At 58.2% G+C, this 57,671-nt stretch carries 46 protein-coding genes and 1 tRNA gene (2 of these 47 running past the window's edge); 27 read left to right on the forward strand and 20 right to left on the reverse strand.

The features are described from left to right. Both IEW09_RS13390 and pyk read left to right on the forward strand, forming a co-directional pair. Positions 1-813: the 3' portion of a YihY/virulence factor BrkB family protein gene (locus tag IEW09_RS13390; protein WP_188554714.1), read on the forward strand. The gene continues 90 nt to the left of window position 1, outside the view; the window shows 813 of its 903 coding nt (coding positions 91-903); its start codon lies beyond the left edge, outside the window; the stop codon is at positions 811-813. Positions 814-891: 78 nt separating this feature from the next. After that, complete coding sequence (gene pyk / locus IEW09_RS13395; protein ID WP_188554715.1) at positions 892-2,424, forward strand: pyruvate kinase; 1,533 nt, start codon at positions 892-894, stop codon at positions 2,422-2,424. A gap of 154 nt (positions 2,425-2,578) precedes the next feature. On the opposite strand, the gene IEW09_RS13400 is transcribed toward pyk, so the two are convergent. Beyond that, positions 2,579-3,628, reverse strand: a complete 1,050-nt coding sequence (locus IEW09_RS13400) for a DUF6807 domain-containing protein (protein ID WP_188554716.1) — start codon at positions 3,626-3,628, stop codon at positions 2,579-2,581. Then, positions 3,621-4,976, reverse strand: coding sequence for a Gfo/Idh/MocA family protein (locus IEW09_RS13405; protein WP_188554717.1), 1,356 nt, complete (start codon positions 4,974-4,976; stop codon positions 3,621-3,623). Before IEW09_RS13405 ends, IEW09_RS13400 begins: the two co-directional genes overlap by 8 nt. Positions 4,977-5,403: 427 nt before the next feature. Here IEW09_RS13405 and IEW09_RS13410 point away from each other — a divergent pair, with 427 nt between their 5' ends. The 7 genes from IEW09_RS13410 to IEW09_RS13440 all read left to right on the forward strand — a co-directional run bounded on the left by IEW09_RS13410 (position 5,404) and on the right by IEW09_RS13440 (position 13,517). Next, positions 5,404-5,985, forward strand: a complete 582-nt coding sequence (locus tag IEW09_RS13410) for a PEP-CTERM sorting domain-containing protein (protein ID WP_188554718.1) — start codon at positions 5,404-5,406, stop codon at positions 5,983-5,985. A gap of 160 nt (positions 5,986-6,145) precedes the next feature. After that, positions 6,146-8,068 carry a DNA mismatch repair endonuclease MutL gene (gene mutL / locus IEW09_RS13415; protein WP_188554719.1) on the forward strand — a complete coding sequence of 641 codons (1,923 nt, stop codon included), beginning with the start codon at positions 6,146-6,148 and terminating at the stop codon, positions 8,066-8,068. A 221-nt stretch (positions 8,069-8,289) separates the two neighbouring features. Next, complete coding sequence (locus IEW09_RS13420; RefSeq protein ID WP_188554720.1) at positions 8,290-10,386, forward strand: hypothetical protein; 2,097 nt, start codon at positions 8,290-8,292, stop codon at positions 10,384-10,386. Further along, positions 10,383-11,174 carry a (d)CMP kinase gene (cmk, locus tag IEW09_RS13425; protein WP_188554721.1) on the forward strand — a complete coding sequence of 264 codons (792 nt, stop codon included), beginning with the start codon at positions 10,383-10,385 and terminating at the stop codon, positions 11,172-11,174. The genes IEW09_RS13420 and cmk overlap by 4 nt, the downstream gene beginning before the upstream one ends. A gap of 197 nt (positions 11,175-11,371) precedes the next feature. Then, positions 11,372-11,572 (forward strand): cold-shock protein, encoded by a 201-nt coding sequence (locus IEW09_RS13430; protein WP_013581125.1) that lies wholly within the window; start codon positions 11,372-11,374, stop codon positions 11,570-11,572. Positions 11,573-11,890: 318 nt separating this feature from the next. After that, positions 11,891-12,535 (forward strand): PEP-CTERM sorting domain-containing protein, encoded by a 645-nt coding sequence (locus IEW09_RS13435; RefSeq protein ID WP_188554722.1) that lies wholly within the window; start codon positions 11,891-11,893, stop codon positions 12,533-12,535. A gap of 352 nt (positions 12,536-12,887) precedes the next feature. Next, complete coding sequence (locus IEW09_RS13440; RefSeq protein ID WP_188554723.1) at positions 12,888-13,517, forward strand: PEP-CTERM sorting domain-containing protein; 630 nt, start codon at positions 12,888-12,890, stop codon at positions 13,515-13,517. A 166-nt stretch (positions 13,518-13,683) separates the two neighbouring features. On the opposite strand, the gene IEW09_RS13445 is transcribed toward IEW09_RS13440, so the two are convergent. Together IEW09_RS13445 and IEW09_RS13450 are read right to left on the reverse strand one after the other, a co-directional pair. Further along, entirely contained in the window at positions 13,684-16,170 is a 2,487-nt protein-coding gene (locus IEW09_RS13445) for a 2-oxoglutarate dehydrogenase E1 component (protein WP_188554724.1), read from the reverse strand. 111 nt (positions 16,171-16,281) lie between these two features. After that, positions 16,282-17,793 carry a UxaA family hydrolase gene (locus IEW09_RS13450; RefSeq protein WP_188554725.1) on the reverse strand — a complete coding sequence of 504 codons (1,512 nt, stop codon included), beginning with the start codon at positions 17,791-17,793 and terminating at the stop codon, positions 16,282-16,284. 234 nt (positions 17,794-18,027) lie between these two features. Here IEW09_RS13450 and IEW09_RS13455 point away from each other — a divergent pair, with 234 nt between their 5' ends. Further along, on the forward strand, positions 18,028-18,948 hold the full coding sequence (locus IEW09_RS13455) for a hypothetical protein (protein WP_188554726.1): 921 nt from the start codon (positions 18,028-18,030) through the stop codon (positions 18,946-18,948). Positions 18,949-19,129: 181 nt separating this feature from the next. Here the strand turns inward: IEW09_RS13455 and IEW09_RS13460 are convergent, their stop codons facing one another. Continuing rightward, entirely contained in the window at positions 19,130-20,812 is a 1,683-nt protein-coding gene (locus IEW09_RS13460; protein ID WP_188554727.1) for an MFS transporter, read from the reverse strand. A 225-nt stretch (positions 20,813-21,037) separates the two neighbouring features. Here IEW09_RS13460 and IEW09_RS13465 point away from each other — a divergent pair, with 225 nt between their 5' ends. After that, positions 21,038-21,637 carry a PEP-CTERM sorting domain-containing protein gene (locus tag IEW09_RS13465; RefSeq protein ID WP_229739311.1) on the forward strand — a complete coding sequence of 200 codons (600 nt, stop codon included), beginning with the start codon at positions 21,038-21,040 and terminating at the stop codon, positions 21,635-21,637. A gap of 176 nt (positions 21,638-21,813) precedes the next feature. On the opposite strand, the gene IEW09_RS13470 is transcribed toward IEW09_RS13465, so the two are convergent. The 4 genes from IEW09_RS13470 to IEW09_RS13485 form a co-directional block, all read right to left on the reverse strand. Beyond that, a complete protein-coding gene (locus IEW09_RS13470) occupies positions 21,814-24,996 on the reverse strand; it encodes a TonB-dependent receptor (RefSeq protein WP_188554728.1) in 3,183 nt (1,060 codons plus the stop codon). Positions 24,997-25,143: 147 nt separating this feature from the next. Next, the gene (locus IEW09_RS13475; RefSeq protein WP_188554729.1) at positions 25,144-26,241 is read right to left on the reverse strand and encodes a YeiH family protein; all 1,098 of its coding nucleotides are present in this window, start codon (positions 26,239-26,241) and stop codon (positions 25,144-25,146) included. A 23-nt stretch (positions 26,242-26,264) separates the two neighbouring features. Beyond that, positions 26,265-26,408: a hypothetical protein gene (locus IEW09_RS13480; protein WP_188554730.1), complete on the reverse strand. Its 144-nt coding sequence runs from the start codon at positions 26,406-26,408 to the stop codon at positions 26,265-26,267. 495 nt (positions 26,409-26,903) lie between these two features. Then, a complete protein-coding gene (locus IEW09_RS13485; RefSeq protein ID WP_188554731.1) occupies positions 26,904-28,754 on the reverse strand; it encodes a phosphoenolpyruvate carboxykinase (GTP) in 1,851 nt (616 codons plus the stop codon). A 136-nt stretch (positions 28,755-28,890) separates the two neighbouring features. On the opposite strand from IEW09_RS13485, the gene IEW09_RS13490 reads away from it, so the two are divergent. Further along, the gene (locus IEW09_RS13490; RefSeq protein WP_188554732.1) at positions 28,891-30,381 is read left to right on the forward strand and encodes a GDSL-type esterase/lipase family protein; all 1,491 of its coding nucleotides are present in this window, start codon (positions 28,891-28,893) and stop codon (positions 30,379-30,381) included. Positions 30,382-30,440: 59 nt separating this feature from the next. Here IEW09_RS13490 and IEW09_RS13495 read toward each other — a convergent pair whose 3' ends face one another. After that, positions 30,441-31,499 carry an AI-2E family transporter gene (locus tag IEW09_RS13495; RefSeq protein WP_188554733.1) on the reverse strand — a complete coding sequence of 353 codons (1,059 nt, stop codon included), beginning with the start codon at positions 31,497-31,499 and terminating at the stop codon, positions 30,441-30,443. A 174-nt stretch (positions 31,500-31,673) separates the two neighbouring features. Between IEW09_RS13495 and IEW09_RS13500 the strand changes: the two genes are divergently transcribed. The 3 genes from IEW09_RS13500 to IEW09_RS13510 all read left to right on the forward strand — a co-directional run bounded on the left by IEW09_RS13500 (position 31,674) and on the right by IEW09_RS13510 (position 33,731). Then, a complete protein-coding gene (locus tag IEW09_RS13500) occupies positions 31,674-32,723 on the forward strand; it encodes a T6SS phospholipase effector Tle1-like catalytic domain-containing protein (protein WP_188554734.1) in 1,050 nt (349 codons plus the stop codon). 160 nt (positions 32,724-32,883) lie between these two features. Further along, positions 32,884-33,417, forward strand: a complete 534-nt coding sequence (locus IEW09_RS13505) for a hypothetical protein (RefSeq protein ID WP_188554735.1) — start codon at positions 32,884-32,886, stop codon at positions 33,415-33,417. A 59-nt stretch (positions 33,418-33,476) separates the two neighbouring features. Then, positions 33,477-33,731: a hypothetical protein gene (locus IEW09_RS13510; RefSeq protein ID WP_188554736.1), complete on the forward strand. Its 255-nt coding sequence runs from the start codon at positions 33,477-33,479 to the stop codon at positions 33,729-33,731. Between the two features lie 73 nt (positions 33,732-33,804). On the opposite strand, the gene IEW09_RS13515 is transcribed toward IEW09_RS13510, so the two are convergent. Continuing rightward, entirely contained in the window at positions 33,805-34,284 is a 480-nt protein-coding gene (locus IEW09_RS13515) for a hypothetical protein (protein ID WP_188554737.1), read from the reverse strand. Positions 34,285-34,543: 259 nt separating this feature from the next. Between IEW09_RS13515 and IEW09_RS13520 the strand changes: the two genes are divergently transcribed. Continuing rightward, complete coding sequence (locus IEW09_RS13520; RefSeq protein ID WP_188554738.1) at positions 34,544-34,819, forward strand: hypothetical protein; 276 nt, start codon at positions 34,544-34,546, stop codon at positions 34,817-34,819. A 61-nt stretch (positions 34,820-34,880) separates the two neighbouring features. Beyond that, entirely contained in the window at positions 34,881-35,330 is a 450-nt protein-coding gene (locus tag IEW09_RS13525) for a rhodanese-like domain-containing protein (protein WP_188554739.1), read from the forward strand. Between the two features lie 9 nt (positions 35,331-35,339). Here the strand turns inward: IEW09_RS13525 and IEW09_RS13530 are convergent, their stop codons facing one another. Continuing rightward, positions 35,340-36,146: a TIGR03435 family protein gene (locus tag IEW09_RS13530; RefSeq protein WP_188554740.1), complete on the reverse strand. Its 807-nt coding sequence runs from the start codon at positions 36,144-36,146 to the stop codon at positions 35,340-35,342. Positions 36,147-36,586: 440 nt separating this feature from the next. Here IEW09_RS13530 and IEW09_RS13535 point away from each other — a divergent pair, with 440 nt between their 5' ends. Then, entirely contained in the window at positions 36,587-37,699 is a 1,113-nt protein-coding gene (locus IEW09_RS13535; RefSeq protein ID WP_188554741.1) for a hypothetical protein, read from the forward strand. Between the two features lie 53 nt (positions 37,700-37,752). Here the strand turns inward: IEW09_RS13535 and holA are convergent, their stop codons facing one another. From holA to tilS, 4 genes are all read right to left on the reverse strand, one after another. Then, positions 37,753-38,895: a DNA polymerase III subunit delta gene (gene holA, locus IEW09_RS13540; RefSeq protein ID WP_188554742.1), complete on the reverse strand. Its 1,143-nt coding sequence runs from the start codon at positions 38,893-38,895 to the stop codon at positions 37,753-37,755. 159 nt (positions 38,896-39,054) lie between these two features. Next, positions 39,055-39,570: an LPS assembly lipoprotein LptE gene (gene lptE, locus IEW09_RS13545; protein WP_188554743.1), complete on the reverse strand. Its 516-nt coding sequence runs from the start codon at positions 39,568-39,570 to the stop codon at positions 39,055-39,057. A 185-nt stretch (positions 39,571-39,755) separates the two neighbouring features. Beyond that, positions 39,756-41,675: an ATP-dependent zinc metalloprotease FtsH gene (gene ftsH / locus IEW09_RS13550; protein WP_188554744.1), complete on the reverse strand. Its 1,920-nt coding sequence runs from the start codon at positions 41,673-41,675 to the stop codon at positions 39,756-39,758. Between the two features lie 266 nt (positions 41,676-41,941). Continuing rightward, a complete protein-coding gene (tilS, locus tag IEW09_RS13555; protein ID WP_188554745.1) occupies positions 41,942-43,015 on the reverse strand; it encodes a tRNA lysidine(34) synthetase TilS in 1,074 nt (357 codons plus the stop codon). A gap of 53 nt (positions 43,016-43,068) precedes the next feature. On the opposite strand from tilS, the gene IEW09_RS13560 reads away from it, so the two are divergent. Beyond that, the gene (locus IEW09_RS13560) at positions 43,069-43,545 is read left to right on the forward strand and encodes a GNAT family N-acetyltransferase (protein WP_188554746.1); all 477 of its coding nucleotides are present in this window, start codon (positions 43,069-43,071) and stop codon (positions 43,543-43,545) included. A 28-nt stretch (positions 43,546-43,573) separates the two neighbouring features. On the opposite strand, the gene IEW09_RS13565 is transcribed toward IEW09_RS13560, so the two are convergent. Both IEW09_RS13565 and IEW09_RS13570 read right to left on the reverse strand, forming a co-directional pair. Beyond that, positions 43,574-44,524 (reverse strand): catalase family peroxidase, encoded by a 951-nt coding sequence (locus tag IEW09_RS13565; RefSeq protein ID WP_188554747.1) that lies wholly within the window; start codon positions 44,522-44,524, stop codon positions 43,574-43,576. 81 nt (positions 44,525-44,605) lie between these two features. After that, entirely contained in the window at positions 44,606-46,411 is a 1,806-nt protein-coding gene (locus IEW09_RS13570) for a MutS-related protein (protein ID WP_188554748.1), read from the reverse strand. 50 nt (positions 46,412-46,461) lie between these two features. On the opposite strand from IEW09_RS13570, the gene ispD reads away from it, so the two are divergent. The 6 genes from ispD (at position 46,462) to IEW09_RS13600 (ending at position 50,956) form a co-directional block, all read left to right on the forward strand. Further along, on the forward strand, positions 46,462-47,178 hold the full coding sequence (gene ispD / locus IEW09_RS13575; protein ID WP_188554749.1) for a 2-C-methyl-D-erythritol 4-phosphate cytidylyltransferase: 717 nt from the start codon (positions 46,462-46,464) through the stop codon (positions 47,176-47,178). Positions 47,179-47,341: 163 nt separating this feature from the next. Then, entirely contained in the window at positions 47,342-47,956 is a 615-nt protein-coding gene (ispF, locus tag IEW09_RS13580; protein ID WP_188554750.1) for a 2-C-methyl-D-erythritol 2,4-cyclodiphosphate synthase, read from the forward strand. A 59-nt stretch (positions 47,957-48,015) separates the two neighbouring features. Next, positions 48,016-49,908, forward strand: a complete 1,893-nt coding sequence (locus IEW09_RS13585) for a M14 family metallopeptidase (RefSeq protein ID WP_229739312.1) — start codon at positions 48,016-48,018, stop codon at positions 49,906-49,908. Beyond that, positions 49,905-50,180, forward strand: coding sequence for an alanyl-tRNA editing protein (locus tag IEW09_RS13590; protein WP_188554751.1), 276 nt, complete (start codon positions 49,905-49,907; stop codon positions 50,178-50,180). Before IEW09_RS13585 ends, IEW09_RS13590 begins: the two co-directional genes overlap by 4 nt. A gap of 93 nt (positions 50,181-50,273) precedes the next feature. Further along, positions 50,274-50,349, forward strand: a tRNA-Ala gene (locus tag IEW09_RS13595). A 139-nt stretch (positions 50,350-50,488) separates the two neighbouring features. Continuing rightward, the gene (locus IEW09_RS13600) at positions 50,489-50,956 is read left to right on the forward strand and encodes a DoxX family protein (protein WP_188554752.1); all 468 of its coding nucleotides are present in this window, start codon (positions 50,489-50,491) and stop codon (positions 50,954-50,956) included. Between the two features lie 89 nt (positions 50,957-51,045). Here the strand turns inward: IEW09_RS13600 and amaB are convergent, their stop codons facing one another. Both amaB and IEW09_RS13610 read right to left on the reverse strand, forming a co-directional pair. Beyond that, positions 51,046-52,578, reverse strand: coding sequence for an L-piperidine-6-carboxylate dehydrogenase (gene amaB / locus IEW09_RS13605; protein WP_188554753.1), 1,533 nt, complete (start codon positions 52,576-52,578; stop codon positions 51,046-51,048). A gap of 106 nt (positions 52,579-52,684) precedes the next feature. Then, entirely contained in the window at positions 52,685-53,716 is a 1,032-nt protein-coding gene (locus IEW09_RS13610; RefSeq protein ID WP_188554754.1) for a DUF1338 domain-containing protein, read from the reverse strand. A 339-nt stretch (positions 53,717-54,055) separates the two neighbouring features. Here IEW09_RS13610 and IEW09_RS13615 point away from each other — a divergent pair, with 339 nt between their 5' ends. Continuing rightward, positions 54,056-54,955, forward strand: coding sequence for a LysR family transcriptional regulator (locus IEW09_RS13615; protein ID WP_188554755.1), 900 nt, complete (start codon positions 54,056-54,058; stop codon positions 54,953-54,955). Positions 54,956-55,169: 214 nt separating this feature from the next. Continuing rightward, positions 55,170-57,671: the 5' portion of a TonB-dependent receptor gene (locus tag IEW09_RS13620; RefSeq protein ID WP_188554756.1), read on the forward strand. It continues 1,323 nt past the right edge of the window; the window shows 2,502 of its 3,825 coding nt (coding positions 1-2,502); the start codon lies at positions 55,170-55,172; its stop codon lies off the right edge, out of view.

Raw genomic sequence — 57,671 nt, forward strand, 5'->3', positions numbered from 1 at the left:
GCCTATTCTGCGATGATCTCGCTCTTTCCCGCGCTCATCATCGCGGCGGCTTTTATCGGCTTCGTGCCGGGCATGGCACCGCTGCGTTTTCAGCTCGCTCTGTTCTTCAACAGCATTCTGCCCTCTGACGTCACACCTCTCTTGCAGAGTTACTTCGAGACTACCCACCACAGCCCTAAATCCATTCGCGCGATCATCTTTGGCATCCTGGTCAGCGTCACCGGCGCCTCCAGTGTCATCGCTACCTTTATGGAAGGCTTTCGCCGTGCCCACAATCTCCCGCCCGACTGCTGGACCTTCTGGCAGCGTCGCGCGCGTGCCTTCGCGCTTGTTCCTCTCTCGCTGATTCCGCTCGCCATCGCCAGCCTGCTCGTCGTCTTTGGACACTTCCTCATTAGTTCCTGGATGGCGATGCACATCATGCCATCGATCCGCACCCCGGTTTACGTCATCGCCGTGATTGTTCGCTGGCTGATCGCCTTCACTGGCAGCATCGGCATCATCGCGCTCATCTATCACATGGGAACGCCCATGCGGCAGTCGTGGAAGCGCACCATTCCCGGAGCGATTCTCGCTACTGCCATGTGGTTTCTAACCACACTGGTCTTCGGCTGGTACGTCACCCGCTTCGCCAACTACTCGCAGGTCTACGGCTCCCTCGGCGCCGGCATCGCTCTGCTCTTCTGGCTCTACATCATCTCGCTCAGCGTTCTCTGCGGAGCGGAGTTCAACGCGCAGTGCAACGCACATTTTTTTCCTCCTGTTCCAACTGATTCAACCCTTTCCAACCCACAGACCCTTCCCACCGGGTAAAATTGCCATCGGTAGCAAAACTCACTGGTCATACCTTGCGGTTCACCGCGGGTTAGAAAGAATGCGGCAAACGATTTCATGACGACTTCTCCAAATTCCCTCCCGAACGACTCCTCATTTACCGGAACCGAGCGCCTTCGCCGCGCCAAAATCGTTGCTACTCTAGGGCCTGCCTCAAGTTCACCTGAAGTCTTCCGCAAGCTCGTTCGGGCAGGACTCGACGTTGCCCGCCTCAACTTCTCCCACGGCAGCCACGCGCAAAAGGCTGAGCTGATCAAGATGGTCCGCACCGTCGCCAAGGAAGAGGGCAAGCCCATCTGCATCCTCGCCGACCTGCAAGGTCCAAAGATCCGCACCGGCAAGCTCAAGGGACATAAGCCTGTCCAACTCGTCGCGGGCAAGCGTCTCACCATCACCCCACGCGAGATCGAAGGTACCGCAGCCCTCGTCGGTACCACCTTCAAGACGCTGGCCGAGAACCTCGAGCCTGGCTCCCGCATCCTCCTCTCCGACGGCCTCATCGAGCTGCGCGTCGAGCAGGTCAAGGGCGTCGATGTCGTCTGCGAGATCATTAACGGCGGCACCCTCGGCGAGAACAAGGGCATCAACCTCCCCGGCATCCCCGTCAAAGTTCCCTCACTCACCGAGAAGGACGAGGAAGACCTCATCTTCGCCATCGGCCAGGGCGTCGACACCATAGCCGTCTCCTTCGTTCGCACCGCCGACGACGTTCGCCACGTCAAGGGCCGCCTCGCCGCGCTCAAGTCCGACGCCTGGATCATCGCCAAGCTCGAGAAGCCTCAGGCCATCGAGCACCTCGACAGCATCCTCGAAGTCACCGACGCCATCATGGTGGCCCGCGGTGACCTCGGCGTCGAAGTCCCACCGGAAAAAGTTCCGGCCATCCAGAAGCACATCATCCGCCGCGCTGCCGAGTATCGTAAGCCCGTCATCACCGCGACGCAGATGCTCGAATCCATGATCGACAATCCGCGCCCCACTCGCGCCGAGGCCTCCGACGTCGCTAACGCCATCTACGATGGCACCGACGCTGTCATGCTCTCCGCCGAAAGCGCCGCCGGTAAGTATCCCGTCGAAGCTGTCGCCATGATGGCCAAGATCGTCACCGAGACCGAGCACCAGATTCGCCTCGATCCTCGTCCCGCGCTCGGCCGCTCGCACAGCGTGCGCCTCTCCATCGCAGAGACCATCTGCGAGTGTATGGCCCACGCGGCAGATGATCTGGACGTTGCCGCCATCGCCATCTTCACCGAGACCGGCATGACCGCGCGCCTGCTCTCGAAGTACCACCCCGAGCCGCCCATCTTTGCCCTCTCGCCGTTTGAGAAGGTCATCAACCGCTCCATGCTGCTCTGGGGCACCTATCCCATCCTCTGCGACCGCTTCCGCGATACCGACAAGCTGGTCAACATGGCCGAAGAGGTTCTCGAAAGAGGAGGCCACGTGCAGCCTCGCCAGATCGTCGGCATCGTCGCCGGAACCCGCACCAAGTCCGGCGCAACCAACTTCATGCGTCTGCACATGGTGGGCGACCGCGACACATCGGCGGCAAAGGCCAAACCCAAATCCAAGCTAAAGAAGAAAAAGTAAATACCATTCCAACAAAAAGATGAAGGGCGAGATTTGAGTCTCGCCCTTCATCTTTGCATTTGTAATTGACGCACCCCAAAAGCACGTCATCTCGACCGAAGCAAAGCGAAGTGGAGAGACCCCTGTATTGGTTCCTCTTCACTAAGCCGCAAACCTACTCCGCAGCAAACCGGTCCGCAGCCTTGTTCATCTCTTCCGCCGAAACAGCATGCGAGAGCAGCAGCACCCGATAGTGGAACGTAGCACTCTGTCCCTTATCGATGGTGTAATCAAACGCCGTCTGCTTCGGATCGAAGATCTTCCGCCCCAGCGGGTTCGCCGCGAACAGACCATACCCGCGAGCGTGCCAGTAAGTCGGATACCCCGGATTCTTCGGGTTGTCGAGAATCGCAATCGTCTCCGTCTTGCCATCGGCGTTGGTGCCGGTCAGCTCGCACCAGCGTCCACGCGTCGACCACACCGCATCGCCCTTTTTGCCTTCGCTGGTCAGGTAGACACCGGTTGCACCCGCGGTATTCCCGGCATCAACCTTCGTCGGACGTCCGCTGGCATCGGAGAAGATTCCGCCCTTCTCCGTCGCCGACTCCAAAAAGTGCGCTACGCGAATGCCCAGCACGCCTTCTTTGTCGTCGTTGAAGACCACCTTGTCGAGTGCGTGCAGGGTGATATCGAGATCGATCGCCCTGACATCGCCATGCTGCGAGAAGGTGTAGCGCGTCGTCTCATTAATGATCTTCTCGCCCTTACCCGTCACCCACACCGAATCGACGGTCAGCTCGCCCTGATTGCGTCCACTCTTCGTAGACACGATCTTCTCCTGGTAGATGCTGCCCATCTTGTCGCGGTTTTCAGGTTTGATCGCGTCCGAGTTGTTCCAGAAGTCGAACCCGTTCACGTTGCCGTAGTTGAACCACAGCCCCGCGTGGTGCGGATGGTCCACGCGCTCTCCCGGACGCGGTGCCAGAGGATAGCCGCGCGTCACCGTCACCCCATCCGGCGCGATCAGCGGAAACAGCACCGGCTTCTTCAGCGTCGTCGGCCACACGTACGAGGTGAACGGCTGGCCGTCGATGGTGATATCGACGCGCCGTTCCGCCTCATTCGTTGTGACCTTCACATCATGATCTGCCGTCTTCGCCAAAGCCTGAACCGAGCCTCCCAGCCCAACCATAGCCATCACGCTGTACAAAACCAGCTTATGCATGCACCTTTCCTCCCGCCATCACCTGCTGCGTCTTGTCGTCGAAGGTCACCTTCTCTCCAGTCTGGATAGCGGCGATATTCATGCACAGTGCAATGGAATGGCTGTACCCGGCTTCGATGCTGGCATTCGGTGTCTTGCGCGACCGCACGCACTCCATCCAGTTGCGCATGTTAGCCGAGGTCTCCGCATCGACATGCGTGCCGAGACCTGTCTCCATCGCCTCTGCATGCTCCACCAGTGGAAAGCTGGGCAGAAGGTTTGCCTTCATATTCATCTCCGCCGCCGACTTCGCCGTCAGCCCGCCCGTCGGCGTCACCGTCTGCTTCGACATATCCAGCATGCCGCCGTTCGAGTAATAGAGCTCCTTCACTCCGCCAGCCGAGTTGGTAAAGCGCGAGGTGTACTGCACTTGGAATCCCTTCGACAGATCATCAAGCGGGCCGTAGTCGAAGACCGCCGTCATCGTGTCCCAGTTCTTGCGGCCGTCCTTCCACAGGTAAATGCCGCCGTTGGCCACGACGCTGCGTGGGTGCGGCAATCCGCTAAACCAGTGCACGGTGTCGATCTGGTGCACCAGCCACTGGTCGGGAATGCCCGAGGAGTAAGGCCAGAATAGGCGGAACTCAAGATACTTCCGTGCATTGAACGGCTCATAAGGACGGTTCATCAGGTAGCGCTTCCAGTCCGTGTCTTCTTCCTTCAGCAGCGGCACAACATCCGGCCTGCGCCAGCGTCCCGGCTGATTCACGTTCCACGTCATCTCCACCATCACGATGTCGCCGAACTTGCCCGACTTGATGTACTCGGCCGCCTTCATATAGCTGGGAGTGCTGCGCCGCTGCGTACCCACTTGAACAATCTTTCCCGTCTTATGCACCGCAGCGCGAAACAGCCGAGCGTCTTCCATCGTGTGCGCGGTCGGCTTTTCGACATAGGCATCGCGCCCGGCGTTGACGGCCTCCGTGCCATGGCGTGCATGCTGGAAGTCGGCAGTCGCCACCAGCACGGCATCGATATCTTTGCGTGCATAGAGCTCATCGTTGTTACGCACCGGCGCGATCTGGTTGCCGCTCATCTTCTGAATATAGGCGGCACCCTCTTCGCGCCGCCGGTTCCAGATATCCGACACCGCAACGATCTCGAAGTTCATGTCCTTCGCATTGGCCTGAAACGCAGGAATCAAAGCGCCCTTCATACGGTCGCCACAGCCCACAATGCCGACCTTCACCCGGTCGTTCGCGCCAACGATGCTGGCATAGCTGGTTGCGTTCCACGAGACTGCCGTCGCTGCCAGCGCCGAGCTGCCTATCTTCAAGAAATTTCTTCGGTTCGTATCCTGCGATGCCATTGCGTCGTCTCCTCGTTCCCTCGTCAATTGGTTGTGCCGCCTGCTTGCCGTCTTCCACCCCTCCGGGAGCGCAGGGAACTCGCCCTGCGGTAAACCCATCGGTTCAAGTCGCTTGTGCCAAACAGAAATAGTTTTCCTGAAAGTCACTCCTCTGTTGGCCAGCGAAGTGTACACAACTTTGAAGTGGTCTGGCCACTATCGTTTTCTTCATCTCCAAGTGATGGGAAAAACCAAATAACCAGGGTGGGCAAAAAAATGCACACATGGGTAACTCGATGGACATTCCCCGGAGGGCACATCGACGGGGCAATCGCTGTTTTTGCAATTTTCCTTTGAAATCAGGGGGTATAGGAGTTTGGCGATCCAAATGCTAGCTAACTGAACGTTGACAGCAACTTGTACCCATCTCTTTTTTGAAGGACTTTCAATGTTCTCTCTGCCTGGATCTCGCCGCACCCGCAAAGCGACTCTGCTTGCACTCTGTGCCGCCGTGTTTGCCTTGTTCGTGCCAGTTGCTTTGCATGCATCATCCATTACCTATAACCTGACCCTCACCCCCAGCGCCGGATCGCCCTTTGGCGGTACCGGAACGATCACGCTCAACAGCGCTGTCCCCGCAACCGGGCAGGTGGACTACACCCAGGCCAACGGCGGTCTGCTCGATGTCACCTTCAACATCGACGGCCAGAACTTCTCCCTCGCCGGAGCGACCGGAACCACCCTCGTCCGCTTCCTCAACGGCCAACTCAACGACATCACCTTTGCCGAGACTATCGGAACGACGCCCGAGCGCTTCACTCTCGATTCCACTGCGGGCTATGCCTTCTACTACAACGACGGCCAAGCTGCATCTTATGGCACTTTCTCTGTTGCCGGCATCGCAGGCACCTCGCCGTCGCCAGTTCCCGAGCCTTCGTCGCTCCTGCTGTTTGCAACCGGCCTTCTCGGCGCGGCTGGGCTTCTCTACTTCCGTATGGCTCGTGAAACCGTTAGCGCAAAAAGCTGCTAAAGAAGTATTTCCTAAGCCGAAACTGGCTTTCCACGACTTGCCGTACCTGTAACAACTAAGCGATGGCCGCCTCACAACGAGGCGGCCAATTTTTTTTGCAATCCCGTTCTCAATTCCGTCCCAGACATTCACATCCGCCGCTCCCGTACAATCGCTCTCTATGGGCCGCATTCGCATTCTCTCTGACCTGGTAGCCAATCAGATCGCTGCCGGAGAAGTCGTTGAGCGCCCAGCCTCCGTCGTCAAAGAGCTGCTCGAAAACTCCATCGACGCCGGTGCGACCCGCATCCGCATTGAGGTCGAAGCCGGTGGCCGCAAGCTCATCCGCATCACCGACAACGGCCACGGCATGGTCAAAGACGACGCTCTGCTCGCCTTCGAGCGCCACGCCACCTCCAAGCTCCGCACCTCCGACGATCTGCTCTCCATCGCCACGCTCGGCTTTCGCGGCGAAGCGTTGCCCTCGATCGCCAGTGTCTCCCGCCTCACGCTCGAGACTCGCGCTCCCGAAGAAGACTCCGGCACGCTCGTCGAGATCGCTGGAGGCAACATCCTCCGCGTCGAAGAGGCGGGCCTTCCCGCCGGAACCACCATCACCATCCGCGACCTCTTCTTCAATACACCGGCACGCCGCAAATTTCTCCGCTCCGAGCAGACCGAGCTCTCGCACATCGCTTCTCTGGTCACGAACTACGCGCTCGCGCACCCTACCAAACACTTCGAGCTACACTCTGCGACGCAAGCTTTGCTGATCGCGCCATCGGTCAGCAACAGCGCCGACCGCCTCTTCCAGATCTTCGGTCGCGAGACCTCCAGCCTCATGCTCTCCACCGCCGCCGAGATGGACTTCGCCCGCGCCGGTCTGCCCGAGCCGCCGCCATGGAAGCGTGAAGAGGACTACACGCCGCCCGACCCCGGCTACCTGCGCATCACTGGCTTCGTCTCCAAGCCCGAACTGCAAAAGCTCAATCGCAACTCCGTCTACGTCTTCGTCAACCATCGCCTCGTGCGCGACAAGCTCGTCCTGCACGCGCTCGGCGAGGCCTACCGCAACATCATTCCGCCAACATCGTTCCCTGTCGTGCTGCTCTTCCTCGAGATGCCGCCGCAGGAGGTCGACGTCAACGTCCATCCGGCAAAGACGGAGGTCCGCTTCCGCCAGTCGAGCTTCGTCCACGACTTCATCCGCGACACCGTCCGCACTACGCTCATGCAGAGCCGCCCCGTAGCCAGCTTCGCCGCCGCCCTGCACAACACACCTCATGCCAGCGCCTCGCTTCTGCTCGACGTAAGCCCCATGAGCAACGGCCCGTCGCAGCCCGTCTTCGAACCACAGTCAGAGCCGCAGTCCGAAGCCGATCCCGGCCCAGCCGACACCGCGCCCTTCAACCTCTCTGCACCGCAAGCCCCCGAGTCTCCCGGCAGCCTGGCCTTTCCTGAAGCCCAGATCCCCGTAGGCTACGAAGCCGAGGCAGCGCCGAACGAAAACGAGACACTCAACGCCCTCGCTACGCTGAAGCCGCTCGGCCAACTCCGCGACTCCTTCATCCTCGCCGTCAACGACGAGGGCCTCTGGATCGTCGACCAGCACGTAGCCCACGAGCGCGTCCTGTTTGAAAAGATCCTCCGCGAACGCGAGGTGGAAAAAGTCCAGCGCCAACGCCTGCTCATGCCGGTACTGGTCGATCTCCTGCCCGCGCAGATGATCTCCTTCGCCCGCCTCGCCGACGAGCTGGACCGCAACGGCTTCGAGGCCGAGCCGTTCGGCCCCAACACCATCGCCATCAAGGCCGCTCCGGTAGGACTCGAAGGCAGGGAACTGGAGCGAATGCTCGAAGAGGTCCTCGCCGTTCCCGACCGCGAGCAGCAAACCGAGAACTCCGAGACTCGCCGACGCCGCATCGCAGCCAGCATCGCCTGCCACGCCGCCATCAAGATCAACACCCCTCTCGAACCCGTCAAAATCGACTGGCTGCTCGCCGAACTGGGAAAAACCGAGCATCCCACAAGCTGTCCGCATGGCCGCCCCATCGCATTGCGGTACTCCCACAAAGACATTGCCAAAGCCTTCCAGCGCATCTAGTTTCAATCCGGCACAGCATAGGAGAAGCTTTTCACTCTGAGCGCAGCAATAGGGCTAAGTCCCAACTTTTCACTACGTTTTTAGGGTATCCTTGAAGCAGCGGCAGGGACTTCAAACCAATCGAATCATGCTGTTCCATCGACCCATCAGAACTATCCTCGTTCAGCCCAGGCTGAATGATTGCTGCGTGCGGTAACTTCGCCCAGCAGGAAGGCAACACCTTGAGTAACCTAAGCAACTCCACGGCCGACCAGCTCGCCGCCGCCCGCCTCACCCATTGGCACCAGAACGGCCAGCCTATTCTCACCATCAACATGCTCCGCGACTGGCTCAACACCTCTGGCCTGGTCCTCTACACGCCGCGCACGCAGCAGATTCCGTCCCCCGCGCCGTCCTTCGTCGAGGCCATCCTCGGCACTCCCAACGCCGCGCCCACGCTGGCCGAGACCGACGAGCCGCGCAGCCTGCTCGCGCGCCTCATCGCCGATGGAGGAGCCGTTCCCCTCAATCTGCTCGGCAACCCGACCGGCACCGGTACCGAGACCCCGGACTTCATCGTCTCTCCTCTGGCCTTCCCCTACATCTTCACCCTGCGCGGCGACAAGGCGTGGAAGCAGCCCCCCACCACCAGCGGCCCCTCCAAGGTCTCTCCTCTCGCTCTGGCAACCTACAACCTGCTCGTAGAGCGCGTCACCATGTCGGCCTACGACCTCGCCACGCAGCTTGGTAAAGAGGTCACCGAGGCCGCCGTTCTCCGCGCTCTCACCGAGTTGTGGCAGCACCTCCGCGTCCTGCCGATTCCTCAAGCCGATGGCGCTGCAACGCTGTGGGAGTTGACCACCACCCGCTTCACCAAGCAGATCAAGGCCGGAGCCAACGCAGGCCAGCCGACGGCACTTTCGGCGCTCACCTCGCTCTATCTCGGTCAGGCCATCGTCGCGACTGAAGATGATGTCGAAACCTTCCTCTCACCCGTTGCCTCTCGTTCGCGCATCCGCGACGTGGTGCACGCGCTGATGTCGGCGCGCCAGCTTGAGACCATCGCCATCGAAGGCCGCACCGTCCTCCATGTCAACGGCGATCTCCCTGAGTTCCTCGCCGTCGCGGCACCCGCTTCCGAAGAGGGAGAGACCATCGCTACAGCCGCTGAAGGCGAAGATAAATCCGCCGGTTCCGAATCGGGCGAGCGTATCAAGAAGTTCATTCCCAAGCCGCGCAAGGTCGGCACCGGTTATATTGCAAGGCCGAACCCAAGACTGGAGAGCAGACCGGAGAACTCGGACCGCGAGCGTCGTCCGTTCAACCGCGAATCCGGACGCGAATCTGGCCGCCCCAGCTTCAACAAGCCGTGGGAAGAAGAAAAGGCCGCACGTCTCTCCCGCGCACGCACTCCTTCGAGAGTCCGCGACGAAGGCGATGCAAATGAGAGCGCAGCCTCCGATGCCCGTCCTTACAATCGCAAGCCCAGCTTCGACCGTGAAGGGAAGCGCCCTTACAGCCCGAAGCCGTCCTTCGGCGGCAAGCCCCGCTTCGACCGCGAAAAACCCGCCTTCCGTCGCGACGACGAGTCAGGCGACTCCCGTCCACAGCGCAAGAGCTTCTCTAGACCCGGAGGCTTCGAGCGCAAGCGTGAAGGCTTTGCCGGAAAATCTTTTGACCGTGGCGACAGCCGCCCACCCCGCCGCGACTTCGGAGACTCGCGTCCGCCGCGTCGTGATTTTGGCGATTCGCGCCCGCCTCGCCGCGAGTTCACCCCGCGGCCCGAAGGTGACAACGAAGGCCGCCCCCGCCGCAGCTTTGGCGACAAGCCGTCCTTCGGTGGCCCGCGCAAGTCCGGCTTCTCGCGCGACCGCGATGATCGTGGCGAGCGCGGCCCACGTAGCGGCCCTCCCTTCCGCAAGTTCGACGCACCGCGTGGCGATCGTCCTAAGCGTTCCTTTTCAGATCGTTCCGACCGTCCGGCTCGTCCCTTCTCCGATCGGGGAGATCGACCAGCACGTTCCTTCTCCTCGGATCGCGGCGACCGCCCAGCCCGTCCGTTCTCGTCTGACCGTCCGGCGCGTCCCAGCCGCGAAGGTTCAGGCGGTTACGCAGGCAAGTCTTCCGGCGGCTTCGGAGCGAAGAAGCCCTACGGCAAGTCGGGCGGCAAATCCACCGGTGGCAGCTTCGGCGGCAAAAAGCCTTACCGCAAATCCGCCGGAGAAGACTCCGGAAAACCCGGCAGCACCTTCGACAAGTTCAAGGGCAACAAAAAGCCCTTCGGCAAACGACCTCCGGCGCGTAAATTCAAACCTGAAAAAGGTGGCTCTGCCGAATGACGCTTTCCTCTGCAACTCCGCAGCCTGAACCGACCAAGCGCCAGCGGCCCGTCATCGCCATCGACGGCCCCGCTGGCGCGGGTAAAAGCACACTTGCTGCCCATCTTGCCCGCCGCTTCGGCTTCCTCAATCTCGAAACCGGGGCTATGTACCGCGCTTTGGCGCTCAAGGCCATCGAAAACGACTTTGCCTTCGACGAAGAGGCGCCGCTGCTCGAGCTGGCCAGCCACACCCGCATCGCGCTCGAGCCGCAGATGGAAGGCAACCGCGTCCTGCTCGACGGGATGGACGTCTCCCGCCGCATCCGCGAGCAGGATGTCACCTCTGCCGCCTCGCAGATCTCCATCCACCACAATCTCCGCGCCTGGATGGTCCTACAGCAACGCGCCCTCGGCCAGCAGGGCGGGGTCGTCATGGAAGGCCGCGACATCGGCACCGCTGTCTTCCCCGACGCTGAGGTCAAGATCTTCCTCGATGCCGCGCCTGAGGTTCGCGGTAACCGCCGCTACCGCCAGACCATTCCGGCACCCTCGCCTGAGCTCTCTGAGATCCCCGCAGACTCCGGCCGGCAGGTTCCTCCGCCGCAGTCTGCCGAAGAGCAGCGCGCCGCCGAAGAAGCCATTCTGCGCGACCTTAAAGAGCGCGACTATCGCGACCGTCACCGTGCCGAATCCCCGCTCCAGCCCGCTGCTGACGCGGTGATCCTTGACTCTACCGCCATGACACTCGAAGAGGTCCTGGCGCGGGCCGAGGAGATCGTTCGCGCTCATCTTCCAGCAGATCAATAGTTCTATTGATTTCATCAAAGCAGTTGCACCGAAAGTGGTGCAACTAAACTATTTATCTCTTTTCGTCAAAAAAACTTGCAAGATGTGCTAACCTTCTCACATCGTTTGAAACAGATTGGTTTTCTGCAGCGCTAGCCAATGTAAGAACCCCGATTTGGATCTACGGAAATTAAATTGCAGTACAAGGAAAGAAGCAAATGGAACAGGGAACAGTAAAGTGGTTTAACGATGCCAAGGGGTTTGGCTTTATCAGCCGTCAGAACGGCGAGGATGTGTTCGTACACTACTCGGCGATCAATTCAAACGGTTTCAAAAGCCTTCAGGAAGGCCAGGCCGTACAGTTCAACGTGGTCAAGGGACCCAAGGGATGGCAAGCGTCTGACGTTCAGCCTCTCTAGTCTTTAAAGACACCACAATAACAAAGATTTGCGAAGGGGACGGCTTAGGCTGTCCCTTTTCGCGTTTAAACCATCCCCGCATCATCCCTTTGGCCCAATCAGAATGAATGCGAACAAGGAAGCAACTTCCACTTGTCCTTGCAGACTCTTGCGTAAAGCCTGAGTACCTTCTTTAGCCGCTCCTTTTCTTGTTCTCTACTAAATGATTCAGAGGGGATGGCTTACCGGAAATCAAGAGAGGTGCGACTAACGGCTATCCAAATGCTCGCACCAAGATGCTTCTTTAGGCCCCCAATCTTTTGATCGAGGCATAAATTTATGAAGCTCTCACTCCGTTTGTTTACGCCAGTCGTCTGCTCCGCAGTGCTACTGGCCGCAACCACATTCGCCCATGCGGATATCACCAGTGCGACCGTCTACGAAAATGTACCTGATGCGAGCAATGCAGCCGATCCGGCAAACCAGGGTGCCAGCTTGGCCAGTGCCAACTTCACCATCGGCTCATCCGGCATCGACTTCCAAAGCCCGCCGGCCGCCTACACCGTTGCAGGCTTTCTTAACAATCCAACCTTCAGCAATGAGGTCAATGGTTTCAATCCAAATGACACCGCAGACAACCTTGAGCTGGTCATCACCGGCAGCTTATATTTGAACGCTGGCTCCAACAGTCTCGCTGTTGGACATGACGATGGTGCCGTGCTGAATATCGCCGGTTTCGGTAACGTTGTCAACGCTCCCGGCCCCACCAGCTTCTCTAACTCTCCTTTCACCGTCAACGCAGCTTCAGCAGGCATGTATAACTTCACACTTCAATATGCCGAGTGCTGCGGCGCACCGTCCGATCTTCTATTTACGGTCAACAATGCTCCCGTGGGAGTAACTCCGGAGCCCAGCAGCATCATATTGCTTGGCAGCGGACTGTTTGGAATCGCAGGCCTCATTCGTCGTCGGATGAGTTTCTAAGCTGCACCAAAAGACCTTATATAGATCTATATTCTCCATCGCTGCCGAGCATTCCTGTAAAGAGGAAGCGCTCGGCAGCAATTTTGGAGGTCCAAGGGTAAGAGTCCAACAACCTTTTATCTTTCAGCAGCTTATGTGTCTTTCTTTTCACACAAAGCGAAGCACAATTCCCAATTCTCAGGCAGAGATTTGCATGAAGAACACAGCCTGAAGGGGGCTCAACCTGCCCTATCCTGCTAACTCATTGAAAATAAATAACTAAAAAAATTTAACTTTCCTGCGAGAAATGGCGGGCAACCTGCTTCCGACAGGGGCGGGTCAAGCTTCACCAATTTAAAACTTACGAGGCCTCATGAAATTGAAGACACGGATTCTTTTAGCAATTCCTTGCCTGGCAGCTTTTCTTGCTGTAACCGGCGCCGCTCACGCAGATACATTCACCGGTTCCGTTTGGGAAAATGCCACTTCCTACCCCAACTCTTTGCCTGCCAACACCTCAGGACTTGGGACGCCCTCCGCTACGTTCGATGTGAACGGAATTAACTTCAACTCCAGCAACACGGCGAACGGATATACCGTGGGTGGCTTCCTTACCACTGGCGGCAACACGGTAACAAACGCATCGGGTCTGTCGGCCATCGCAGGCGACACGCTCAACAACACCATCTTTGAGTTCACTGGCTACACCAACCTCATTGCGGGTCATACCTATGAGGTCACCCATGATGACGGAGCCATCCTCTATATCAACGGTGTTGCCGTGATCAATGCGGGTGCGCCTACCTCGGCCGAAGTCTCCAGCTTTGTCGCAAGCGCCACGGGGACCTTCTCAGTTGACCTTCTCTATGCTGAGGTTAACGGAGCTCCCGGCGTCCTTACGTCCGATCTGGTTGCGACCACACCCGAGCCCAACAGCATCATCCTGCTCGGCAGCGGTCTGCTCGGAATGGCCGGCCTCGTTCGCCGTCGCATGGGCGTCTAGTCTTCCCATCGCGTCAGCGCAGCACCAAGGTTGTATCAATGGCAGAGCAGTCAGGGCAGGAACAACTTCCTCCCGGCTGCTCTGCCATCTTTTTAATGTCATTGCGATTGCAGACAAAACAGAGCCCCACCTCGTATGAGGTGGGGCTTTGTTCAACGAAGAAGAGCTAAGCTCCGAAGGCAAGATCGATCAGGGTCTTCTCTTCCATGTCATGAGCCTTGGCCGATCCGGTGGCAGGTGTTGCACTCGGACTGCGCTTCACGCTCAGCACGGCACGGTCGCCAGCAAGACGCCGCAGCAGCGGCATCACATAGAACAGTGGGCCCATGTTCGCCGGCTCCTCCTGCACCCAGACGATCTCCTCGGCTCCGGGATGCTGGTCGAGCGCGGCCTGCAACTCTGCCTCTGGCCAGGGATAAAGCTGTTCGACAAAGATGATGCCGACGCCCATGTCCTTGCGCTTCGCCCGCTCCATACGCAGATTGTGTCCTACCTTGCCGCTGCAGACCAGCAGCCGTCGCGGATTCACTACCTCGTTGTCAGGCAGCACATTCTGGAAGCGATCCTTGGCGAAGTCGGCCAATGACGACGATGCATCCGGATGCCGCAACATGCTCTTCGGGGTAAAGACGATCAGCGGCTTACGCCACGACCGCATCACCTGCCGTCGCAGCAGATGGAAGTGCTGCGCTGCCGTCGACGGCTGGCAGATCTGCATGTTGTCGTTCGCGGCCAGTTGCAGATAGCGCTCCAGCCTTGCGCTCGAGTGCTCCGGCCCCTGTCCCTCGTAGCCGTGTGGCAGCAGCATCGTAATGCCCGACAGCAGACCCCACTTCATCTCGCTCGACGCGATGAACTGGTCGATGATGACTTGCGCGCCGTTGGCAAAGTCGCCGAACTGCGCCTCCCAAAGCACCAGCGCCTCGGGATAGTCGCGAGCGAAACCGTACTCGAAGCCGAGCACAGCCGCTTCAGACAACAGCGAGTTGAAGACTTCGAACCGCGCCTGGTCTTTGCTCAGGTGGGCCAGCGGAGAATACTTCACCTCGGTCTCCGTATCGACCATCACCGAGTGGCGTTGGTTGAACGTGCCGCGCTGCGAGTCTTGCCCGGTTAATCGCACCAGCGTGCCTGCCTCAAGCAGCGAAGCATAAGCCACCAGCTCAGCAGTGCCGTAGTCGAAGGGCTTTGAACCCGTGCCCATCTCTACGCGCTGCTCAAACAGCTTCTTCACCTTGGGGTGAATATGGAAGTCGCTTGGATACTTTGTGATCGCCTGCACCAGCTCGTTGATGCGCTCGCTCGGCAGACCGGTCTTGACATTCTCGTCCTCCGGCCGCAGTTCGCCGCCGTGATAAGGGTTCCAGTAGTCGGGCATGGTACGTAGCAGCGGCACATGCTCGGCCTTGGTGGCGGTCTTCTGGTCGTCGAGAAACTCCTGCTGCACCTGCTGCACTTCGCTCGCAGGATCGACACCGATCTGCTGCGCATAGAGCTGGAACAGAGGAGGATGGTCTTTGATCACGGCGTAACGACGCGGCTGCGTCACCGTCGGATCGTCTACCTCGCTATGACCATGGCGGCGATAGCCGATCAGGTCGACCACAACATCGGAGTGAAACTGTGCGCGATACTCCGCGGCAATCGCAGCGACTCTGACTACAGCATCCGGGTCTTCCGCGTTCACATGGAAGATCGGAATCGGCAGACGCTTCGCGATGTCGGAAGAGAAGCGCGTCGAGTTCGACTCTTCGGGAATCGCGGTGAATCCCAGCAGGTTGTTGACGATCACGTGGATCGTGCCGCCGACGTTATAGCCGTGCAGCGTCGCCATGTTCAGCGACTCGGCAAGAATGCCCTGTCCGGCGAAGGCCGCGTCGCCGTGAATGATTAGCGGAAGCACGGCTGCTTTTCCGCCCTTGCCGATGCGCTCCTGCTTGGCGCGCGCGCGTCCCAGAACGACGGGATCGACTGCTTCAAGATGGCTTGGGTTCGACGCGAGATGCAGACCAATCACCTGGCCCTTGGGAGAGCGGTACTCGCCAGTCGCGCCGATGTGGTACTTCACGTCGCCGCCGCCCATCGTGCTGCGCGGATCGACGTCTTCGAACTTGGTGAAGATCTCGGCAGCCTTGCGACCGATGGTGTTGGTCATCACGTTCAGGCGTCCGCGATGGCTCATGCCCATCACACTCTTACTAACGCCAAGATCTGCGCTGACGGCGAGCACGCGGTCGAGGAAGGGAATCAGAGCGGTGAGCCCTTCGAGCGAGAAGCGCTTCGTTCCCAGATACCGCGACTGAATCACCTGCTCGAAGATCTCGGCGCGAATCAGTTGCGTGAGGATCAGCTTCTGATCGGCAGCGGGAGGCGTCTGCTCCATGCGCTCCTGCAGCCACTGCCGCTGCTCCGGGCTCGGAATGTGCATGAACTCGGCAGCGATGGTGCCGCAATAAAAACCGCGTGCTGTTGCAGCGGCTTCGCCTTCAGGAGCAGGAGTTGGAAAGGGTTCGGGGGGGAGGTATTGACCGAGAGGGTCGAGCGAAGCTTGAAGATATCCCCAACGACGGAAGATATCGAAAACTGTTTCACGATCTTGCGGTTCTACTGCCGAAGCCGGTGGTGGGGTCACTACCCCTGCCTTGGTGGCCATTGCGTCCTCACTTCAGGTCTATTCGCGAAAGCGAAATTAACGTACTTCTTTTATGCTAGACCTTTCGGCGGCGCGCCGCATCTACTTCATTCGATGTTGTGCGATAGCCGACTACAAAGTTGCACTCTGTAACCAGGGTTGGAACTCCTCTTCGCCAAAACCCAGCTCTTCGCTTCTCGTCTGCTTGCCCGAGGCCACGGCCAACATCTCCTGAAAAATCTTTGCTCCCGCCTCCTGTACCGTCTGCTCGCCGTCGACGATAGTGCCGCAGTTGATGTCCATATCGTCGGCCATCCTGTTGTAAAGAGGGGTGTTTGAGGCCAGCTTGATCGATGGCGTCGGCTTGCAGCCGAAGACCGAGCCGCGACCGGTTGTGAAGCACAGAAGGTTGGCTCCGCTCGCGACCTGTCCCGTGGCCGAGACCGGGTCGAATCCGGGCGAATCCATGAAGACAAGGCCCTTTTTATCAATCGGTTCAGCGTAGCGGTAGACCTCGACCAGGTTTGTCGTCCCGCCCTTCGATATCGCTCCCAGCGACTTTTCGAGGATCGTCGTCAGGCCGCCGGTCTTGTTGCCGGGCTGAGGATTGTTGTCGATCGAGCCCTTGTGCCGAGCGGTGTACTCCTCCCACCAATGGATGCGCTCGATCAGCCGCGCAGCGACTTCAGGGCTGGCCGAGCGGCGAGTCAGCAGGTGCTCCGCCCCATAGATCTCCGGTGTCTCAGAGAGAATGGCCGTGCCTCCGTTCTGAACGAGAAGATCGACCGCGGCTCCCAGGGCGGGGTTGGCGCTGATGCCGGAATAGGCGTCAGAGCCGCCGCACTGCAGGCCCACCATCAGGTTTGAAGCCGGGACGGTGCTGCGGCTTACACGATTGGCCTGCTCCAGCATCTCCCTGACCGTAGCAATTCCATTGCGGATCGCCGTAGCGGTACCGCCCTCTTCCTGAATGGTGCTGGTGCGCAGATCGGAGGAACTTCCGGTCAGAGGTATCAGGCTGTCGATCTGATTGGTTTCGCAACCGAGGCCCAGCAGAAGGACGGCAGCAAAGTTGGGATGAGTTGCGTAGCCTGCAAAGACGCGCCGTAGCAGGTCTGCCGGCTCGCCGTGTTCGGCCATGCCGCAGCCGGTTCCGTGGGTGATGGCAACTACGCCGTCGACGTTCGGGTAGGCACTAAGAACCTCAGGGGTAAAGTGGGCGGCGATGCGACGGGCGACTGTGGCCGAGCAGTTAACGGTCGTCAGAACACCGACATAGTTCCGTGTACCGACGCGGCCATCGGCGCGGACGATCCCTTGGAAGGTAGCTGCCTGAACAGGGTCGAGAAGCTCGGTTGGGTGAGCCTCGGTTCCGATAGAGTAGTCGCGCTCGAAGTTTCCAGTAACAAGGTTGTGGGTGTGAACATGCTCGCCCACGGCGATAGGTTTGGGTGCAAAGCCTATGATCTGGTTGAACTTGCGGACAGGTTGCCCAATAGCGACGGTGCGCAGGGCAATCTTGTGGCCGGCGGGAATGTCAGCGAGTGCTGTAATCTTCAACTCGGGAATGAAGGTATTGGCGTCTACCGGATTGAGGGCGACGGCTACGTCGTCCGAGTTGCCGAGGATGAGCATTTTGGGCATTAACTTTTCTTTTCCTCGGCGCGATGGCCGTGAATGCGCAAAGCCAGTAAATGGTAAGACCACAGTCTACTCTATTACAGATATGTAATCTTCGGAACTGTTGTTATGAGCGTTCTCGGCGATGGCAACTAAGATGGAAACATGGCGAGTCGGGCTTGGAGAACGCTGCTTCTAATCGTAGTTCTGGGACGGCTGTCTGCTGGATCGGTATCTTTGGCGGCAAGTATAGGCTTTTTGGCTGGTAACCGGTATCAGGCTGTTTCTCCGGTTACATTAGCCCTCCTTAGCCCCCTGTGTAACCTGTATCTTGCCTTTTTACCGGTTACATCCCAGATCTCTGCGTCCGAGGGCGAAGAGCGCCCGCTGCCCGACATTCCCAAGCTGATGCATGAAGTGCAGGAACACGAGAGGACATCAGAGGCCGTTCAAAAGGATTATCTCTATCACGCGATCGACACGATGCAGGAGATAGACGGGCATGGCCGTGTAAAGAAGACCGAGAGCCGTGGATACGATGTCTTCTGGGTAGAAGGTGTACCGGTGCATAAGCTGACCAGCAAGGACGGCCGCAATCTGAGCCCGCAGGAGCTGAAGAAAGAGGACGAGCGGATCGACAAGGAAGTCGCCAAGGCCAAAGAGCGGTTAGCGAAGGCCGATGCCAAAGGGAAGGCGACCGATCCTGAGGGCAACGACGAAGTTACCGTGTCGCGACTGCTTGAGCTTGGCAGCTTCAGCAATGCGCGGCGAGTGACGCTCAATGGACGCAGCACGATTGCTGTGGACTATGCAGGCGATCCCAAGGCCAAGATACGGAACCGGCTGGAGGGCGTGATTCGCGATATGGCAGGAACGGTCTGGGTGGATGAAGACGACCGCGCCATCGCGAAGCTGGAGGGACATTTTTTTGAGACATTCAAGATTGGCGCGGGACTGGTTGCGAACATTCAAAAGGGCACGAGCTTTTCGCTGGAGCAGCGCAAGATTAATGATGAGGTCTGGCTGCCGGTCGAAGCGAATGGGCATGGAACGGCGCGGATGCTTCTGCTCTTCAAATTCAATGGGAATTTTCGTGAGGTTGATTCGGGATACAGAAAGTTCAAGGTGACGAGCACGATTCTGCCGGGGATGGAGACGCCAGTGGATGGTTCGCGGTGAGGGCTTGTCTCAGGTTCAGAAGAACAGGCAACAGCAAATACAGGGATCTCTCCACTTCGCTTCGCTCCGGTCGAGATGACGTGCGTTGCTGCTTCGATTGAGGTGGCCGAGATGATGTGTCTTGGGTGCGGCTTCGGTTACGGCTAGATCGAAATGACCTGCCTTCGCTGAGAGATGTGGGTTATGGGTTGGGATGGGTGATCTCTTTGGCGTAGATCTGGTGGGTGGTGCGGGGCGGTTCGGGGCCGCGGTGTAGGGCGCGGACGCGCTCGCGGATGGCCTCGTCAGCGGCGGTGACGCGCTCGCGGGAGCGGAGGTAGTCGAGCCATGACTCCATGACGAAGGTCTCGTTGAGATGCTCGGGGTTGGTGGCTTCGCGGTAGATGCCCCAGCGCAGCGCACCGTCGCGGAGACGGACGCCGCGCAGTTGGTGGATGGCGTGGGTGAACTCGGCGTAGTTCTCTGCGGGGACGGTGTATTCGACCGAGATGCGCACTGGGCCTGCGAAGTTGAGGTCGTCGGCCGGCTCGGACTCGAGTGCGGGAAGAGGCTGCGGCGCGGGACGCTTCCACTGGTACGGTGTGTGATCGGGGACAGGGCCTTGCAGGATGTGGAAGCGGCTGACGATGGGAAGCGTGATGACGAGTCCGGCGGCGGCTGTGGCGAGCGAGATGGGAGTGGAGGTGTGTTCGGCAAGCGCTCCCCAGAGGACGGAGCCGAGCGCCATGCCGCCCTGGAAGGTCATGAGATACGTGCCGAGAGCGCGTGCCTGCACCCATGCAGGAACGGCGAGCTGGACTGAGGTGTTCAGCGTGGAGAGAGTGCTGGTCCATGCGAAGCCCGAGAGGATGAGGGCAATGATGATGAGCCAGGGGATGTGCGCGAAGGCAAGGATGAGCAGCGTGACGACGTTGTAGAGCGTAGCGGCGGCGATGATGCGGTCGGCGGAGAAGCGGCGGCGGATGCGAGGGAGCGAGGTGGCTCCGACGAGCGCGCCTACGCCGAGCGAGCCGTTGAGGATGCCGTAGCCGAGCGCTCCCTGATGGAGGACGTGGCTGGCGACGACCGCGAGCAGCGCCCAGATGGCAGAGAGGAAGAAGGTGAAGGTAAAGGTGCGGACGAGCGAGGAGCGAAGCTCGGGCGAGTAGCGGACGTAGCGTAGACCGGAGCGGATGGAGGCGGCGATGCGCTCTGAGGGGAGGGTGGATTTGAAGAGTGGGATGCGCTTCCAGTTGACCAGCACCCAGATGACGGCGGCGTAAGAAGCGGCGTTGAGCAGGAAGACGGAACCTGCGCCGCTGTCGATGCGCTTGAAGGCTGCGACCATCAAGCCGCCGAGAGCGGGGCCGACGGCGCGTGCGAGATTGTTGCTGGCGGAGTTGAGGGAGACGGTATCGGGGATCAGCTCGCGCGGAACAAGCTCGGGAATGATGGCCTGCCATGCGGGGTTGTTCATGGCAGAGCCGATGTTGAGCATGAAGGTGAGCGCGAGCAGCGTCCACGGCGAGACATAGCCGAGAAAGGTGAGCACGGCGAGGATGCTGACGGAGCCGAGCATCCATGCCTGCCAGAAGATGAGCAGCTTGCGGCGGTCGAAGATGTCGGCGGTGGCACCGGCGAGCAGACCTAGGATGAGAACGGGAAGGCTGGCCGCGGTCTGCATCAGGGCGATGAGCAGAGGAGATGTGGTGAGCGAGGTCATGAACCACGTGCCCGCGGTGTCCTGCATCCATGTGCCGACGGAGGAGATGGTGCTGGCGATCCAGCGATCGCGGAAGAGCGGAATGCGCAGCGGCGCGAAGCCGCTTGGCGTTGGTGGAACTGCCGATGTCGCCGGGCCGGTGTTGGGGGTCTCCAATGGCATGAGCTTGGGCTAGTTTACGGGTTTTGCATCCGAATAAGGTCTGATGCGTAAAGCGGTAATTGGCATGGAGAGTCCGCAGATTTTGCGCTTTGAGACGTTGGGAGTGGTCAAGGGAAAATAAGGTAACTCATTGATGTGCAAAGATTTGCATGGGTAAATTTTGACTTGGGATTAATGCAGCCGTGAGACGTTGTGCGCATGACCCCTAGGGAGGGGGTTCCTCGAATGCGCATTCTTAAACTTTTGACTCTTGCGGCTGTGATTGCTGTTCCGCTTGCGATGCATGCCTCGTCGCTTACCTACACCGATACGTTTACCGGCAGCGGCAGCGTGGGTGGTGTCGATTTCAATAACGCCGTGGTGACGTTTACTGCAACGGCTGATCCTTCGAGCCTGATCAATGAGGGTGGCGGCATCTTTGCGCTTTCGCCTTCGACTCCGGTGGCGTTCAGCATCGCTGGTGGAGCGAGTGGTGTGTTCACGGACAGCCTGCAACTCTTCGTCAATCAGTCGAGCGACATTGCCGGGCTGGGGGATAACACGAATGACTTCGCGCTGCTCTACACGTCGAATCCGGCGTTTGCGGCTTATGAGCTGGGCGCGATTGGCGCGACCTCGGGTTCGTCTATCTTCAACAACTTCGCCACCGATCTGGGCGAGGCTGTTTATGGAACGAACAAGGGTGGCCTGGATCTGACGGCTGCTGGAACGTCTACGTTCTCGGCTGTGGCTGCGTCGCAGGTTCCTGAGCCCTCTTCACTGGTGCTGCTGGGTACGGGCGCGCTGGGTGCTTTAGGTGTGGTGCGGCGGAAGTTTTTTGTGTAGTGAGTGGCTGAATGGAAAAGCCTCTCCGGTGATTCGGAGAGGCTTTTGCTTTGGGAAGAACAGGCAACGGCAACTGCAACGGCGAAATACAGGGGTCTCTCCACTGCGCTTCGCTTCGGTCGAGATGACGTGCTTTTGTTGCTGCGCTCTTGCTGTTAAGTTGCGACTTCTCTTGCTTAGAAGAGGAGCTTCAAGCCGAATTGGATTTGTCGCGAGCTGGTTGCGGTTGCGGTGATGACGCCGGCGGTGGGGCTGGCGACAACGGCTGCGGTCTGGTTGGCCAACGTTCCCTGCGTGGGTCCGGAGGAGAAGACGACCTCGTTGGGTGTGGCGAAGTTGGTGTGGTTGAGGATGTTGAAGAACTCGGCGCGGAATTGTGCGTGAACGTGTTCGCCGAGTTGGGTGGATTTGTGTAGCGATAGGTCGAGATTAGCCAAGCCGGGGCCGACGAGCGTGTCGCGGCCGAGGTTGCCGAAGGTTCCATAGGCCGGTGCGCTGAAGGCGGCGGCGTTGAAGAACTGCGTCGGCGTATGCGGGTAGAGGTTGCCGTGGAAGTTGGGGTTGATGTTGGGGCGGACGGGGTTGCGGGTGTCTCCGCTACCGGTGGGGTTGTAGCCGAGCTGCGGCGAGAAGGGGAAGCCGGACTGGATGGCTGCGATGGCGCTAAGCGTCCAGCCGCTGATGGCGCGGTTGGTGAGGCCGTTGAAGTTCGCGCCGAAGCGGTGGTCTGCGCCGAAGGGCAGATCGTAGGTACCGTTGATGGAGGCGAGGTTGCGGATGTCGCTGGCGGACGGGCCGTAGTCGAGGTTGGGGTTGGCGGGATACATGGTGAAGGCGGGCGTGTTGGCGCTGACGCTGGTGTTCCACGCGGAGCCGTTGTCGAGGTTCTTCGACCAGGTGTAGTTGCCGCGGATCTGGAAGCCGTTGGCGAAGCTGCGGTGCAGGTCGGCTTCGAGGGCGTTGTAGTTGCTGATGCCTCCGGAGATCCACGAGGTGGTGTTGGCTACGAGCGGGTTGGCCTTGGTGGTTGTCGGATAGTAGATGGTTCCGTTGACGAGAGTAGTGACGGGTTCGTTTAGGTCGGCGGAGAGGATTTGATGGTAGCCGTGCGAGCCTACGTAGCCGACGGTGAGCGAGGTGTTGGGTGCGAGCTGCTGCTCGACGCGGAGGTTCCAGCTAAGGACCGTTGGAGTGTAGATGTCGGTCTGAACGTTGGAGGGAGAGACGAGAGAGCTGGCCGATGGCTTGGTGTTGGCGGTGATGTTGAGGCTGGAAACGGGAACGTTCGAGAGCGAGAGCGTGGTGTTGTACGGGGCGGACTGGTCGAGGCGGTAGTCGAGGTTATCGAGCAGAGAGCGGTGGATGCCGAAGCCTGCGCGGACAGAGGTCTTGCCGTTGCCGAGGACGTCCCATGCGAGGCCGACGCGAGGCTCGGGGAGGAACCTGGCGCGGTTGGTGGTGAGGGCGGAGCTGCCTACAGTTGGCGTGGTGTTGATGACGGCTAATCCACCAGGGCCTCCGGGGGTGAAGGCGTAGTTGGAGGCGCGGCCCTGTGCTTCGTTGAAGCCGTTGGTGGACTCGAAGCGGAAGCCTGCGCGGACCTCAAGGCGCGGCGTGAAGTGGATGGTGTCTTCGATGTAGCCTGCGCCCATGAAAGAGCGCCAGCCCAATTCAGTCGGCGCGGGAACTACGGTGAAGGTTTTGACGGTGCCCTGGAGGAAGGTTGCGAGCGAGGCGAAGGAGGCCTGACCGTACTGGTTCTGGGCGAGGTTGTCGTTCGATTGCAGACGCTGAATCCAGCCACCGGCTTCGATCTGGTGGCGACCGTGGGTCCAGAAGATGTGGTCGTCGAAGGTGAAGAGGTTGCGCGTGGTGGTGTTGTCGGAACCTACGTTGCCGCCTGCTCCGGTGATCTGCGATGAGCCGTTGGAGGCGGTGCTGCCTGCGATGACGATGGCTCCGATGGGCTTGCCTTCGACCCAGCCGGGAACATCAACCGGTGTCGAGCCGAGGAAGAAGAAGGATGCGCGGGAGAAGCCGAAGCGCGCGGTGTTGAGAAGTTGCGGCGAGAAGACGTGCTGCTCCTGCGCGCTCAGGACCTGTTCGCGGAGGCTCTCGTTGATGAGAGAGAGCGGATTTTGCGTGGGCGTGTTGGCGGTAGAGTCGTCGATGGTGTAGACGCTGAAGAAGAGATCTTTAGGGCTGATGTTGTAGTCGAAGCGTGTGGTGCCGAAGTCTTCGCGGATGTGCTGCATGGGGTTGGAGAAGGCTTCGGCGATGCCGCTACCCAGCTCGGGGCCGTTGGCTACGGGCCACAGTGCGAGCAGCGGTTTGACGCTGGCTACAGCGGCGGCGCGGCTGGCGTTGTCGGGAACGAGGGTGACGTCGGAGAGGCCGAGGTTCTGGCGGTAGCCTTCGTAGTTGGCGAAGAGGAGGAGCTTGTCCTTCTTGATGGGGCCGCCGAGCGAGCCGCCGAAGTTGTTGCGCTGGAACTCGGGGATGGTGGCCTGGTCGAAGTAGTTGCGGGCGTCGAGGGCGGAGTTGCGGATGAACTCGTAGGCGGAGCCGTGCAGTTTATTTGTGCCTGATGCGGTTACGATTGAGATCTGCGCGCCTTGGCGCTTGCCGTAGCTGGAGGAGTAGGTGTCGCTGACGACGTTGAACTCGCGCACGGCGTCGACGCCGAGGAGCTGGCCGCTGGTGCCGCCGGGAGTGACGTTGATGAGCGAGGCTCCGGTGTACTCGATGCCGTTGAGCAGAAAGAGATTGTCTTGTGGGCGGCGGCCGGAGATGGCAAACATATTGCCAACCGAAGAATTTGAAGTGCCGATGGTGCCGGAGCGCTGGCCGGTGTAGTTGACGACGCCGGGGTTGAGGGTGATGAGCTGGTCGTAGCTGCGGCCGTTGAGGGGAAGCTGCTTGATCTGGCGTTCGTCGACCAGACCGGAGGTCTCCTGCGTCGAGGTGTTGACGACGGAGGGCGCGTCCTGCACCGTGACCTGCTGCGCCACCGAATCGAGCGAGAGAGTGAGGTCGATCTGCTTGCTCTGGCCTACGGTGAGCGGGATGCCGATGCGGTGCGCGGGGCTGAAGCCCGCGAGCTCTGCGCTGATGGTGTAGGTGCCTACGGGGATGGAGGGCGCGGAGTAGCGGCCGTCGGATGCGGTGGTGAGGTTGCGCTCGTTGCCGGTTTCGTCGTTATGGACGAGGACTTTTGCGTTGGCCAGGGCGGCGCCAGTCGAATCGGTAACAGTGCCGGAGATGGTGCCGCCGACGATCTGCGCGTGCGCGGAGATAGCGAGAGAGATCGTCAGGATTGTGACGACGAGGGGGAGTTTTTTAGTGATGAAGTGATACATGGGGTCTCCAGAATGTATGGGTAGGAGCGCTCCTCGCTGGTTGGTTAAGGTGCGAGGTTGCGCGTTCTTCTTTAAGTTTTTTAGGGGAGCTGGTTCTTGCTTAGGCGCAACAACAACAGCTTTGAAGGGCGAGGCTAACGGTGGTCATCATTGGATTGCTCCGTGGCGGTAGCTCCAGTAGACGAGGCCGAGGGTGACTAATGCGATGAAGATTTCGCCGAGGATACCGACGATGAGAGGACGCCAGCCCTGGCCGACGAGATCTCTTAAATTGGTGCGCACACCGACTCCGGCAAAGGCGGGAAGGAAGGCCCAGCGGGAGAGGTTGGAAAGGCTGTTGAGCTGTCCGTGGGTGAAGAACCCAGAGGTCGCGAGGACCGAGATAGCGATGAAGCCGAGGACGAACTTGGGGAACTTCTGCCAGAGGAAGAGGGCTTTGTTTTCGACGGCGGCGGCTTGTCCCTGCGATGCCCAGTAGACGGCGTAACCGAGGACGACGAAGCCGAGGAAGGACGAACGCGCTGTTTTGGAGAGCACGGCGAAGCGTCCGGCGGCGTCGCCGTAGATGGCTCCGGTAACGGTGGCTTCGGCAGTGTTGTCGACGGCGAGGCCGGCCCAGATGCCGTAGGACTGCTGGCTCATGTGGAGCGCGTGGCCGATGGCAGGGAAGGTGAAGAGGGCGATGGCGCCGAGGGTGAGGATGGCTGCCATGGCGGTGGAGGTGTCCTCTTCGCTGGAGTCGATGGCTCCCTGCGTGGCCATGATGGCGGTGACGCCGCAGACGCTGCTGCCGATGGAGAGCAGGCTGGTGAGTTTGGGCGGCAGCTTGAAGATGCGGCCAAGCAAAGTCATGACGGTGAGCGAGAGGACAAGCTCAATGGCGACGAGGACGAGGGTCATGCCGCCGATGTGGAAGAGGTCCTGCATGAGGAAGCGGGCGCCGATGAGGACGATGCCGAGTTTGAGCCAGAGCTCGTAGGTGGCGACGCCGGGCTGGAAGATGCGGGCGACGCCGAAGGTGTTGCTGATGACGAGGCCGAGGATGATGGCCCAGAGAACGTACTCGATGTGGGGAAGGAGCCAGGTGGGATGTTCAGCGTGGAGGACGGCGAAGGTGTGCTCGAAGACTTTACCCAGAAGACCAACGCCGAAGAGCAGCGCCATGCCTGGAATCGTTTTAACGAAACGTGAGGCAGGGGAAGAAGCCGGACTGGCGGTCGGGTTGGGTAAAGTATGGGCGGACATGAGAGTGGCCAGCGGAACAGGGCCTAGAAGGGGATGGAAGGAATGATGTTGAAGCGGATGAGGGCGGCGAGCGCGAGGGCAATGGTTACAGCGATGAGATCGACATTGATGGACAGTCTGCTGGCGGCGTGCGGTCTGGTTGGTGTCTGGTTCTGCGAGCTTGCCATAATGAAGTCTCCTGCGTTTTGGTTCGGAAAAAGAAAAACCCACGTATCGCGATCTACGCTGATACGTGGGTTCCTTGAAGTGTCTAAGCTTGAGTTCGTTCTATTCGCTTAGGTCTGGGAAGATCCAACGCAGCAGCCATTGCCCATACAACAGAGGCAACAGGTACAAGCTGCGATGTGCATCAATCCCATGAAGTGAGGTTAGATGGTTTGGGCGGTGGCGTCAAGTTTTGAGGAAGAAGATGTAGTATTTACTGCGACTTAAAGAGGAAACCCACGCAGCGCGGTGGGGGCTGTTGCGTGGGTATTCCGGTAAAGCAACGAAGTGGGTGGACTTCGTTATGACCGACTCAACCCGAAGGGAGTCCTGCCACCCCTTTAAGGTAAAGCGAAAGGGTGGCAGAGTCAAGGGAGATTTGAAATGCACGGAAGTACATGATTTCGCTTGAGATACTTTCAGAAATCAGCCTTCGCAATATGGCCCTGAAGGCTGGTTTAGAGGCGGCAGATGAGAAGCTCGCGCTCGTAGATCATCTCGGGAGGGAGGTGGTCGTGAACGAGCAAAAACAGTTCTTCGTGGTCCATGACCTCGTGTCTCCATTGGGTACGATCGACGGTTTGCAGCTCGTCGAAGGTCTTGCGGGGGAAGTCGAGGCCCTTCCAGTTGATGTCCTCGTAGCGGGGTGTCCAGCCGATGGGAGTCTCCTTGCCCAGGGCTCGGCCGTGGGCGCGGTCGACGATCCATTTAAGGACGCGCATGTTCTCGCTGAAGCCGGGCCAGAGGAATTTGCCGTCGGCGTCTTTGCGGAACCAATTGACGTGGAAGATGCGTGGGGTAGCTGAGAGATTGCGCTGCATGCGCAGCCAGTGACGGAAGTAGTCGCCCATGTGGTATCCGCAGAAAGGAAGCATGGCCATGGGGTCGCGGCGGACCTTGCCGAGGGCTCCGCCGGCGGCTGCGGTGGTTTCGCTGCCCATGGTGGCTCCGATGTAGACGCCGGAGGACCAGTTGAATGCCTGGTAGACGAGGGGCATGGTGGTGGCGCGACGGCCTCCGAAGACGATGGCGGAGATGGGGACGCCGTCGGGTGCCTCCCACGCGGGGTCGATGGTGGGACACTGGCTGGCGGGAGCGGTGAAGCGTCCGTTGGGGTGCGCGGCGGGTTTGCCGGTCTTTTTGCCGATGGCGGGGGTCCACTTGTTGCCCTGCCAGTCGAGGCATTCGGCGGGAGGCGTGTCGGTCATGCCCTCCCACCAGACGCCGCCGTCGGGGGTGAGGGCTACGTTGGTGAAGATGGTGTTGCGGGCGAGGGTCGCCATGGCGTTGGGGTTGGTCCTGGCGCTGGTGCCGGGGGCTACGCCGAAGAAGCCTGCCTCGGGATTGATGGCGCGAAGCTGGCCGGTGGCGTCGGGTTTGATCCAGGCGATGTCGTCGCCAACCGTCCAGACCTTCCAGCCGTCGAAGCCCGCGGGCGGGATCATCATAGCGAAATTGGTCTTGCCACATGCTGAGGGGAAGGCGGCGGCGATGTAGGTCTTTTCGGTCTTGCCCTTCTTGTCGGGTGGGGATTCGACGCCGAGGATTAACATATGCTCGGCCATCCAGCCTTCGTCGCGCGCGATGTTGGAGGCGATGCGCAGGGCGAAGCACTTTTTGCCGAGCAGAGCGTTGCCGCCGTAACCGGAGCCGTAGCTCCAGATCTCGCGGGTCTCGGGGAAGTGGACGATGTACTTGGTGTCGTTGCAGGGCCAGGGGACGTCTTTTTGCCCGGGGGCGAGGGGAGCGCCGACGGAGTGCAGGCAGGGAACGACGCGCTTAATGTCCTTGTCGATCTCGGCGAAGACGGGAGCGCCGATGCGGGCCATGATGCGCATGTTAACGACGGCATAGGCGGAGTCGGTGAGCTGGACACCGATCTGCGACATGGGAGAGCCGACCGGGCCCATGCTGAAGGGCATGACGTACATGGTGCGCCCCTTCATACTGCCGCGAAAGAGCTGCTTCAATTTGCGGCGCATGGTGAAGGGGTCTTCCCAGTTGTTGGTGGGGCCGGCGTTGTCTTTGGAGAGCGAGCAGATGAAGGTGCGGTCTTCGACGCGGGCTACATCGTTGGGTGACGAGCGGGCGTAGAAGCAGCCCGGCCAGAGCTCTTCGTTGAGTGGGAAGAAGGTTCCGGCTTTGATGAGGACGTCGCAGAGCTGCTCGTACTCTTTTTGCGAACCGTCGATCCAGTGGATGTGATCGGGCTGGGTGAGTTCCGCCATCTTTTCGACCCAGCGGATGAGGTGCTTGTTGGTGGTGGGAGGGGCCGCGGGAGAGTTGGCGGTGGAGGGTGCGTTCTTCATAGGCGCAGGGACTCCTTAGGCTCCATGGTTCGCCTGTTACGGGAGCAGTGTCAATGGGTATCGCACATCTGTGCGCTTATCGAACGAATGTGGCGAGATGACGCGGATGCAGTAGACTTCCGGCGAGGGGATTTTGATGGCTATTGGTTGGACCAAAATCTTGATTGCGGCTTGGGTGATGACAGGTGTAGCGATGGCGCAGGGCGATCCGCCGCGGCTCTTTGATGCGGCGACGGCCGCGCAGCGGGCTCCGGGAACGAAGGTTCGGATCGACTTGATCGGGGACTCGACGCAGACGAACAATGCGGGATATGGCCGTGGGTTCTGCGCGAATGTGACGGCAGCGGTGGACTGCGTGAACATGGCCAGGGGAGGAGCGAGCACAAAGACATTTCGTGAGCAGGGGCTGTGGCAGGAGAGTCTGGAGACGAAGCCGGACTACATGCTGATCCAGTTTGGGCATAACGATATGGAGACGCCGGAGCATCTGCCTCGGCAGACGACGATGGCGGAGTATGAGGCGAACCTGCGGCGGTTTGTGAGTGAGGCACGGGCAGCGGGCATCAAGCCGATGTTGGTGACTCCGCTGACGCGGAGGTACTTTGGCGCGGATGGGAAGATTCACTCCGACCTGACGGCGTACTCGGAGACGATGAAGAAGGTTGCGGCGCAGATGAAGGTGCCGGTGATCGACCTGCAGCGGGACAGTATTGCCTATCTCGATCGCGTGGGTGAAAAGGCTGGCGATGAGCTGGCGATTACAAAGAAGGACAAAGACGGCAAGACGATCTTCGACAAGACGCATTTGAACTGGCAGGGAAGCTATGTGTTTGGGAGGATCGTGGCCATCGATATGGGGAAGGCGGTGCCTGCGCTGCAGCAGTATGTGCGGCCACAGGCAGCAATATTGCCACCGGCGGGCGTGAAGGCGATGCAGGTGATTCGCGGTGGACCGGTGAAGATTGTACTGGTGGGTGATTCGACGGTGAATGCTGAGGGCGGATGGGGCAAGGGTTTTTGCGCGATTGTAACTACTAACGTTACATGTGTGAATGAGGCGCTGAACGGACGTAGTTCGAAGAGCTTTATCGATGAGGGTGCCTGGGCGAAGGCGCTGGCGGATAAGGGAGATTACTATCTGATTCAATTTGGACACAACGATCAGAAGAAGGACCCGGCGCGAGCGACGGACCCGAATACGACCTATGCGGCGAATATTCGACGCTATATACGAGATGTGCGTTCGATTGGGGCGGTGCCTGTGATTGTGACTTCGTTGTCGCGGCGGAACTATAAGGACGGAGTTCTGGTGCAGGACCTGACTGCTTATGTGAATGCGGCGAAGCGCGTGGCTGAAGAAGAGAATGTAACTGTTGTTGACCTTAATACGATGTCTGTGAAGTTGCTGGAAGGAATGACGCAGGCGCAGGCCGATGAGTTTGATGCCAGTGGGCATCCGGATGCGAAGGCGGAGAGTAAAGGACAGACGAAGCTGGATCGAACTCATCTGAATGCGAAGGGGCAGGCGCTGTTCGGTCGGATGGTTGCGGACAATCTGGTGCGGACGCAGGTGGAGTTGGGGCCGGATATTGTGGGGCAACCGGAGGCTGCAGTGACAGGGAAGTGATTGCGGCTGGAGGGTCGTGGCTCAAGGGATGGTGAAAATACAGGGGCTCTCCGCTAGCGTTAGACGGGGTTTGAGAGCTTGATGTGCGGGTCGTTGAGGCGGCGATGCCAGAGGTCGAGCAGCGTGGCTGCAATGGTGAAGGTGACCGGGCCGAGGATGACTCCGATGATACCGAAGACGGCGATGCCGCCGAGGATCGAGATGAGGATGGTCGCGGTATGGCTGCGCAGGCGCGTGCCGACCAGGATGGGATAAAGGAAGTTGTCGATGGTGCTGACGACGACGCCTCCCCAGATGGCCAGCAGCGCGGCCTTTCCCCAATGGCCGGAGATGCCGAGGTAGATGGCGATGGGACCCCAGACGAGGAAGGCTCCGAAGGCGGGGATCATGGCGAAGAGGGCGGTAGAGAATGACCAGAGGATGATGCCGGGGACGCCGAGCACCCAGAAGGCGAGTCCGGCGAGAACGCCCTGCACGCCGGCGACGGCCAGCCTGCCGAGTGCGGTGGCGTAGATTGTGTCTCCTACACGGTCGAGCAGCTCGTGGCTCTCCTCTTCGTGGAGAGGGAGGAGAGAGCGTAGGAAATCGAGGGCGAGGTCGCGATCGCGGAAGAGGAAGAAGAGAACGAAGAGCATGACGACTATCTGAGTGATGGCGCGGAAGGAGTTGCCGAGTGCACCGGCGAGCTTGCTGCCAACATAGGCGGCGGCGGTCTGTGCGGCGTGTCCGGGGTCGATGGAGTTGGAGATGGTCTCGATGCCGGAGGCGATGGTAGGATGGCCGCCGATGAACTCGCTGAACTTCTGCTGGTTGGCGTCGTCGCGCAGGACGCTGATGGCGGTGAGCGCCTGCTTGCCGAGGTTCTGTGCGAGGAAGTAGCCGGGGACGATGACGGCCAGCATGACGAGGATGACGGCGACAGCGGCGGCTGTGGAACGATGCCTGATCTTTGAGGCCAGCCAGTCATAGGGGCGCTGGGTAATGACGGCCAGTACAATCGCTCCGATGATGGCCATGAAGAAGGGATAGAGGAGAAAGCCGCATACGACGAGGATGGCAAGGGTAAGCAGGTAGAAGGTGATTTGCTTCCATGTCGTTTCTTCGCGCCTCGACGCCATTGGTTCCGCTCCATGAGGTATGTGACTGTTGTGGCCCTGTAGTGAGTAGGATGCATGTGCGCCGAAATCGATCTCTCGGACTTCTTCCTTTGGCTTGTTCGTTTCAAGATTGGGCGCTTTGTCGAGTTTTCAGGATAAGATTATTTTCCCCGGGCCCCGAAGCAGGAGGATGAGATGGCAAAGAAGATCATCATTTGCGCGGATGGGACCTGGAATTCGTCCCACGGCGCTGGCGCTTTCGCAAACGATACGAACGTTCGCAAGCTATTTTGTGCGTTGGCCGATACTCCGGACCAGATGCGGTACTACGACAGCGGTGTGGGAACCGATGGAACGCCGATCGATCATTTGGCCGGTGGCGCCATGGGCGACGGCCTGTTTCAGAAGGTGCAGGATGGCTATGAGTTTCTGGCTTATGTGTGGGACCCAGGAGATGAGATCTACATCTTCGGGTTCAGCCGCGGAGCGTATACAGCGCGCAGCCTGGGCGGAATGATCGCGGGGTTCGGCGTGCCGAACAAGAACTTCGACAACATGACAGTGCAGAAGATCTTTGCGGCATATCGTCAGACCGATCCGACGCTGCGCGCGAACATGAAGGGGGACTTGAGTACGGAGTATGCGCTGACGAACGCAGATGTTCGGATGATCGGCGTGTGGGACACGGTAGGATCGCTGGGTGTGCCGGGGATGCTGTTCAGCGTGCTGCACCAGCAGAAGTATGGGTTTCTCGATACGTCGTTGCATCCGAGTGTTAAGAACGCGTATCACGCGGTCTGCATTGACGAGAGGCGTGCGCAGTTCAAACCGACTCTGTGGACGAACAAGGATGGATCGCCGCGGGCCAACGATGACCAGGTGCAGCAGGTGTGGTTTTCAGGGGTGCATTGCGATATCGGCGGAGGCTATGACGATTGCGAGCTGTCGGAGATTACGCTGGGCTGGATGATGAAGAACGCAATCAAGTGCGGGCTTGCGTTCAGCGATGATGCGATGGGGAAGTACATGAAGATCGATGCGAAGAACGCGCAGGGGGTGGCGCATGATGAGTGGAAGATCGTTCCGTGGGGCGTTCCCGAGCACAGAGAGATTCCTTACGGTGCAGCGATGGCCAATACAGTGCAGATGCGGCTGGATAACGTGGCGACGTATCGGCCGGAGAATCTGGCGCTTACGGCGAAGGGGAAGCTGAAGGGATATGAAGTGGCCGATGTGTTGGCTTGACGTCAATTGCAGGGCGCTTACGTTACACATTGATGTGGCTTAAGGAGAGACTTGCACGCGGCGGAACATTATTCTTTGCGACGGCGTATCTACGGATACTTCAGTTGTAGATAGGAGATTTATGCCTCTGCAAATTAGATTCTCCTCAGTTTTATCGGCTATGGCGCTGTTGGCGATCATTATGCTTTGCGGTAGCGCAACATCCTCGGGACAGAACTCGGATGGCGATGTCGAACTGCATGCTAATTCTCATGCCAGCGCAGCGAGTATCGGTCTGCCTGTTTATCCTGGAGCCACGTTATACAAAGGCAAGGACAATGATTCGGGAGGCGATCTGGGACTCAGCTTCGGCGATTTTCATTTCAGCCTGATGGCGATCAATTATGTGACCAAGGATTCGCCTGAGCAGGTTTTGAACTTCTATCGGAAGCCGCTATCGCGTTATGGACAGGTTCTTGAATGTGATCACGGTAAACCTGTAGGTTCGCTTACTGTTACACGCAGCGGTTTGACATGCGATCAGAAAGATAGCGGCGATACGGCCTCTGATTCCTCTTCGGGACACGAGATTCGCGCCGGCTCTCCACAAAAATTTCGCATTGTGGGAATTGATGAGTCGTCTCACCGTGGCTCGACTCGCTTTGCTCTTGTCTATCTTGAGTTGCCCAAGGACAGCAGTAAAAAGGCGCAATAACGCTAGAAGCCATCGTTCTCTGATTATTTGCCATCCAAATCATCGTAAGGAGAGAAGAGATGAGACTTTACAAGTTAGCTGCCGCTCTTACATTGTCGCTCGTGCTGGTTGGATCAGGCTTTGCGCAAACGAATGTCGATCAGACCCGCGAGACACAGAAGCAGTTGAAGCAACAGCGTAAAGCCGATAAGGCTCAGGCGAAGGCTGACAAGGCCGAGCGAAAGGCTATGAGGACCAAGGCGCAAAAGAAAGCAGATAAGGCTCAGGATAAGGCCGACAGAGAAGCTGCGAAGGCGGCTATGTCTCCGCAGTGACGGCCTGTGAATGCTGAGGACAAAATAATTGCCCTGTCTCCACTCAAAGACAGGGCAACTTGTTTGCGGAGTATTAGCAGAACTCACGCTTACGTATGACCGCAGTCGTCAGCAGCATTCCTATGACGATGAAGGTCCAACTGCCAGGCTCGGGAACTTCGCCGAGGTGGGTTGTTACGTCGTAGTCTTCGTAGATTTCTTCTTGAAAAACATCATCCCATACGGTATCACCGTAGGAATTTGTTAGTGGGTATATATTCCCATATCCGCTGGCGCCTCCTAGAGGAATAGACGGGGGAATACTAGAACCGCTGAAGGGTAAGCCATTTACATAAGTAACATAGCATTCATCTGTAAAAAAAGGACAATCTCCGAAGGAATATGGAACGTCAAGTACGACTGCTCCCGACGCGTATATGCCGTAGATAAAGACGTCTGCGTCCGTGGATAATGCTAAGACTTGATAAGAATCCGCGAATGCATGGACTGACAGGGCGGAGATTAGAACTGCGATGGCAATAATTGTGCATAGGCAGAACATGATTTTTTTCATTGAGCATCCTGGGGGAGTGAAGTCCAGATCATGGCATGTTTGATTAGCAGCATTTTTTATGCCAAGTGGGTTTCAGGATTCCGCAAGAATTCGGCTGGTCGTTGAAACTTATCTTGCAAAGCTTTGCGAATGAAAAGGAAGTAATTCGCTACACGCCTCGCTTACTGAGCATAAGCATTTGATGAATACAGGTATTCTGACGGCGTTGGCGAAGGCTGAGATTGGGCTCCCCTGAAAACTGATTGAGGAGGTGCGGATCATGGTTCGTCTTGATGCCTGGCTTGCGTGCGGCGTGATGGTGTCGACCGCAGCGACGGATGCGGTTTATGTGATGTTCAATTCGGCGGTATCGGCGAAACGTCGAGTGCCTGCGGCGACGTGGAGCAGCATTTGGTATCTGCTTTCGGCCTTTGCCGTTATTAGTTACACAAAGAATTGGGTGTATGTTTGCTTTGCAGCGATAGGGTCGTGGATCGGGGCCTATCTTTCGATGACGATCCTGCATCGGGCGAGGGAGCGGAAAACAGTGGTTTGATTGGCGAATCCTTCCGGTTTTTCTGGGAATCAGATAGATACGACTGCAAGGAGGAGTGTGAATGGCTCTAATTGCTATCTGCGTTGCGGCGTTGTGTCTTGCACTTTTTGTGGGCAACAGGATTAAGCGGGGCCGAGAGCGGCGTGAATTGGAACTGCACTCGATTGAGCCGGAGACGCTGCATGATCTGCTAACCGCAAACGAAAAAGTGCATATCTTCGATGTTCGTCAGCCGCTGGATCTGCTGGCCTACTCCGAGCTGATCCCGGGGGCGACGCGGGTTCCGCCGAAGGAGGTAATGGCGAATCCATCGTTGATTCCAAGAGAAGAGGATGCGGTGGTGTACTGTACGTGTCCCGACGACAAGACGAGTAGAGAGATCCTGCAGCGTGCGCTGAGCTTGAACTTTTCACGGCTGAAGATTCTGCGGGGCGGGTTGGGAGCGTGGAAGGCCAAGGGATATCCGGTGGTGCCTTATCGAGAGGCGTTTCGGCTGGATACGGAGGTTTAGGCCGCTCGATCAGTTATCTGTGGGGCGTTCCGCTTTATCGACAACGAGCGCGTCTACTGGTCCTCTGGTCGCCACCAATTTCAGGCCGAGCTGTTGCTGCACGGCTGTGAAGAAGGGCGGGCTTGGGGCATCCGGTGAGGCCGCTGCCACGCCTCCGCCGAACTGAGAGCTGTCGGGAGCCCATGTCAGGTCGAAGTCGTACTTGCCGATGATGCCGGTCTTGTCTACGACCGGGCGATCGAGCACAGCGCGTTGCAGCAGAGAGGTGAACTCGCCCATGGTGGTGTTGCGTGCGGGCAGCAGGATGCGCTGTGGGTAGACGGTGCTGATGAGTGCAGCGGGATCGTCTGGGGCTGCTGTGCTTTTCTTGAGCTTGGGGCCGTTCTTCGCGACTTGCAATTCGAAGATGGAGAACTCTTTTTGTTCGCGATGAAAGGCGAGCTTGAACCTGTCGGTCAATAGATTTCGGAGCATCGACATCTGCTCGTCGCGGGTAGGTCGAACGTCGCCGGGAGTGAGGGCGAGGATGTCATAGCGGTTGGAGTCGATCCATGATGGGCCGCCGGAGATGGTCTTGGGATTGAGGTCGTAGGCCGCCGCGATCAGCAGCTTGAGGGTGTAGTACTTTTCGACAAAGCGGTGCGGTCCCTGCATGGTGATGTATTGGGGGGTCTTATCGGCAGGCTCTACCGGCTTGATGGTGGCTACTTCAAAGGCGTCGAATTTGGGGCGCGGAGAGGGAGGCTGCGAGGGGGCCTGCGCGAGTATTCCGGATGTCGAGGCTATAAGAGCTGCAATCGCAATGTGTCGGAGCATAGTTTGTCCCCTCGCGTAGAGAGATTCGCTTGAGTGGCTTTCATCTTATGCCAAAGGGAGTGATTACAGTGCGAAGGTAGGAGTGCGATCGTTGCGGACGTGTAGAACACCAAGATAAATTCGTTTATTGACACATAAATGCATACATAATAATATTCGTCGGTGCCTGCGCAAAATACCTTCGTTTGAGGGTGGAAATCAGTGCTGAGATTCAAGCGATTTTTGCACTCTTGGTATACGTTACGTTTGTCACGGCACCGCTCAAGGCAATCTCTCAGTCCTCTGGCAATGAAACGCCTCTCCGAATTGGCATTGCTTGATGACGTCCTTGCGGTGGATTTTCATGGCTATTTGGAGAGCGTGCATGCGGATACGGTATTGGCACCACCTTCTCAATTTGGTGAAACTGTGAAATTTCAAAGGCTCGGTGCGTTGAGACGATGAGCATTCGTATCCCCATTGTTGTAGGCGCGTCTATTTTGATTTTGATGGTTCATTCCGGACAAGGTATAGCGCAAAGTGCTAGTGTTTCGCAGGAAGCTAATGCAACTACTACACCAGTGCCGGTTGTACATTTGAAATTTGAAACTGCACAGGTGCCGGTTGCTCTGCCTTCCCTGGTAGTTGCTGGATTACCGTTATGTGGATTCAAAGATTCGGAGTTGCTTGAGTTTGCGATGCCTCCGAACTATGTCGAACGTGGGTTGTATTCAATCACAGCCGGTAAAGAAGTTCGCACGTTTTCGATAGCTGATCCAACGGACAGGAAGTTTCTTCGCAACTTTCTCCAGTTCGATGCGAACGACTCAGGTGCCTATATCCTTACTGCCACTACGCATCGCTTTCAGAAGGATGCATCTGGAAATGCCGTTCAGGGTGACGTGGGTGATTCAATGACCTATGACATTCTGCGATATGACGATCAAGGGCAGCTTAAGGAGACAAATCATCTCGATTTACATCTTCATCCAATACGTTTCGGAGTGTTTCCGAATGGCGATTTTTTGGTGTTGGGCATTGACGATGTGAATTTGACTCCTCAAGCTGCGATACTCCACTCCGATGGATCACTTCGCGCCTACGTAGATCTCTGGAATGAGATCCCGTCTAACGATGCGCTAGCGGCTACAGTATCTAAGGGGTTCGGCCAGGGGTCGGAGTTGATGAAATTGTCGATTGGTCTAGGTTCCTATAGGATCGAGCACACTCCGACAGGCTTGGCCTTATTTAGATACGGTATCTCCAACAAGATCATTTTGGTCACCTCAAGCGGGGCGATAAGTACAGTTACACCACAGATCCCAAAGGGTTATACCGTGGATTCCTTGGTCGAATCAGATAAAAGATGGTTGCTGCGCGTGGATGGTCCGGACTCTGGCTCCGATGCCAAATTCCAGATATTTGAGTTTCGCAGTGATGATGGAACGTTAGTTGGCGCAATGAATACTGCGCCCGCACCGAGTTCTGGATTCGCCTGCGAAAGAGATGGAGAGTTTCGTCTGATGCACTGGGTTGATAAAAAACCTTATCTGGAGACTGCGAAGCCGCAGTGACACGGCATGCCAGTCGGTAACCGTTGATTGATCTTTGCGAGGTCTGAGGTCTACTAGAGTTCCATGGCGAACTGGTGGGAGGGTTCGTAGGTGTTCGCTTTGGGTTCGGTGGAGAGGTCGAGGATCAGGCGCTCGAGCACCAGCAGTTTGTTGGCGGGGCTGCTGCGGAGTTCGAGGTCGGCGCGGGCTACCAGGCGGATGGCGCGGGTGAGGTCGCGGCGGGATTTGTAGCGGCGAGCTTGCTTGATGAGGTCTTCGGCGGCGAAGGGCGGCATGCGGAAGCCTTGCCATAGCGCCTGCCAGATGGCTCGGCTGTCGCGCACGTTTTTCTCGGAGATGATGAGCATCTGGCGGAAGGTACGGGCGAGCATGTAGAGGTGGCCGATGGCGGCGTCTTCTCCGCCGTCGGACGCGTTGAGCAGGCCGTGGAGCAGGAGCAGGGCGCGGGGGCGGTCCTTGGCGGAGATGGCGTCGGTCAGCTCGTAGAGGCTGCGTTGTTTTGCGGCGAGGACCATGGTTTCTACATCGCCGAGGGTGACGCGGTTTTTTCCTTCTACATAGAGGAGGAGTTTTTCGAACTCGCTGGCGATGAGCATCATGTCGGCGCCGAGGGCGTCGACCAGCTCGCGGGAGGCGTCGGGGTCGAACTTGACGGAGCGGGATTCGGCGGTGGCGATGACCCACTTGATAGCGTCGGTGTCTTCGACGCGGGCCAGCTCGACGAGGCCGCACCAGTCGCCGAGGGTCTCGCGAATCTTTTCGTAGCGCTCCTTGTCCTGGTAGTCCATCTTGCGCAGGTCGGTGGGGATGCGGAGATGGTCGGCTACGAAGAGGATGAGGGCCGAGGGGTTGGGTGAGCGGAAGTACGCGTCGATGGCGGCGAACTCTTCTTTTTTGCTGCCGCGTCCGTAGAGGGCTTTGAGGCCGCGGACGAAGAGGACCTGGAAGGGCGCCATGAGCGACGGAGTCTGGGCGCGGTCGAGGATCTCGAAGATGCTGGTTTCGGCGAGATCGAGGTCGTGGAGGCAGAAGTCGCGGGTTTCGGGTGGCGCAAGGGTGGAGAGGACGGCTTTGCGGCAGCGGTCGTAGAGGAAGATCTCGTCGCCGATGAGGACGTAGCCGGGGCGGAGGGACGGCGAGGCGATCTCTTCGATGAAGCGGTCGGTGCTGGCAAAGCTGCGAAGTGAGGTGGGCATCGTTAGAGAAAGACCGACCGCGGATGGCCGCGGGTGAGACGGATGACAGAAACACCTAATCGGGATTTTACCGATTTGTCAGGCGATAAGAGGGCAAAAGTAGATAAGTGGTAACGCTGACGGGTGGATAAATGGGAACGATAAGCCGAGTTAGGGCGGCTAGAAGGATTCGAGCATGTCGCTGACGAGGGCCTGGGCGAAGTCGCGGGCGACGCGGCGGACGGCGGCGGGGTCTTCTTGAATGAAGCCGCTGAGGTCCTGGGTGGACTGGTACTGCTCATGAAAGATGACGGCGTCGTTGCGATAGAGGACGTGGCCGTCGTGGGCGGTGAGCAGGACTTTGGCGGTGATGGTGACGAGGTAGCTGGAGGACTGGCCGCTGGTTGCGTCGTAGGTGAGCGGCGCGACGGCCTGCGAGAGGATGGTGCCGTGGAGGGTAGCGTCGGCGTCGGAGGAGTCGGTGTTGAGGATGCGGTATTTGGTGCGGGTGTTCAGCTCGCGGATAGTGGCCTGAGTGAAGGCCATCTCGGTATGGAAGGCTTGCGCGCGGGTGGTGAAGATAGGCACGGCCAGGGTACTGACGTTACCGGGGATGTGCGTGGCGGAGCCGACGGTATGGTAGCCGCATCCGGCGAGGGGAAGGAGAAGGAAGAGGGTGAGGGTGCGGAGGCGCATTCGTCTTTAGCTATTGTCGCATTGGGTGGGGCGATAGCTAAAGGTGGTGCTAAGCGAAATACAGGGGTCTCTCCACTACGGCGGCAAATGCGCCGCCTTCGGTCGAGATGACGTGAGTTTGGGATGGGTCTGGGCATAAAAATGGGCGGCCGATGGGCCGCCCATTTTGGTTGCTTGTCAACTTGTTATGCCGGTGAGGTGTGGCCTTCGCCGAAGCCAGGTTTGCGGCCGGATTCGGGCTTGAGCACCTTCTGGGCCTCACCGTTGCCGGAGTCCACACCGGAGAGCGCGGAGCGGACCGCCGGAAGTTCTTTGCCTTCGATGATGAGTTTGATCTCGGCTGCGTCCAGGGTCTCACGCTCGAGCAGGGCTGCTGCCATACGGTGCATGATGTCCTGGTTGGAGTCGAGGATGGTGTAGGCAGATTTATAAGCGGCCTCGACGAAGCGGCGGACCTCGGCGTCGATCTGCTTGGCGGTGTCGTCGGAGAAGTCGCGGTGCTGTGCGATCTCACGGCCGAGGAAGATCTGCTCTTCCTTCTTGCCGTAGGTCATGGGACCGAGGTTGCTCATGCCGAACTCGCAGACCATCTTGCGGGCGAGCTCGGTGGAGCGCTCGATGTCATTGCCGGCACCGGTGGTCATCTGCTTGAGGAAGATCTCTTCGGCGCAGCGTCCGCCCATGAGGGTGGCGAGGCGCGTTTCGAGATAGTCACGGGTGACCGTGTGCTGATCTTCTTCGGGCAGGTAGACGGTCACGCCGAGAGCCATACCGCGCGGGATGATGGTGACCTTGTGCAGCGGGTCGGAGTGCTCGCGCAGGGCGGAGACGAGGGTGTGACCGGCCTCGTGATAGGCGGTGACGCGTTTCTCTTCGTCGGTGAGCAGCATCGACTTGCGCTCGGCGCCCATCATAACCTTGTCCTTGGCCACTTCGAAGTCGTACATATGGACCGACTTGCGGTTGAAGCGGGCGGCAGTAAGGGCGGCTTCGTTGACCATGTTGGCGAGGTCGGCTCCGCTGAAGCCCGGTGTTCCGCGAGCGAGGACATTGAGGTTGACGTCTTCGGCCATGGGGATCTTCTTGGAGTGGACCTTGAGGACCTCTTCGCGGCCACGGATGTCGGGACGATCGACGATGACACGGCGATCGAAGCGGCCGGGACGGAGAAGTGCGGGGTCGAGCACGTCGGGACGGTTGGTGGCAGCGACGAGGATGACGCCGTCGTTGGCTTCGAATCCGTCCATCTCGACCAGAAGCTGGTTGAGGGTCTGCTCACGCTCGTCGTGTCCGCCGCCGAGACCTGCTCCACGGTGACGGCCTACAGCGTCGATCTCGTCGATGAAGATAATGCAAGGGGCGTTCTTCTTGCCCTGCTCGAAGAGGTCACGGACGCGGCTTGCACCGACGCCGACGAACATCTCGACGAAGTCTGAACCGGAGATGGAGAAGAAGGGAACGTTGGCTTCGCCGGCGACTGCGCGAGCGAGCAGGGTCTTGCCGGTGCCCGGAGGCCCGACGAGCAGGACGCCCTTGGGGATGCGGCCGCCGAGGCGCTGGAACTTCTGCGACTCGCGCAGGAACTCGATGATCTCCTTGAGCTCTTCTTTGGCCTCATCGACTCCGGCGACGTCCTTGAAGGTGATCTTCTTCTGCTGCATGGAGAGCAGGCGTGCCTTGCTCTTGCCGAAACTCATGGCCTTGTTGCCGCCGGACTGCATCTGGCGAATCATGAAGAACCAGAGGCCGAGCAGAAGAGCGAAGGGGGCCAGATTGATGAGCAGGTTCAGCCAGGTGCTGCCGCTGGTGTCCTTGACGTTGATGTTGACGCCGTGGCTGCGGAGCGTCGTGTACATGTCAGGGTAGTTAGCCGGAATGACGGTGTGGAACTGATTCTTGACGTCGTCGCGATAGTGGCCGGTTACTTCGGAGCCATTGACGACGACATCACTGATCTTGCCGGCGTCAGCGTCGTTGAGGAGTTGGGTGAGGCTGATGGCCTTGTCCTGACCGGCGCCTGTGTTCTTGACGACGAACTGCCAGGCAACGAAGAGACAGGTTGCCATGAAGACCCAGATCAGAATTTGTTTGACAGTCGAGTTCAAAGCGAATTTCCTCATTTTCCGGTCTTTGCAGCAACCTCTGAACGTGCTGGCGCTTGCTGGACCCGGCTGCCGGGATTACCAAAAGCCCCGAAAGCCTACATCGTTAGACGACAGCGATAGGGGAAGGTGCCGGGGAAGAACGTTTAAGAGCCGCCCTGGAGAATCGTCCTACCGAGTCAAGTAGTTAGATTCTACTCTTTGGCTGGGGATTCGGGGGAGATGAATTCTGAATGTTCTGTAGCCAAAGGTGTGGCAGGCAACGAGGGCTATTTCTGGAGAAATAAGCGAAGTTCGCGGTGAGAGCGCTCGGCGCGGAGCTGGCTGGAGAGGTGGAGGGCTGCCCCGGTGCGGGCGGCGACGGTCGGAAGGGTTAGAAATCCGCAGAGGGCCAGAAGGCGGGAGGTTTCATCGAAGCTGAGGCGGGCACCGAGCTGGCGGGCGGCGGCGCGGAGGACGCGGCGGCGAAGGGCGGGGTCGAGCGAGCGGAGGCGGTCAAGCTCGATGGCCACGGCGGACTGGCCGGGGGCGGTGCTGACGGAGCGACCACCGCCACGGACGGGCTTGCCGGGGAGCAAAATCTGTGGAAGCAGGCGGTTTAGCTCGATCTGCCAGCGGGCTTCTTCTTCGCGTGCCAGCTCGGCAAGATTGGCTAAGGTCTGGTCGAGATGGGGGTTGTAATCGCGGAGCTGGGGTATCAGCTCGTGACGGATGCGGTTGCGGGTGTAGGCGGTGTCGGTGTTGGTGGAGTCTTCGCACCAGGGTTGGTTGAGTTGGTTGAGGTAAGCCTCGATCTCGGCGCGGCGGATGTTGAGGAAAGGGCGGAGGATTTTGCCGGGGCGGATGCCGGGAGTCTGGGGCGGAACTTGGACGATGGGGTGGATGGCGCTGAGGCCCTCGGTCCAGGCTCCGCGGAGGAGCTTCATGAGGACGGTTTCGGCCTGGTCGTCGAGGGTGTGGGCGGTGAGGATGGCGTCGGCCTCGCCAGTGGCGATGAGCGAGGCGAAGAAGTCGTAGCGGACGTTGCGGGCTGCCTCTTCGATGGTCTCGCCGGTTTTGGCTACGCGCTCGGGAATCTTGGCGCTATGGAGGTGAAGGGGAATGTCGAGGCGAGCGCAGAGAGCTTCGACGAATTGCTGGTCGGTGTCGGCTTCGCCGGGACGGATGCCGTGGTGGACGTGGGCGGCACTCAGGCCGACGCCGAGTGCATCTCGTTTTGCGGTGTTGGCGTTATGAACCGCGAGCAACAGGGCTACCGAGTCCGCTCCGCCGGAGATGGCGACGCAGATGCGGTCGCCGGGCTTGATGTTGGTGCGGTCGAAGAGAAGTGCGGGGGGTGGCATTAGGTCTATGGTACTTGCGGCCAGCGCGAGACGTGACTTCTTATACTGGATGGATGTTTGAGACGAGATTGGCGACAGAGGCGGATGCGGAGCTTATCAGTGAGCAGCGGCGACGGATGTTCGTGGACTCTGCTCAGGTAAGTGATGCGCGTTTGAGCGAGGTTACGGAGAACTTTGTACCTTGGGTGCGCGAGAGGCTGATCGATGGCCGCTATGTGGGGTGGCTGACTTCAGAAGAGAGGCATGTGGTGGCTGGTGCGGGGGTGCTGTTCATGGACTTTCCGCCGCACTGGATGGACCCCGAGCCGGTGCGTGCTTATCTGCTGAATGTCTATGTTGACCCTGCGTTTCGCGGGCGTGGGCTTGCCAGAGAGTTGTTGGATGTGGCGATGAACGATGCGCGGCAACGAGGGATTAAGGTGATGTCGCTGCACGCCTCGGAGTTCGGCAGGCCCTTGTATGAGCGCAATGGATTTAAATCGACGAACGAGATGATTCTGTGGAGCGAGGCGGATGTGGCGGGGAAGTAAACCTTGATTCGCCACATCCGCTTCGTGGCTACTGCTCGTGAGCGCTGCGGCGACGGCGTCCGCTGATGAGGTAAACGGCGGCGCGCAGCTCGAGCAGCGGGTCGTCGGACGGCTCGATTCCGTCGACGCGCGGGATGGGATCGAAGATGATCTGCTTCTGCTCGTGGGCGTTGTCAGCTACGGGTTGGGTGAGCGTGATCGTGCCTAGTTCGAGCTGCGTGCGATCTTCGGGCCAGTGAATGGTTGCGTCGTCCACAACGTCTCCGTCGTCGGCGAGCTGCGCCAGGATGCGGAATTTGATGGGGCCTTTGGCGATTCGTTCGGCGATCTCGTCGAAGAGGTAATTCGGAGTCTTCTTGGCGGCAGCCGCTTCGTCGAGGAAGTCGTTGCCCGCTTCGGGAAGGATGCGGTAGCGGCCGTAGCAGCTGGCACCGTCCTTGTTGATGAAGCGCATCGCGGTGACGCCGAAGTAGGACTCGCGGGCAAAACTGGAAGGGTTGGGCTTGGCTGCCTGAACGAAGGCGAGGGCGGCGGGATGGCTGCCGAGATATGCCTCGACGGGAGTGGGGTGTGAAGTCGCGGAGGCGCTGGCGGCTATGGCTCGGAGGAACTCGAGGAACTCCTGCCCGGTGTGGGTGGGGAAGCCGTCGGTCGAGTGGCCGATGATGTCGGTGTGGGAGTGCTCGGCGAGGTGAAAGCGAATGGCGATGCCACGGGGGCTGGCGTTGGGATCGTTATCGGGGATAAGGGGCAGGCCGGTGGAGTTGGAGAAGCGTACCGTGACCGGAGTGGAGGAGCGTGTGAGATGGGAAGCGCGGGAGAGAGTGGTTGCGCTGGGTGTGGGCGTGAAAGTGCCTGTCAGGAGAGTGCCTTTGGCGTGGGCGGGGCGGAAGCCGGGATGCTGGCCGAAGATGGTTTCAAACTGCTGGAGCAGGTCGTTGCTGAGGGCAATGAGTCTTTCGTCTGAGGGAAGCGGCATAGTGATCTCCTTGAGATTGTCGTTGTGGGGAGCCGTTGAATTTGTCTATTATGCAGCGCGAAGAAGGCGGAGAGGTGAATCTCAGACTTTGAGGCCGATGAGTCGCATGAGTTCCACGCCGTTGCTTTTGGTAACGACGCCGTCACGGAGTTTGAAGTCGAACTTCATCTTGCCGTCTTCTATCTCATCTTGAAGGTGCATGTTGTGCAGGCGGCCTTCGCCCGAGTGCTGCATATCGGTTAGGGCGAGGTCGTGCGTGCTGATGATGCCGATTGCACCGCTGTCGATCAACTCGTTGACGACGGCATCGGCGCCGATAAGGCGGTCTTTGGAGTTGGTGCCTTGCAGCAGTTCGTCGAGAAGGAAGAGGACGGGAGGGCGCTGCTCGGCGAGATCGCAGATGTGGCGCAGGCGGGTGATCTCGGCATAGAAGCGGGAACTGCCTTCTTGCAGAGAGTCGTTGACGTGGATGCTTGCGGCTACGTGGAGCGGCGTGAGTTGCATGCGCTGGGCGCGGACGGGTGCGCCAGCCATGGCGAGGACAGTGCTAATGCCGACGGTGCGCATGAGGGTGCTCTTGCCAGACATATTGGAGCCGCTGATAAGGAGTGCCCGTGTCTTTCCGCTGATGCTGATGGCGTTGCGAACGCATTTGGCGATAGGGATGAGCGGATGGCCGAGGTCTTCAGCGTGGAAGGTGGGTGCGCCTTCGATGAACTCGGGGAAGGGATCGGCTGGATGCTCATAGCTGTAAGCGGCGATGGAGAGGAGCGCTTCGATCTCACCGACGGTGCTCAACCATGCGGTTACAGCCTGACCATGGGCACGACGCCATGCTTCTGCGGCGAAGGCGACCTGCTCGGAGTACATGAGCGGTTTGTCGAAGACGCGTATGAAGAGGTTATCGCGTGAGTCGATGTACTGCACGATTGTCTTGAGGCGTGCGATGGCCTTTGAGCCGGGGATGGCGTGGGAAGAAAGTTGCTGCTTGAGAAGCACTAATCGGGGAGAGGTGAACTGTTCGTCTTCGAGCCTCGCCAGCAACGACGAAAGCAACTCCAGGTCGGCGAGTGCGCGATCGGTCCCGGCGAAGACTTTGTTGACCTGATCCTTGAGCGAAAAGGCGATGAAGGCTTCGACGACCAGGACGAGGAAAAAGGGCGTCTTGATTCCTGTTTCGCCCCAGAAGATGGCTCCGACGATGGCGAGGATGGCGAGCAGGAGGGCGGTCCAGCGCAGACTTTGCTGTTTGAGCTGAGTGGGTTGCTCGGCCCAATGCAGGAGAGCTTTGGGGTGGACTCCGGTCTTTAGTTTTTCGCCGTTTTCGCCGAGGATGGCCATGTCTTCACGGAGGTCGAGGCGGTTGCGAAGTTCGGTGACTGCGGCGTGGCGCTCGGTGATTTCGCTGACCGGAGCGGGTGAGAGCAGCCAGTGAGCGAGTGTGTCTTCTCCCATACAGGTACGTGCCTGTGAGAGCAGCTCGAAGAGACTGCCGGCTCCGAAGAGATCGAGGTCGGATGCGTAGAGGCTGGCGGCTGCATCGGAGCGCGGAGCCTGCTGGCCGTTGCCGATCCAGCGGTCTTCGATGCGGGCCAACCCTTTGCGGTAGAAGTCGACGGCTCGCTCGGCAAGCGATTTTTTACGGAGGATGGCTGCATGGTATGTCGCGATTGCGATGAATGCTCCGCAGGGGAGGAGAAGCCACCAGGCGGAGAGATTGTGACGATAGAAGGAGAACCATGCAATCAAAAGCGCGATGATGACGAGCAGAAGGCGCAGGTTTCCGAGCGTGCGGTGGGTTTGGTCGAGTTGGGCTACCGAGGTTTCGCGGGCCTGCTGGCGTTGTCTGTATTCCTCCGACGGCGTTGTCTCAGTGGGTAAGGGCACGGGTTTATTATCACTTACCGTTGGTGCCGATCTTGTATACTCCGGTGGTTATGCGAGTTTTTGTGATTCTTCCGGCAGCAGGAATAGGGACGCGGATGGCCGCGCATGGGGCGACGGCGGTTGCGCCGAAGCAGTTTCTCGAGATCGGCGGCGTTCCGGTGTTGGTGCGCTCCGTGCAGGCGTTTCTTGCGGTGCCGAAGATTGACACAGTATGTGTCGCGGTGCGGGCGCAGGAGAAGGAACGGCTTGAGGCTCAGATGAAGGAGTACAAGCTGGGAGACCGCGTGAAGATGGTCGTGGGCGGCGACAACCGGCAGGAGTCGGTGGGTAATGCGCTGGCGGCGCTGGAATGCGCCGACGATGATGTGGTGTTGGTGCATGATGCGGTGCGTCCGCTGATCGATCCGGCGACGATTGAGCGGACGATCGAGGCGGTGGTGAAACATGGTGCGGCGATTGTCGGCTTGCCTGCCGTCGATACGATCAAGCAGGTGGAGCGGACTGCGGATGGAGCGATTATCGCCTCGACCATTCCTCGGGAGCGTGTGGTGCTGGCGCAGACCCCGCAGGGAGCGCGGTTTGGGCTGTTGCAGCGGGCTTTTAAAGAGGCCGAGGCGGATGGGTTCTCGGGTACGGACGAGGCCAGCGTGCTGGAGCGGGCGGGAATTGAGGTTGCTGTGGTGCCGGGTTCGGCGCGGAACTTCAAGATTACGCAACCGGGCGATATTGAGCTGGCGGAGTTTTATCTAAGCTCGGGCAATCGTTGATTGTGGGATGACGAACCGGATATGTAAAGATTCGTCCGCTGAGGTGGGAGTCTTTTGAATTTTGATCCCGGTCGGAGTTCAAACAGTTCATACTTGAGAGTGACAAGAAGAAATCCGTATCGATCCCGCGCGAGTTCGCGGCCGATACGTTGAGGAATTGCGAATGAGCATGAGAATTGGATATGGGTTTGATTCGCACGCGTTCAGAGCGGGCGTGCCGCTGGTGATCGGCGGGTTGGCGATTGAGCATAGCGAGGGGTTGGCTGGCCACTCGGATGGTGACGTGCTGCTTCATGCAATTACCGATGCGCTGCTGGGTGCGGTCTCAGCAGGAGATATCGGGACGTTTTTCCCTCCGAGCGATGCGCGCTGGAAGGGTGCGGCCTCGAGCGTGTTTTTGAAGACGGCGCTGGAAGAGGTGGCGATGGCCGGATACAGGATCGTCAATATTGATACGGTGCTGGTGATGGCGCGACCCAAGATTGTTCCGATTGCCGGTGAACTGCGGGAGCGCGTGGCAGAACTGTTGGGTTTGAAACCGGGTGAGGTTGGCATTAAGGCCAAGACACCGGAGGGTTTGAATCAGGACCATGTTGCGGTTGCCCACGTTACAGTTCTGCTGGAGAGCTTGTCTGTGCCTGAACCGGTGAAGAAGTTGTCGGCGACTGCGGATGTGGATGAGGTCAATCAGGTGGTCGAGAGTCTGGTACAAGGGGTTCAGGATACCTCTGCGCTAGGGCGGAAGAGGCCGGCCTTCGATGCGGACGATCTGACCTAGAACTGCGGGAAACGTATGCCGACCGGCGCTTGCCGCACCGGATTTCCAGGAGGGTGATTTTGACTGCTTTTGCGCGATTTGCTGCGTTGGTCTTATGCATGGGCTCGATTGGTGCAATGGCGCAGACGGTTGCGGATAACAGCCTGCAGCCGCGTACGGCGTCGGCTTCTGCGTGTGTGCCGAGTGGTGATGTAAAGTGGCTGACTCCGGCGGAGAAGAGCTGCTATGCCACGACACCTGACTATGACAAGACCATGGCTTATCTGCGGCGCGTGCAGGCAGTAGCTCCGGGGCAGGTAAAGATCGAGGGCTTTGGTAAGACAGGCGAGGGGCGGGAACTAGACATAGTGATTGCTTCGCGTGACGGGGTGTTCGATCCGGCCGCGATCCACGCGGCGAAACGTCCGATTGTGCTGGTGCAGAACTCAATCCATGCAGGCGAGATGGATGGCAAGGATGCCTGTCTTGCATTGCTGCGTGACATGGTGATCAATAAGACGAAGGCTTCGCTGCTGGACCGCGCAGTGTTCGTGTTTATCCCCATGTATAACGCCGACGGGCATGAACGGCGCAGCGCGTACAACCGTATCAATCAGAACGGACCAGCGGAGATGGGCTGGCGAGGGAATGGAACAAACCTAAATTTGAATCGCGACTATCTGAAGGCCGATGCGCCGGAGACGCGGGCGTTTATGGCGATGTTCCATCATTGGCTACCGGATTTTTTTGTCGACGACCATGTGACCGATGGCGCGGACTATCAGTATGACGTTACCTTCACCATCGACGATGGGCCGAATCTTCCTGCCGCCACGGTGAAGTGGGTGGATGAGGTTGCGAATCCTACGCTCGAGAAGTATGTCGATGCACATGGGCATCTAGCGTTTCCGAATTACATCAATCTGGTGAATGACAACGATCCTGCACAGGGGCTGGGATTCAACGACGATCCGCCGCGCTTTTCTACCGGATATATGGTGCTCGAAGGACGCCCCGGCATGCTGGTTGAGTTGCACATGTTGAAGGACTACAAGACACGGGTGACAGGGAACTATGAGATTCTTGCGGGCTTGATGGAGTTAATGAATCGCGATGCCGACAAAGTGATTGCGTTGAATGCTGCTGCGGATCAACAGGCGGAGGGTCTGGGGGCGCATCCGCTGAGCGATGTGAAGTTTCCGCTTGCGCTGGGATGGGGGGGCCAGACGACGCCGGTTCTGTTTCGCGGGTATAGGTACACGAGGGAGTTGAGTGCGGTTTCGGGTGTGATGTGGGTGAAGTATTCGCATGAGCCATGGAACGTCTCGCTGCCGATGCAGTCGGGATTTAAGGTGACGGTAGAGGCTGCTCCCCCGGCGGCCTACATCATTCCTGCACAGTGGACGGATGTGATTGGAGTGTTGGCAGCACATCAAGTGGAGATACAGCGCACTACAAAGGCGTGGACGGGAGAGGTCGAGACCTACCAGTGTGCGGGAATGCAGTGGCAGGAGCCTCCGTTTGAGGGACGGCATCCGACCTTCAATGGCGAGGCAACGCACGATCCCGGCAAGTTTGGTAGCTGCGTATTGATCCGCCAAAAGATGAGCTTTCCAGCGGATTCGGCGGTGGTGCGGCTGAACCAGCGCCTGTCGAAGGTTGTGATGGAGTGGCTGGAACCGGCTGCACCTGATTCGGCATTGCAGTGGGGGTTCTTCGATTCGATCTTCGAGCAGAAGGAGTACGGCGAAGCTTATGTGCTGGAGTCGCTGGCGCGGGAGATGATGGCCAAGGACCCGAAATTAAAAGAAGAGTTCGAGAAGAAGGTAGCGGCCGATCCGGCATTTGCTGGAAATGCCAGTGCGCGCCTGGAATTCTTCTATGAGAGGTCGCCGTGGTTCGCGGCCAATCGCGTGGGTCTGTATCCTGTGGGGCGTTTGGACGATGTGCAACAGCTTGGAGCATTGAAATGAGTGTTGGAGTAAATGGGAAGTTTGAGGCCGTGGTTGTGGATATCCGCGAGGAATCTCGCGTGGCTGGGCACCAGCGCTGGCAGATGGCGCTTGACCGGACAGGGTTTGGCGCGGGAGATGTAGGAACGCTCGAAGCGGTTGCGCCCAGCGGTGTAAAGCTGGTAGTTCCGGTGCTTAATATCGTTGTGGATGATGCCGGAGAGATATGGCACGTGGTGGAAAAGCCTCTGGCGGCGGGCACTCCAGTGAAGGCGCATGTGCGTGCACTTTGATGTTTGAGCCGCGGGCCGCTTGCTGATACACTCGAAGATGTCGTTTGACAGTGCGCGTGCCTGCGAAAGCGGTGCTCGATGCGCATCTGGTGGGGGGCTGTAGCTCAGCTGGGAGAGCGCCTCGTTCGCAACGAGGAGGTCAGCGGTTCGATCCCGCTCAGCTCCACCAAAGATATCAACGATTTCCATCGAAAATTTGGGTCATTAAGATCTAGATCAGGTTTGCGGGGTTCATGTAGTTACCGCAGAAGTCGAACTGTATGATTTGGGCTGTCGTTACAGTACATCCTCCGACGGAGGGATAAGAGATGGATTGGAAACGGTTGGTCCAGTTTGCGCTGCTGGGTAGCAGTGATTCGGAACAATATGCCATCCTGCTGGTACGCGTATTGCTCGGGCTGTTCTTCGTTATCTCCGGTGCGAACAAATTGTTTGTCGCTGGCAGCAAGCAAACAATGCACGAAACGCTCGTCGAGGCCAGAGTCCCGTTTCCTGACCTGATGACTTATTTCATATCGGGTGTCGAGTTTGTTGGTGGATTCTTGCTAATTGTGGGGTTTCTTTCAAGCCTTGCTTGCGTGACTTTATTGGTCGATATGCTTGTCGCCATCTTAACCACTAAACTTTCCGCCATACCTAAAGGACTGTCGCCCCTTAACTGGCTCGACGATTTCCTTTATCTTCCGGAAGGTCTGTACGTGCTCTTCTTTATCTGGTTGATCTGTTCTGGCCCTGGAAAGTTCAGTGTCGATTACTGGCTCGCTGACAAGTTATAGAGGTAAATCGCTCGATATTAAAGTTGTTGACGGTCCAGAGCAAATCAGTGTGGCCGAGGCGCCTAGGCGGCAAAGTGGACGTCTGGGATTCATTCGATATCAAAACTCACGCCTTGGGCGAGCGGTAATTCATGGCCGTAGTTGATGGTGTTGGTGGTACGACGCATATATTGCTTCCATGCATCGGAGCCTGATTCTCTGCCGCCGCCGGTTTCTTTCTCTCCTCCAAAGGCCCCGCCGATCTCAGCGCCTGATGTACCGATGTTGACATTGGCTATGCCGCAATCGGATCCAGTGACAGAGAGAAATTCTTCGGCTTCGCGCAGATTCGTGGTGAAGATGGCAGAGGAGAGGCCTTGCGGTACGTCGTTGTGCAGGGTCAGCGCGTCGACGAAGCGACTGTACTTCATCACATAGAGAATGGGTGCGAAGGTTTCCCGTTTGACGAACTCTGTCTGTGCGGAGATCTCGACCAGCGCGGGACGAACGTAAAAGGCCAGAGAGTCACCGAGAGGGTTGACGCGTTCGCCGCCAGTGATCGTTGCGCCTGAGCTACGCGCCTCATCAAGTGCCGCTTGCATCGCGTGGAAGGATCGTTCGTCGATAAGTGGCCCGACAAGGGTTCCAGCTTTGCGTGGATCGCCAACAACGATCGAGGCAAAGACCTTTTTGAGGCGAGCGATCAGCGTGGGGTAGATCGACTCGTGAACGATCAGGCGTCGGAGCGTTGTGCAGCGCTGGCCAGCAGTTCCCATCGCTGAAAAAGCGATAGCACGCAGCGCTAGGTCAAGATCTGCACTTGGACAGATAATGGCTGCATTGTTTCCGCCAAGTTCGAGGATTGCACGAGCGAAGCGTTCGGCTAGCTTCGGGGCAACGGCACGGCCCATGGCTGTCGAGCCTGTTGCAGAGACGAGAGGTATAAGAGGGGAGTCCACGATCTGCTGCCCGACTGCCGCGTCTCCGATTAGAAGTGTAGAGAGGCCGTGCGGAACTCCACCGAACTTTGCCGCAGCGCGCTCGAAGAGTGCCTGTACTGCAAGTGCTGTGAGAGGAGTCTTTTCGGAGGGTTTCCAGACGACGGCGTCTCCGCATACGAGCGCCAGCGCCGCATTCCACGACCAGACGGCCACAGGAAAGTTGAAGGCAGAGATGATGCCCACGACTCCGAGTGGGTGCCACGTCTCCATCATGCGATGTTGAGCGCGCTCCGATGGAACGGTAAGCCCGGCAAACTGGCGTGAGAGACCTGCGGCGAAGGTGCAGATATCGATCATCTCCTGCACTTCGCCGAAGCCCTCTGAGAGGAGCTTGCCTGTCTCGATGGTCACGAGATTCCCTAGCGTGGGGAGCGCTGCGCGGAACTCCTCTCCCAATAGGCGAATAAGCTCTCCTCGTTTGGGCGCCGGAACGGTGCGCCACTCGAGAAAGGCTTTGTGAGCCGCAGTGATTGCTTCGGTTGCAGCCGCGGTATTTGCTTCAGGCACGTGCGCGATGACTTCGCCGGTGAGTGGTGTATGAACAGCGAGGTTGCCGCTGTTGTATTGACTGGCTGGTACACCCAGCAAGGTAAGCAGGTGGTGAGTCTCCTGCTCCATTGATACGATACTGTCGGTGGTCATATTACATTCAGCTTTCTGCGTGTCAAAGGATCTCGTTGTCCGCGGTCGCGTGTGAGAGCGCTCGAGCCAAGTGTAATCGGCGCAAATGCCGAAGTGCACTTTGAACCTAAGACTTCACCGTCGAAGTCATCTTAAAGATCGCCTGCGCGTTGGAACTGTCAAAGCTAAGGTCCAGTCCTTTCTTTCCCGATTCCTCAGGCAAGGGAAGACGGGTAATGAATTCGAGGAAAGAACCCGGGACCTCTTTTTCAAGAGAGCCTCCATTCACACGAAATGTCCTAGGCACGAGCGCTGCGCGAAATGCTGTCTGTTGCACCCTGCCGGACTGTGAGGTTTCGACAGCAGCCTTCATCGGCTGTCCAAGCGCCTTCTGTTCTGCTGCGAGTTGGTCCACATCTTCGACGCGGTCTGTGACGTGGTTGAACGCATTGCCTTCTGTAGCGATCCACGCTGCCTCTGCGGACTCGACCAACAGGGTTTCGTAGTCTTTGAGTGTGATCTCGCCATGCTGACGGCCAAAGCAAGCGACAAGAACCGGCAGCAGGCGGATAGCTTGATCGATGCTTAAGGATCGCGAAGATTCCAGATCTTCAAGAAGAGTCTGTGCCTCTGGAGTCAGAGGATCCGTCGAAGTTGCCACAACGCGGGTCAGCGCGGCCTGAAATTCGTCTGAGAAGCGTTCGGGATGAAGCTCGCTGATAAAAAACTGAGCGATCTCTTCGGGGAAGTCGGCTTGGGCATATGAGCGTCCTGTCATGCGCAGCCGCTCCAGTGGATAGACTCCGTTGAGAGCATATCCAAGTGGGCGTAGTAGTCGAGTGATCGACTCTTCACCTGCCGGAAGGCTGCCTACGCCAGCCATCGCTATGGTGCGAACGGCTCCATGATCGTGCAAGATGGTCTTTCCATTGCGAAGACACTGTTCAACATAAACCTTCGCCGCAGGAACTCGTTCTACCAGGTCTTCAAATAAGAGCATGTTAAGAGCCTGCGCAATTTTTGCTCTTGAGATTCGCGCCCCTGAATCTTCCGTGAGTGCAGGATTGATTACGAGCACCTTGAAGAGTCGTTCGGTCCGCTTAGGTCCAATCAAGGTCTCAAGCGTTGTCTGTAAAATGCCGCCGCATGTAGCTTGCATCGTCTTTCTCCATTATGTTGCTGCTGTAAAAAGAGCGCATCATCCTTGCTTTCAGGAAGCATGTCTCAAGAAGCAGCGAACAATTCCCTCAATATGTAGTCCTGGACGGTGGAAATGTAAAATGCTATGTTTTCAAGACTTGATGAGCTTTCAGCATGATCATTTCTTCTGGAATGTCATCTCATTTCTCGTTTTAATCGATTACCCCGTCTGTACTCTTTGAAGAGATTGCGACATACTGGAATGCCTTCCGCATGCATCGGGTTGCTGTTTTTCGGAAGAGGATGTAGGTTCCAGGGACCCATGACGATTCAGTATGACTTAGTAGGCAGGTGATCTATGCCGGAACTTCCAACGATTTCATGTCTCCAGGCGTTTGAAAGCGTCGCGCGTCACGGAAGTATTACTCGCGCCTCCGTAGAGCTGAGTCTGACGCAGAGTGCCGTGAGCCGCCAAATCCATCAGTTGGAGTCGTTGCTCGACGTCTCCTTGTTTGAGCGTGTGCGTCAAAGAGTTGTCATTACAGATGCAGGGAAGCTTTATCTGAACGACGTTAGTCGAGTGATGTCCGGCTTGAAGGATGCAACGAGCAGGATCATGGCATGCGGCGGAAAGACGAATCTTCTGAACCTAGCTGTTTTGCCGACCTTTGCTACTCGGTGGCTGATGCCCAGGCTCAATGATTTTCTTGAGAAGCATCCTGGCGTCACGATCAATCTCGCCACCCGGCTTGTGCCATTCGATTTTGGAATGGAGCCATTTGATGCGGGTATTCATTATGGCTCGCCAGACTGGCCGGGAGCGGTGGCGCATCATCTGGTAGACGAGGTGACGGTGCCTGTCTGCAGTCCAAAACTGAAGGAGGCGCAGCGTATTCGGAGGCCAGCTGATCTGGCTCGCGCGGTCCTGCTGCATCAGACGACTCGTACCGAAGCATGGACAGAGTGGTTTCAGATGACAGGTGTAGACAGCCCGCAGGCGCTTCGCGGACCTCGGTTTGAGCAGTTCGCAATGATCACACAGGCCGCAATCTGCGATTTAGGAGTGGCACTGCTGCCGAAGCTTCTAATCGAAGAGGAGCTAACTTCGGGCAAATTGGTATTACTGTTTGATCGGCCTCTTCGAAGCGCGAATGCCTACTATCTTGTCGTGCCTGAGTCGAAGACTTCCGCTATCCTTCCGGCCGCCTTTGCGCAATGGATCATCGGCCAGGCGAAATCAGGCAGCAAAGAATCGTGAGAAAAATAAGATGGTTATGAGAAAGTTTCATGAGATATTGATAAAACATTGATATCCAGTATCACGTTTTGAATGCTAGTGTTTGACTTCATCATCAGCATGTCTCGTAGCGGAGAGCGGATGATATCGATCATTTTGCTTCCTGTTGAGAATAAAGATCGTGCTTTGACACATGTTTTGCTGACTTCCAGATTTTCTTGAAGAGGTTCCCGGCATGCGATTCAAGCTTCTCGTACTGGCTTCCTTTTGTACCCTGTTTCTTTTCCCTGGTCATGACATCGCCTGGAGTCAGGCAACGACGTCTTTGGGCGGACACGTAACGGACGCGGGCGGCGCATCGATTGCCGGAGCGAGTGTCAAGCTCACACGCACCGCAACCACCACAGTTCGCGAGACCACAACAAATAAAAATGGAGAGTACCAGTTCTCGCAAGTCGCTCCGGGCCGCTATGAGTTGACGATTGCTTCGCAGGGATTCGCGACGGAGAAGCAGACTGCGATCGATCTTTTGGTTAGCCAGCCAGCGACCATCAATGTCTCACTTGCTGTTGCGAGCGTTACTTCGGACGTCACGGTAAACGCAGCCGTTCAGCCGATCCTGAATACAACCGACGCTACATTGGGCAATGCGTTCACTGGTCAGCAGATTGAAAATCTCCCCAGCGAGGCCAGAAACGTTCCGGACCTGCTTAGCCTTCAGCCTGGCGTGACGTTTCTGGGGCGCACCGATACCGATACAGGGACGCAGTCGAACGGAAATACAAGCACCGACTCGCGCAGCGGTTCAACAAATGGAGGACGCTCCGACCAGGCCAACATCACCCTGGACGGTATCGACGTCAACGACATCAACAATGGCTATGCCTTTACCAGCGTGCTTCGCGTGTCACAGGATGCGATTGCCGAGTTTCGTGTGACGACGAGCAATCCGAATGCTGAAGAGGGGCGTTCGTCGGGCGCGCAAATTGCTCTGGTCACAAAGAGCGGAACGAACTCGCTTCATGGTGTCGTCTACGCTTACAACCGCAATAATCTGTTCCATGCGAATGACTTCTTCAATAAACAGACGCAGGCTAATGAGGGGCTGCCCAATGTGCCCTTGAAGCTGATTCGCAATGTTTTTGGTGCTTCGGTAGGCGGACCGATTAAGAAGAACACCGCGTTCTTCTTTCTCAACTACGAAGGCCGTCGAGACACACAAGGCTTTACCTCCAATAGCGACATCGTTCCGACACCGAGTTTTCGGGCTGGCAATCTGCAATATGTTTGTACTGGCGCCGCTAAGTGTCCTGCCAGCGGCGTATTTTTGCTCACTCCATCTGATCTTCAAAGTATGGATCCACAAGGAATCGGTGTGAATACAGCTGTCCTTGCGTTGATGAATACCTATCCCAACGGTAACAATCTGTCGCTGGGAGACGGACTCAATACAGAAGGCTACAGCTTTTCCTACAATACGCAGCGCAGCTATAACGCCTATACAGGGCGGCTAGACTGGGACATCAGAGGCAATGGGAAGCATACGGTCTTTTGGCGTGGCAACTTGCAGAATGACCATGAGCCCGGCGGACCGCAGTTTCCAGGACAGCCGGGAAGCAACACGCTATTGACCAACAGTAAAGGATTCGCCGCGGGCTATACGGCTTTGTTCACTGACAACCTGGTCAATAACCTTGCGTTTGGCCTCACCCGGCAAGGGCTAAGTAATGCAGGCCTTTTATCCGGTCCATATGTAACGCTCCAAGATCTTAGTTCGCTACAGGCCACCACTTCCTCCAACTACACTATTGCACCGGTGTACAACCTGACGGATAACCTCTCTTGGACGAAGCACAGTCACAATCTGGCATTTGGAACCAATATTCGCTTCATCGATGATCGCAGTTCGAGCAATCAGCTCTCGTACTCCAATGCGACTGGCACCTATCAATACCTCAACCCTGGAACGATAGCGGGTAGCGGTGGAGCCTTTGATGCGGATGCCTATCCAGCTCTTTATCCTCAGGTAGCCGGGAATGCTAAAACCAATTACAACAGCGCGGTGATGGCCGCTGTTGGAATTATCAATGTCGGAAATATCACGTACAATAACACGAAGAACGGCACGACGTTACCTGTCGGCGCTCCTGTGAGCCGCGACTATCGGTGGAACGAATATGAGCTTTACGCACAGGATACGTGGAAGGCACTGAAAGACCTAAGTATCACCTATGGTTTGCGCTACTCGTATCTTCAGGTGCCTGCAGAGACGAGCGGAACGCAGGTAGGCGTGTGTCAGATAGTCGGCAACGAGTGTGCACCCGGCGCGTTTTCGCTGACCAAGTTTGTCAATCAGAGCGCACAGCTTGCAGCATCGGGTCAGTCAGCCAGTGGAGCAGGCGAGCTCGGTTTCCCCATCAATGGCCGATATAACGGCAAGCCGGATTATTGGACGCCGGAGAAAGGTAATATCGGACCGCGAATTGCCCTTGCTTATTCGCCAACGCCAGACTCTGGTTTTCTAAAAAAGTTGTTGGGTACGGGCCAGACCAGTATTCGCGCTGGCTACTCTCTTGTGTACGATCATTTCGGCGCGGCCATCGTCAATAACTTTGATACCGAAGGATCGTTTGGCCTTTCGACGACGCTACAGACCAGCGCTGGAGTGCTGAAGGCCGGGACTGCGCCACGCTTTACGGGAGTAAACAATGTTCCGCAAAGCCTGTTGCCGCCCGCG

This window comes from Edaphobacter dinghuensis, from assembly GCF_014640335.1.
GTDB classification, from domain to species: domain Bacteria; phylum Acidobacteriota; class Terriglobia; order Terriglobales; family Acidobacteriaceae; genus Edaphobacter; species Edaphobacter dinghuensis.

Coding starts and splice junctions, on each gene's coding strand:
- pyk (WP_188554715.1), top strand. CDS start 892: ATGACGACTTCTCCAAATTCCCTCCCGAACGACTCCTCATTTACCGGA.
- IEW09_RS13400 (WP_188554716.1), bottom strand. CDS start 3,628: ATGCATAAGCTGGTTTTGTACAGCGTGATGGCTATGGTTGGGCTGGGA.
- IEW09_RS13405 (WP_188554717.1), bottom strand. CDS start 4,976: ATGGCATCGCAGGATACGAACCGAAGAAATTTCTTGAAGATAGGCAGC.
- IEW09_RS13410 (WP_188554718.1), top strand. CDS start 5,404: ATGTTCTCTCTGCCTGGATCTCGCCGCACCCGCAAAGCGACTCTGCTT.
- mutL (WP_188554719.1), top strand. CDS start 6,146: ATGGGCCGCATTCGCATTCTCTCTGACCTGGTAGCCAATCAGATCGCT.
- cmk (WP_188554721.1), top strand. CDS start 10,383: ATGACGCTTTCCTCTGCAACTCCGCAGCCTGAACCGACCAAGCGCCAG.
- IEW09_RS13430 (WP_013581125.1), top strand. CDS start 11,372: ATGGAACAGGGAACAGTAAAGTGGTTTAACGATGCCAAGGGGTTTGGC.
- IEW09_RS13435 (WP_188554722.1), top strand. CDS start 11,891: ATGAAGCTCTCACTCCGTTTGTTTACGCCAGTCGTCTGCTCCGCAGTG.
- IEW09_RS13440 (WP_188554723.1), top strand. CDS start 12,888: ATGAAATTGAAGACACGGATTCTTTTAGCAATTCCTTGCCTGGCAGCT.
- IEW09_RS13445 (WP_188554724.1), bottom strand. CDS start 16,170: ATGGCCACCAAGGCAGGGGTAGTGACCCCACCACCGGCTTCGGCAGTA.
- IEW09_RS13450 (WP_188554725.1), bottom strand. CDS start 17,793: ATGCCCAAAATGCTCATCCTCGGCAACTCGGACGACGTAGCCGTCGCC.
- IEW09_RS13460 (WP_188554727.1), bottom strand. CDS start 20,812: ATGCCATTGGAGACCCCCAACACCGGCCCGGCGACATCGGCAGTTCCA.
- IEW09_RS13465 (WP_229739311.1), top strand. CDS start 21,038: ATGCGCATTCTTAAACTTTTGACTCTTGCGGCTGTGATTGCTGTTCCG.
- IEW09_RS13470 (WP_188554728.1), bottom strand. CDS start 24,996: ATGTATCACTTCATCACTAAAAAACTCCCCCTCGTCGTCACAATCCTG.
- IEW09_RS13475 (WP_188554729.1), bottom strand. CDS start 26,241: ATGTCCGCCCATACTTTACCCAACCCGACCGCCAGTCCGGCTTCTTCC.
- IEW09_RS13480 (WP_188554730.1), bottom strand. CDS start 26,408: ATGGCAAGCTCGCAGAACCAGACACCAACCAGACCGCACGCCGCCAGC.
- IEW09_RS13485 (WP_188554731.1), bottom strand. CDS start 28,754: ATGAAGAACGCACCCTCCACCGCCAACTCTCCCGCGGCCCCTCCCACC.
- IEW09_RS13490 (WP_188554732.1), top strand. CDS start 28,891: ATGGCTATTGGTTGGACCAAAATCTTGATTGCGGCTTGGGTGATGACA.
- IEW09_RS13495 (WP_188554733.1), bottom strand. CDS start 31,499: ATGGCGTCGAGGCGCGAAGAAACGACATGGAAGCAAATCACCTTCTAC.
- IEW09_RS13500 (WP_188554734.1), top strand. CDS start 31,674: ATGGCAAAGAAGATCATCATTTGCGCGGATGGGACCTGGAATTCGTCC.
- IEW09_RS13505 (WP_188554735.1), top strand. CDS start 32,884: ATGGCGCTGTTGGCGATCATTATGCTTTGCGGTAGCGCAACATCCTCG.
- IEW09_RS13510 (WP_188554736.1), top strand. CDS start 33,477: ATGAGACTTTACAAGTTAGCTGCCGCTCTTACATTGTCGCTCGTGCTG.
- IEW09_RS13515 (WP_188554737.1), bottom strand. CDS start 34,284: ATGAAAAAAATCATGTTCTGCCTATGCACAATTATTGCCATCGCAGTT.
- IEW09_RS13520 (WP_188554738.1), top strand. CDS start 34,544: ATGGTTCGTCTTGATGCCTGGCTTGCGTGCGGCGTGATGGTGTCGACC.
- IEW09_RS13525 (WP_188554739.1), top strand. CDS start 34,881: ATGGCTCTAATTGCTATCTGCGTTGCGGCGTTGTGTCTTGCACTTTTT.
- IEW09_RS13530 (WP_188554740.1), bottom strand. CDS start 36,146: ATGCTCCGACACATTGCGATTGCAGCTCTTATAGCCTCGACATCCGGA.
- IEW09_RS13535 (WP_188554741.1), top strand. CDS start 36,587: ATGAGCATTCGTATCCCCATTGTTGTAGGCGCGTCTATTTTGATTTTG.
- holA (WP_188554742.1), bottom strand. CDS start 38,895: ATGCCCACCTCACTTCGCAGCTTTGCCAGCACCGACCGCTTCATCGAA.
- lptE (WP_188554743.1), bottom strand. CDS start 39,570: ATGCGCCTCCGCACCCTCACCCTCTTCCTTCTCCTTCCCCTCGCCGGA.
- tilS (WP_188554745.1), bottom strand. CDS start 43,015: ATGCCACCCCCCGCACTTCTCTTCGACCGCACCAACATCAAGCCCGGC.
- IEW09_RS13560 (WP_188554746.1), top strand. CDS start 43,069: ATGTTTGAGACGAGATTGGCGACAGAGGCGGATGCGGAGCTTATCAGT.
- IEW09_RS13565 (WP_188554747.1), bottom strand. CDS start 44,524: ATGCCGCTTCCCTCAGACGAAAGACTCATTGCCCTCAGCAACGACCTG.
- ispD (WP_188554749.1), top strand. CDS start 46,462: ATGCGAGTTTTTGTGATTCTTCCGGCAGCAGGAATAGGGACGCGGATG.
- ispF (WP_188554750.1), top strand. CDS start 47,342: ATGAGCATGAGAATTGGATATGGGTTTGATTCGCACGCGTTCAGAGCG.
- IEW09_RS13590 (WP_188554751.1), top strand. CDS start 49,905: ATGAGTGTTGGAGTAAATGGGAAGTTTGAGGCCGTGGTTGTGGATATC.
- IEW09_RS13600 (WP_188554752.1), top strand. CDS start 50,489: ATGGATTGGAAACGGTTGGTCCAGTTTGCGCTGCTGGGTAGCAGTGAT.
- amaB (WP_188554753.1), bottom strand. CDS start 52,578: ATGACCACCGACAGTATCGTATCAATGGAGCAGGAGACTCACCACCTG.
- IEW09_RS13610 (WP_188554754.1), bottom strand. CDS start 53,716: ATGCAAGCTACATGCGGCGGCATTTTACAGACAACGCTTGAGACCTTG.
- IEW09_RS13615 (WP_188554755.1), top strand. CDS start 54,056: ATGCCGGAACTTCCAACGATTTCATGTCTCCAGGCGTTTGAAAGCGTC.